Origin of the sequence: Pseudomonas sp. CBZ-4, from assembly GCF_000346755.1 — a bacterium.
In the GTDB taxonomy this organism is placed as follows: domain Bacteria; phylum Pseudomonadota; class Gammaproteobacteria; order Pseudomonadales; family Pseudomonadaceae; genus Aquipseudomonas.
The window spans coordinates 1-57671 of the sequence record NZ_ANNV01000152.1 but is presented as its reverse complement, the minus strand read 5'-3'; the positions used below and the strand labels follow the sequence as shown (position 1 = coordinate 57671).

Here is a 57671-nt window from a genome sequence, read left to right as displayed (position 1 = left end):
CATTGGCAATCAAAGTATTGAATTTTCTGGAAATGGGATTTTATGCAAATGTCTCCTAAGCGATAGTCACACTGGACGGTCGGCTGTGTAAATAGTAGATACTACATTTAACATAATATACATTATGCGTAATACCATATACGCCCATCAGGGTCGTGGCAGGCCAGATTTCAAATCTCGCAGAGCCTATTTTCCCTCTACCAATGGCAACCCCCGCAATCCTCATCTTTACTCGCTTCACGGACGCCATCACCTCATGAGGCTTTGCATGAAGCAACTCGCCGCTGTGCTTTTATCTTCGCTGCTGTTGTCGGGCTGTGATGTCAGCTTCAACAAGAACCCACCCAAGGTCATTGCGTCCGAACCGGCCACCGAACAACAACAGCGCGATGTGTTCAACGCTACGGTCGAGTTTTTACGGCTGCTCGATTCAGGCAGTGTCGATCAGACTTGGCCGGTTGCCAGTCCTCTGCTCAAGGCGACGACTTCCGAGACGGTCTGGACTAATGGGATCAAGGCCATGCGTGTTGGGCTCGGTACGTTTGTGGAGCGTAATTCCGCACAGATCGGTTTCACTACCCAGATGCCAGATGCACCGGCTGGCAGTTATGCGGTGGTTGAGTGTGTCACCACGTTCAGCGGCGGGCCCGCAACAGAAAAAGTGGTGCTTCGCGAGGATGACGGCCAATGGCGTGTGGCCGGTTATTCCGTCAACAAACGCCTGTTCAGCCTCGGTGACAGGGACAAGAAAGCGCCCTGACCTGCCTGCTCTGATATTCAATATAATTATAACTAAACTAAATAGTCATTTAGTTTAGTTATATGTTAAGCCCCAACCTACAAACGAAACCGATCCACCGACTGCGAAAGCTCCCCCGCCAACGACGACAATTCATCCGTCGTCGACGCCGTCGCTGCAATCACCCGGCTGTTACTCTCCGACATGCCCGCAATCATCTCCACCTGGTGCGCAATCTCATTGCTGGCCAGGCTCTGCTCGCCAATCGTGCGGGAGATGTCGTTCACCAATTCCGTGGTGTTCAACGTGGCTTGCAGGATCTCGCGGATCGCCCGTTCGACTTCGGCGGTCACGGCCATGCCTTTGTCCACTTGAGCCACGCCCTCCTCCATGCTGGTCACCGCTTCCCGGGTGTTTTGCTGGATGCGCCCGACCATGCTGGCGATTTCCTGGGTCGATGCGCTGGTGCGCCCGGCCAGGCTGCGGACCTCGTCGGCGACCACGGCAAAGCCGCGCCCTTGTTCACCGGCGCGGGCGGCCTCGATTGCGGCGTTCAGGGCCAGTAGATTGGTTTGGTCGGCGATGCCTTTGATCACCTGGATGATGCTGAAGATCGCCTCCGACTCCTTGTCCAGCGTGCGGATAACCTGGGCCGACTGCTGCGCCGAGCGGGCGATGCCATCCATGTCACTGACGACCTGGTGGATCACCCGGCCACCGTCCTTGGCCAGGGTTTCAGCCTGGTTGGCCATCGCCAGTGCGCGGCCGGCATGGCGGGTGATTTCTTCGATGCTGGCGGTCATTTCGCTGGCCGCTGCGGCCATGGTGCTCGCGGCCGCGCTTTGTTGCTGGCTGCTGCCGGCCACTTCATGGCAGCCATGGCTCAGTTGCTCGCTCTTGCCATTGACGCCATGGGCGTTGCTGCGCACCACTTCGATCATGCCGCGCAAGTCGCGCTGCATGGTGGCGAGGCTGCGGATCAGCGCACTGGCTTCGTCCTTGCGCGCGGGCTCGACAATCGGTTCGCTCAAATTGCCACGGGCGATGCTGGCGGCAATGCGACTGGCTGTCTGCAACGGGCCCATGATGCTCAGAATGACCCAGCGGCCTTGCGCCAGCAGCAACAACAGGCTGGCGATCAATACCGCGCCCAAGGTGAAGTTGGCGTTGGCAATGGTCTGCCGTGTGCCCGCGCTGGTCTGCTGGGTGTTGCGTTCGATCAGTTCGCTGAGGCTCGCCATTTGATCTTCAAGCTGGCTGAAGGCGCTGTTAAAGGTCGTCAATTGTTCGCGGGCGGCCTCGGGATCATTCAGGGCCAGGGCAACAATGCGCTCGCCAGTGCTGATGTAGGTCTCGAGGCTGGGTTTGATTTTTTCCAGGTTTGTCTTGAGCGTATCGTCGAGCGGCAACTTGAGGTTGTCCGCCAAAACCTCGCGAAAGTGCTCGGCGTGTTCCTGCAAGGCGCTGTTGACTTCAGCTGTTGTGCTGGTGCTTTTGCCCAGCCCGACCAACATGGCCGACAACACATCGGCACGCAGGGCGTCGTGCATCATGTCGGCTTCCATGTGGTTGCGCAGTACGGTCATGCTCACTTCGTTGTCTTGCACGGCGTGGCCCATCCGCGTGTTTCCCACGTAACTGGCCAGGCTCATGATCAGCGCCGTGACCAACCCGGTGGCAATCAATAGCATCAAGCGAAGTTTGATCGTCATGCTGGTATCCCCATGCCTGGCTGCCAGTTGGGCTGCGCCTGTACCGTTATCGGCAGCAACTGTCTGTTATTGAAGCCCAAGTTTGCGGATGTGCACGAATCCCTTAAGCTGACCGCCCCTTGCTCCACGCGGAACTGCCCATGTCTCGAAGCATCGCCCACCTCGCCCTGTTACTGGGCTTGATCACGGCTGTCGGCCCCTTCGCCATCGACATCTACCTGCCTGCCCTGCCCACCCTCGGCGCCAGCCTGCACGCCTCGCCTGCAGCGGTGCAGATGAGCCTGACGGTGTTCTTCATGATCATTGGCGTGTGCCAGCTGTTCTACGGGCCGATCAGTGATGTGTTCGGGCGCAAGCCACCCATTTATGCCGGGCTGGTGATCTTTGCGATAGGCAGCGTGGGCTGCGCGTTGGCGCCGACCATCGAAGTGCTGATCGGCTTTCGCGCCGTACAAGCGTTTGGCGCCTGTGCCGGGATGGTGATTCCCCGGGCGATTGTGCGCGACCTGTACACCGGCCACGAAGCCGCGCGTCTGATGGCGTTGCTGATGCTGGTGATGAGTGTGTCGCCGATTCTGGCGCCATTGGCCGGCAGCCTGGTGATTTCGATCTGGAGCTGGCGCGAAGTGTTTGCCGTACTCGCCGTGGTGGCCGTGGCGTGCCTGGTGATGACCGTCGTGCAACTGCCCGAAACCCATCCCGCCGAGCGGCGCCTGGGGAAAAACCTGGGCAATGCGTTTGGCAGCTACGGCGCGCTGCTGCGTGATCCGGTGTTTACCGGCCTGGCGGTGGTCAGCGGCTTCGGGCTGGCCACGTTCTTTGTGTTTATCGGTAGCGCGCCGTTTGTGTATATCGAATATTTCGGCCTGACGCCCACGCAATTCAGCCTGTGCTTTGCCCTGAACGCGGCATCGTTCTTTGCCATGAGCCAACTGACTGCACGCCTCAGTGCGCGCTTTGGGTTGGCACCGTTGATTCGCGGGTCGGTGATTGCGGTGACGGTGTTCCTGGCCGCACTGGCAATCACCACCGCGTGGATCGATAGCCTGGGCCTGATGATGACGCTGCTGTTTATAGGTTTCGGGTTCCTCGGCCTATTGCTGCCAGCAGCCGGGGTGTTGTCCCTGGAGGATCATGGCGCGGTGGCGGGTTCGGCGTCGGCGTTGCTGGGGGCGATCCAGATGATCGTGGCGGCGGTGTCGATGACGGTCGTCGGTGTGTTCGCTGACCATACGCCGGCGCCGATGTTGATTGGCATCGCGCTGTGTGCGGTAGCGGCGATGCTCACCACGCTGTGGACGTTGCGTCGTTTGCCGGCGCATCTGGCAAGTGCGCCGCCCTCCTCCTGAAGATGCACACATCCCTGTGGGAGCTGGCTTGCCTGCGATAGCATCGCCTCGGTTCACTGACATACCGAGGTGTCTGCATCGCAGGCAAGCCAGCTCCCACAAAAGCCAGCGCCCACATTTAGTTCTTCATTCGTTCATCAGAATTGCAGTACTTACAAATCAAACCGATCCACCGCCCGCCGCCGCTCATTGTCCTCGCGCACGTCATAGCTCGCCGTGGTCTGGATATTGGTGTGGTGCGCCAGTTTCTGCGCAATCGACAGGTCATGTTCTTCAATCACCCGCGTGATAAACGAGCGGCGGAAGTCATGGGGCATGATCTTCACCCCCACCTGTTCACCGCGCTGGCGGGCGATGTAGTAGATCGCATGCTTGGTAATGCGCTCGCGGGTGATGTGGCTGCCACGGCGAATGCGGTTGAACAGGAAGCTGTCGTCCTGCTCGCCTTCCTTGAGGTGTTCGCGGCGAAAATCCAGCCAGGCCTGTAACTTGGCAAAGGCCCAGGCCGGGGCGTATTTGATCAACTCTTTGTTGCCTTTGCCGATCACCCGCAAGCTGCGTTCTTCGAAGTTGATCTGCGCCAGGTCGAGGTTGACCGACTCCGATTTGCGCATGCCCGAGCCGTACAGGATGCCGATCACCGCGGCATCGCGCAGGCCCTGGGGGCGTGGGTCGGCGGCGCAGACGTCCATCATTTCGCGGATCAAGGTGCGACGCAGGTTGCGGCCCTGGCTCAGGCGTGTGCCCGGCGCGGCCTTGACCGTGCGCATGCGCAGCAGGTGTTCCTGGCTGATCAGGCTGAGGCGCCAGGCTTCATTCATCACCCCGCGCACGGCGTTGACATACAGCGATGAGGTGTTCGGCGCATAGCCGTCCTCGCGCAGGGCGGCGACCAGGGCGATCACGTGTTCGGGCTGGAGCAGGTGCCAGTCGATTTCTTCGAGGTTGATGTCCTCGAAGCCCAGGCGGTCGGCAGCATCCTGCAGTACGTAGCGCATGGTCAACTGGCTGGAGGGCGCCAGGCGAGTGAGGTAGAGGGTCAGCGGGTTGCGGATGGACTCGGTCAAAATAGATCAGCCTTTGGATTAAATATCTCGAACAAGCCTTTGTTTAATCGAGATATTTAGTGAATTGGCGAAGGCCGAGTCTAACGCAGGAATGGCGTGGGCACAAAATCAGGGTGCCGTGTCATCGTCCTCCACCGGGTCTTGCGGTTGGGTCTGGGTCTGACTCCATTCGGTGTCCTGCTTCTGCATCAGGGCGAACCAGTGCTGGCGCATAAAGGTCAGGTACGCCTCCGGCGCCTTGGCGAAGTCTTTCTCTTCGCTGTAGCAACCCGGCAACGGCAATTCGGTGCCCTGCTCCTTGTACTGGCTGACCAGCGCCTGTTGCGCAGCAACGCTGCAATCCTTGGGCAGCGGCATGCCACGCAGGGCGCCCGCGTCTTCGTCCCACCAGCTGGCGCCATAACGGTCGACGCCGCGCAGGCGGTATTTCTGTGACTTGCCCACGTGCATGATCAGCTTGAATTCATTGGGGCTCACGTCACTGGTGCAGGTGCGCGAATAGCCCACGGTGGCCTGGGTGATGCCATCGCCGGACAGGTCGGTGACCTTGGTCGCGGCCCGGTCAAAGCGCAGCGAGGCGTCAAACTCGCAATGCTGCACGTCGTCGTAGAGCATCCACACGCGCTTGGGACGGTTGCCATCGATCAGGTATTGGGCCGCATAGACAAACGCTGACTGGGTGCCATCGTCATCGCGCTCGCTGACCTGTTCGGCGAGCACCAGCAGGTTTTTGCCCTGGTGGTCGTCCCAGGTATAAGCGGCGATCTGCTTGCCGCGCACTTCCACGCCGTCCGGCACCTGGTCGATGCTGGTGAGCGTCACCCCCTCATCGGCCCGCACCGTGGTGACACACGCCACGGTCATCATCAACCCCATCAACACTGGCCGTAAAAGCTGCACGCTATTCATCCGATTACCCTGGCAAGAGGGGGCTTACTTTACCGGCACTTGCCGGGTCTTGCAGAGAAGATTCTTCAATTAATGGCATTGTGCAGGGTTTAAACGAATGCCCTGCTCAAGCGCCGGATCATGTAGCTGAACCCTGGCTGTCTACCTGTCAAATAAACGAGTTTTTCATCTGCCTTTCATATTCGTTCAACATTTTTACGCTTAATCTTGGCCCCATGACTTGAGAACGAACCGCGTCTTCCCCGACTAACCTGTTGATTACGCTTTACCTTTACTCGTTTTGAACTTTACTCAACACGCCTCCATGGAAGACCACATTGCCCATCTCAGGAAAGTCGAATGAATAATCGCCACTCCACGCTTAGTTTAATCAGGTAAGGCGTCAACCGCCCCTGACGACCGCTGTTTTCACGCTCCAAGTTGCGCTAACCCCGAGGTCTTGAATCTTTGAAACCCTACCCTATTCATTGCGTGTCGATCGTTATCCCGGTCTACAACGAAGAAGAAAGCCTGCCTGAATTGCTGCGTCGCACCACCGCAGCCTGCAAGCAACTGGCCTACGAATACGAAATCATCCTGGTGGATGACGGTAGCCGCGACCAGTCCGCGCAAATGCTCGAAGACGCCGCCGCCGAAGACGGCAGCCACGTGGTGGCGGTGATCCTCAATCGCAACTACGGCCAGCACGCGGCGATCATGGCCGGTTTCGAGCAGTGCCGGGGCGAAGTGGTGATTACCCTCGACGCCGACCTGCAGAACCCGCCGGAAGAAATCCCGCGCCTGGTGGAGCAAGCCGCCCTCGGTTACGACGTGGTGGCTACCGTGCGCAACAACCGCCAGGACTCAGCCTTCCGCCGCTGGCCGTCGCGCCTGATCAACCTGGCCGTGCAGCGTTCCACCGGCGTGGCCATGACCGACTACGGCTGCATGCTGCGCGCGTACCGCCGCACCATCGTCGATGCCATGCTCGCCTGCCGTGAGCGCAGCACCTTTATCCCGATCCTGGCCAACGGTTTTGCGCGCCACACCACGGAAATCCTCGTGCACCACGCCGAGCGTGAACACGGTGAATCCAAATACAGCGCCATGCGCCTGATCAGCCTGATGTTCGACCTGCTCACGTGCATGACCACCACCCCGCTGCGCCTGCTGTCCATCGTCGGCTTCAGCCTCGCCGGCCTGGGTGTGCTGTTTGCACTGGCGTTGATCGTCATGCGCCTGGCCTTTGGCGCCCAATGGGCCGGCGACGGCATGTTCGTGCTGTTTGCGGTGCTGTTCGTGTTCACCGGTGGCCAGTTCATCGGCATGGGCCTCTTGGGTGAATACCTGGGCCGCATGTACAGCGATGTGCGCGCCCGCCCACGCTTCTTTATCGAAAAAGTGCTGCGCAACACCCCGGCAGCACCGGCGCCAGTCGTCATTGTTGACGGCCTGGTGTCCTCCCATACCACTTCTACTTCTCCTTCCGATCAGGTTTCGTCATGAATTCAAAAGCCGTTGTCTTCGCCTACCACGATATTGGCTGTGCAGGTATTGAAGCCCTGCTGACTGCCGGCTACGACATTGCTGCGGTGTTTACCCACGCCGATGATCCCAAGGAAAACAACTTCTACGGCTCTGTCGCCCAACTCTGCGCCCGCAATGGCATCCCGGTGCACGCGCCGGAAGACGCCAACCACCCGCTGTGGATCGAGCGCATCGCCAAGCTGAACCCGGACTACATCTTCTCGTTCTACTACCGCAACCTGCTCAGCGAGCCGCTGCTGGCCACCGCGCGCAAAGGCGCGTTCAACCTGCACGGCTCGCTGCTGCCGAAATACCGTGGCCGCGCCCCAGCGAACTGGGTACTGGTGAACGGCGAAACCGAAACCGGCGTGACCCTGCACCGCATGGTCAAGCGTGCCGATGCCGGCGCGATCCTCGCTCAGCAAAAAGTCATCATCGACCGCGCCGACACCGGCCTGAGCCTGCACGCCAAACTGCGTGACGCGGCCACCACCCTGCTGCGCGATGCACTGCCACAACTGGCCCAAGGCAAGTTGACTGACACCGCCCAGGACGAAAGCCAGGCCACCTACTTCGGTCGCCGCACCGCCGCCGATGGCAAGCTGGAGTGGAAAAAGCCGGCGGAAGAACTGTTCAACCTGGTCCGCGCCGTGACCCAACCTTACCCGGGCGCCTTCTGCGCCGTGGGCGAGCACAAGCTGATCGTATGGCAAGCCGAAGTGGTCAAGGGCAATGAAGGCCTGGCCCCAGGCCGTGTGATCAGCGTCAACCCGCTGCGCATCGCCTGCGGCGAAGACTCCCTGGTGGTCAAGTTCGGCCAGCGCAACGACAACGGCCTGTACCTGGCCGGCCCGTCCCTGGCCAACGAGCTGGGCCTGGTGGACGGTTCGGTGTTGCGCGGTGCCGAGTCCGGTCGCAAGCCGCGCCGTACCCGTGTACTGATCCTCGGCGTGAACGGCTTTATCGGTAACCATTTGTCCGAGCGCCTGCTGCGTGACGACCGTTACGAAGTCTACGGCCTGGACATCGGCTCCGACGCCATCGAGCGCCTGCGCAGCCACCCCAACTTCCACTACGTGGAAGGCGACATCAGCATCCACACCGAGTGGATCGAGTACCACATCAAGAAGTGCGACGTGGTCCTGCCGCTGGTGGCCATCGCCACGCCCATCGAATACACCCGCAACCCGTTGCGCGTGTTCGAACTGGACTTCGAGGAAAACCTCAAGCTGGTGCGCTACTGCGTCAAGTACAACAAGCGCGTGATCTTCCCGTCGACCTCCGAAGTCTATGGCATGTGCCAGGACCAGTACTTCGACGAAGACACCTCCAACCTGGTGGTCGGCCCGGTCAACAAGCAACGCTGGATCTACTCGGTTTCCAAGCAACTGCTGGACCGCGTGATCTGGGCCTACGGCGCCAAAGGCCTGAACTTCACCCTGTTCCGTCCGTTCAACTGGATGGGCCCGCGCCTCGATCGCCTGGATTCGGCCCGTATCGGCAGCTCCCGCGCCATCACCCAGCTGATCCTCAACCTGGTGGAAGGCACGCCGATCCGCCTGTTCGACGGCGGCGAGCAGAAGCGTTGCTTCACCGACATCGCCGATGGCATCGAAGCCCTGGCACGCATCATCGATAACGACAATGACGTGTGCAACGGCCAGATCATCAACATCGGCAACCCGGAAAACGAGGCGAGCATCCGCCAGTTGGGCGAAGAGCTGCTGCGTCAGTTCGAAGCGCACCCGCTGCGTGGCAACTTCCCGCCGTTCGCCGGTTTCCGCGACGTGGAAAGCAAGGCGTTCTACGGCACGGGCTACCAGGACGTGGCACACCGCAAGCCAAGCATCGAAAACGCCAAGCGCCTGCTGAACTGGGAGCCGACCGTGGAAATGAGCGAAACCATCGGCAACACCCTGGACTTCTTCCTGCGTGAAGCCATGCTCGAAATCGCGGACAAGAAGTAATGCACGCAGGTCTTCGCATTGACGTCGATACCTACCGTGGCACCCGTGAAGGCGTGCCGCGGCTGCTCGAAACCCTGGATGAAGCCGGGGTGAAGGCAACGTTCTTCTTCAGCGTCGGGCCGGACAACATGGGGCGCCACTTGTGGCGTCTCATCCGCCCGCAGTTCCTGTGGAAGATGCTGCGTTCCAATGCCGTCGGCCTGTATGGCCTGGATATCCTGCTCGCCGGCACGGCGTGGCCGGGCAAGCCGATTGGCCGCGACCTGGGGCATCTGATGCGCCAGGCCAAGGCCGCCGGGCATGAAGTCGGCCTGCACGCCTGGGACCACCACGGCTGGCAGGCCAACACCGGGCGCTGGAGCGAGGCACAGTTGGTCGAACAGATCCGCCGTGGCGTCGACACCCTCAGCGACATCCTCGGTGAGCGCATCGACTGTTCAGCGGCCGCCGGTTGGCGGGCCGATGAGCGTGTGGTGCAAGCCAAGCAAGGCTTCAACTTCCGCTACAACAGTGATTGCCGGGGCACCAGCCTGTTTCGTCCAACCTTGGCCGATGGCAGCGCGGGCACCCCACAAATTCCGGTAGACCTGCCGACCTTCGACGAAGTCGTCGGGCCGGTGGTGGCTGCCAAAGACTTCAATACGTTCATCCTCGACCGCTTTGCCGCGTCGAAGCTCAACGTCTATACGATCCACGCTGAAGTAGAAGGGATTCTGATGGCCAACGATTTTCGCCAGTTGCTCGCCCAGGCCGGGCAGCGCGGCATCGACTTCAAACCCCTGGGCGACTTGTTGCCCGCGGACCTGACCACCCTGCCCCAGCAACGGCTGGTACGTGGCGCCTTGCCCGGGCGTGAGGGTTGGCTTGGAGTGCAGCAGGCATGATCCGGCGTCTGGCGTTGCCTCTGCTGCTGTTGGCCTTCGGCGTGTTCTACCTGTTGCCGCTGACCACCCATGGCCTGTGGATCCCCGATGAAACCCGCTACGCGCAGATCAGCCAGGAAATGCTGCTGACCGGCAAGTGGGCCTCGCCGCACTTCATGGGCATCCGCTACTTTGAAAAACCGGCAGCGGGCTACTGGATGATTGCGCTGGGCCAGGCGATCTTCGGGCAGAACCTGTTCGGTGTGCGCTTTGCCTCGGCCTTGAGCACCGGCTTGAGCATCCTGCTGGTGTACCTGGTGTCGCGCCGGTTGTGGAATGACCCGCAGAAAAGCCTGATCAGCACCGTGCTCTACATGAGTTTTGTCAGCGTCGCAGCCCTGGGCGGCTACGCCAACCTCGATCCGCAGTTCACCTTCTGGGTCAACCTGACCGGCGTGGCCTTGTGGTTTTGCTTCGACAGCACCACGCGCAACGGCCGCCTGGCCTCCTGGGCGTTGTTGGGTTTTGCCTGTGGCATGGGCTTCATGACCAAGGGCTTCCTCGCCTGGCTGCTGCCGGTGCTGATCGCCCTGCCCTACGCCCTCTGGCAAAAGCGTTTCCGTGAGCTGCTGGGTTATGGCTTGGTGGCCGTCGCCGTCGCGATTGTGGTCAGCCTACCGTGGGCCTTGGCGGTGCACCTGCAAGAGCCGGATTACTGGAACTTCTTTTTCTGGCACGAGCATATCCAGCGCTTTGCCGGTGACGATGCCCAGCATGCCGAACCGTTCTGGTACTACCTGCCGCTGCTGGTCGCGTTCTCGTTGCCGTGGGTGGCGCTGTTGCCGTCCACCGTCAAGCACGCGTGGTTGCACAAGCGCTTGCCGAAAACCGCATTCCTGCTGCTGTGGCTGCTGATGCCCCTGGCCTTTTTCAGCCTGGCCAAGGGCAAGCTGCCCTCCTACATCATGCCGTGCCTGCTGCCGCTGGCCTTGCTGATGGGCTCGACCCTGGCCGACAAACTCGCCGAAGGTCGCAGCCGTGCGCTGCGTATCAACGGCTGGTTGAACCTGGTGGTGGGCATCGTCGCGCTGCTGGCACTCACCTGGTTCCAGTTGAAGAAGCCGGTGTACGAGCCGGGCCAGGAAACCCTCAGCCTGGTGCTGGTATTCGTCTTCCTGTTCGGCTGGATCATCGCCAACCTGCTGCAGGCCGCGCGCCCGTTGAAACTGTGGGCGGCACCGGTGATCGGCAGCTGGTTGCTGGTGGCGCTGGTGCCTGCCGCGTTGCCCCATTCGGTGGTCTACAACAAGACCCCGGACCAATTCATCATCGACCACCTGCAAGCCCTGCGCCCGGCCACGGCGTTGCTCAGCAATGACCTCGGCGCCGCGTCGGCGCTGTCCTGGCGTCTGGCGCGCCCGGACGTGACGCTTTACAACACCGTCGGCGAAGTCAAATACGGCCTGGCCTTCGCGGACAGCGCCGCGCGCAAGATCGACACCACCCAAGTGCAACAGTGGATGAGCGATGCGCGCAAAAAAGGTCCGGTCGGTGTGGTGATGCGGGTTAAAGGTGACGATGAAATGGCCGAAGTTGCCTTGCTGCCCAATGACGGCCAGCGCTTTGAACAAGGCAATATCGTGATTCTGATCTTCCCGCAGGCGGCTCCATGATCACCCTGCTCCTGCTATTGGCCGCCTGCCTGCTGACGTGCATGGGCCAGGTCGCGCAGAAATTCGCCGTGGAAAGCTGGCGCGACCTGCCCGACGGCTGGGCGCTGAAACTGCGCGCGCCGTGGCTGTGGGCCGCGTTGGTGTGCCTGGGCCTGGGCCTGCTGGTGTGGTTGCTGGTGTTGCAGCGCCTGGAAGTCGGCATCGCCTACCCCATGCTCAGCCTCAACTTTGTGCTGGTCACGCTGGTGGCACGGTTTGTCTTTCATGAGCCCATCGATGGCCGCCACTGGCTGGGCGTGGCGCTGGTGATTGCCGGTGTCGTGTTGCTGGGGCGTCAGGTATGAGCCGCATGCGTGGCTTTGCCCTGGCCTTGGCCAGCGTCGGTTTGGTCAGTGCGGCCCAGTTGGGCATGCGCTGGAGCATGACGCGCCTGCCGCTGCCCCACGAATGGCTGAGTGCGCTCAGCAACAACACCATCGACCTCGGCGCCCTTGGCGCGGTGCTGCTGGCGATCTTCGCCTATGCGCTGTCGATGCTCTGCTGGCTGGGCGCGCTCAAGCACCTGCCGCTGGGCCGTGCCTACTCGCTGCTGAGCATCAGCTACGCGCTGGTGTATCTGCTGGCCGCCAGCCTGCCGGTGTTCAACGAACATTTTTCGCTTTCAAAAACCCTGGGGGTGGCGTTGGTCATCCTCGGAGTTCTGGTTATCAACTCTCGCCGTGCTAGCACCACAAGTCCCAGGAATGCCCCATGAAAATCAGTGTATTTGGTAGTGGTTACGTTGGTCTGGTGCAGGCCACCGTATTGGCCGAAGTCGGTCACGATGTCATCTGCATGGACGTTGACAAGAACAAGGTCGAGTCGCTGCAAAAAGGCCATGTGACGATCTTTGAGCCGGGGCTGGCGGCGATGGTCAAGGAGAACCTGGAAAGCGGGCGACTGCACTTTACCCATGATGAAAAGCTCGCGGTCGAACACGGCGAAGTGCTGTTTATCGCCGTGGGCACGCCGTCGGACGAAGACGGTTCGGCCGATCTGAAATACGTGTTGTCGGTGGGCGACGCCGTGGCCCGTCACCGTGTGGCCCCGGTGATCCTCGTGGAAAAATCCACCGTGCCCGTGGGCACCGGCGACACCTTGCGTGCCCATATCGAAAAAGCCTTGCGTGTGGCCGGCCGGCACCTGGAATTCGATATCGTCTCCAACCCGGAATTCCTCAAGGAAGGCTCGGCGGTTGCCGACTGCCGCCGCCCGGACCGCATCGTCATCGGCTGCGAGCGTGAAGAAGTGCGTGACGTGATGCGTGACCTCTACGCGCCCTTCAACCGCAACCACGACCGCATCATCTTCATGGACCTGCGCAGCGCCGAGCTGACCAAGTACGCCGCCAACTGCATGCTGGCGACCAAGATCAGCTTTATCAACCAGATCGCCGAACTGGCCGAACACCTGGGTGCCGACATCGAAGCCGTACGCCTGGGGATTGGCGCCGACTCGCGCATCGGCTACCACTTCATCTACCCCGGTTGCGGTTACGGCGGCTCGTGCTTCCCCAAAGACATGCGCGCCCTGATCCACAGCGCCAAGCAGGCCAACTGCTCCAGCGACCTGCTGGAAGCCGTGGAAGCGATCAACCAGCGTCAGAAGAGCAAGCTGTTCGAGCGCGTCAACGCGTTCTTCAAAGGCGACCTCAAGGGCAAGACCTTTGCCGTGTGGGGCCTGGCGTTCAAGCCCAACACCGACGACATGCGCGATGCGCCGAGCCGCGTGCTGATGGAAGCCCTGTGGGCCGCCGGTGCCAACGTGCGCGCCTTCGACCCCGAAGCCATGCAGGAAACCCAGCGCATCTACGGCGATGACCCACGGCTGATGCTGATGGGCACCCCGGAATCGACCTTGAGCGGCGCCGATGGCCTGATCGTCTGCACCGAATGGCAGCAATTCAAGGCGCCGGACTTCGACCTGATCCACGCGCGCCTGAAAACCCCGGTGATCTTTGACGGCCGTAACCTGTACGACGGCGAACGCCTGGCGCGCAAAGGCTTCCAGTACTTCCCGATTGGCCGTGGCGATTCCTGCCAATTGCCGATGCCGCAGCAACAATGGCTGGCGCAATCGGCAGATCAAGATCAGGTCGTGGAAGCCTGAGACGTGAACAAAGCGCCCTTCATAGACGCCACGGTGCGCCGCCAGTCCCTGCTGCTCGGGCTGTTGGCGCTGCTGCTGTTTATCGCCGGCAACTGGCACCAGGCGATCATCGGGTTTGACTCGCGCTTCGTGGTGTTCGCCCAGGAGATGCTGCGTCATGGCCCGAGTTTCTTCCCCACCACCTACGGCCAGCCGTACGCCGATTACCTGGCGACCTCGACGCTGCTGACCTGGTTGTTCTCGTTGCCGCTGGGCCAGGTCACCAGCTTGACGGCGTGGTTGCCCACGGCGATTGCCTCGGCGCTGATCGTGATCCTGGTGTACCGCCTCACGGCGCCCTACTCCCCGCGCTGGGGCCTGCTCAGTGTGGCGATGCTGTTGCTCAGCAGCACCTTCGTCAGCGAAACCCGTGCCGTGTCCCTGGACCAGATGCTCGCCGCCGTGACCCTGGCGGTGTTTTACCTCGGCTATGCCCATGATCACTTCGGCGCCGGCAAACGCCTGCACTGGGTGTACCTGCTGCTGATTGCAGGCTTTGCGATTCGCGGGCCGATCGGCCTGGTGATTCCCACGGGCGTGCTGTGCAGCTACTACCTGATCAACCGCCAGTGGCGACAACTGTTCAGCTTCGGCTTGCTGGCGCTGGCGCTGCTGATGGCCTGTGTCGGGGTGTTGTTGCTGCTGGCCAAGCTCAGTGGTGGCGAGGTGTTCATGCAGGACGTGATCCGCATGCAATTCCTCGGGCGCATGGACGGCAGCGAAGGCTCCAGCGGCGTGCTGTATTACTTCACCAGTTCCCTGGGCAACTACGCGCTGGCGTATCCGATGGCGCTGCTGGTGCTGCTGGCGGTGGCCTTTGGCGGCAAAGGCGCGCCAGGGCCGGCCTTGCAACTGGTGCTGTACTGCGCCGCTGCGGGCTTGCTGGTGATGCTTGGCTTGTCGATCCCCCAGGCGAAGAAAGCGCGTTATGTGCTGCCGATGCTGCCGATGGCGGCAATCATTGCGGCGTACCCGTTCCAGGTCACCCAAGGGCGTGTGTTTGCCTGGCTGCGCGGTGTGCTGCTGGGTCTCTGGACCCTGTTGCCGGCGCTGCTGATCATCGGCTTGCTGGTGGTGCGCCGCCGCTACGCCGAGCAGGTGGGCGACTTGCGCCTGATCTTCGGCGTGCTGGGCGTGTTGCAGGTGCTGGCGGTGCTGGCGTGGTTCAAGCCACGCTTGCGTCCGGCAGGCCCGGCATTGGCGGCGGTATTGGCATTGTGGGCAACCTACATCGTGGTGGTCGAACCGCTGGAGCGCAGGCTCTACGACACGCGCACCTTCAGCCTGGCGGTCAAGGCGCAGATCAACCAGCAACCGGCGCCCGTGGTGCTGCACGGCCTGGGCAAAGACGCCAAGGCGATCAAGCTGATGGTCAATCTCGAGTGCGACCGTGTGCCGTTGTTCACCCAGTCAACCACCGACCTGGCGCCGTTGCAGGCCCCAGCCTGGCTGGTGATGAGCCTGGACGACTACGCCGCGTTGAAGGAGCCCCGCCTGCGCGAGCTCACCCCGACACTGGTGGGTGAGTTCGACAAAAATCCCTATGTGCTGCTGCACCTCACGGCGACGGCACAGCCCTGATCCAGCCGGCTTCGGCCGGCTTCCTCACGAAAGCTCCTACATAGCTATGCGTAATGGCTGGTGCCTTTTGCCATTCCCGCTCATGGATCCAAAATGTAAACTCGGTCGCCAATTGCGGTAACTATTTACTACCAATGGAACATGCCAAGGACGCTGCCCGCCGTGAACTCAAACGCGGCGGGCTTCATTGAAAGGACCACGCCGTGCCCAATGACTTATTGCCTGACCCTCCCTCACTGCTGATGCCCGAACAGCTGCACGTCGGCCTGCACCGCCTGATGGGCTTGCGTGACGCAGTTGTCGCGTTGAATGGCCCCTTGTGCGATGCCCCCGGGCTGCGCGACAACCTGCACAAGCAGCTGCTGAGCGAAGAGAATCATGACCGGATCCTGGGGGTCGTCAGCCACTCGTCTGCGCCTATCACCTATTAAACTTCACTTTTATTGCATTCAACCTGCATTAATATGCAGTGGCGTCGCCCCATCGAGGTGGGCACACTGCGCGGGTTCCTCCCCCAAATGTGGAACTTTCAAGGGCTTTTCCGGGAAACCAGGCAAGCCTTTTTTTTCGCCTGCTGTTTACGGATCTATCGCAATGCTTGCTCGCTGGTTACCTGCTGCCATCAACACCCGTCCCGCCGAATGGAGCCGTGCCGCCATCGGCATGGCCCTGGGCACCCTGCTCAGTGTGTGGGCGTGTGCCCAGGTCTTTGGCATGGAGGTGGCGCTGCACCTGCTCGGACCCTTGGGCGCTTCGGCGGTGCTGTTGTTTGCGGTGTCATCCGGCGCGTTGGCCCAGCCCTGGTCGATCATCGGCAGCTACCTGTGTGCCGGTGTCGTTGCGCTGCTGGTCGCGCGCGTACTGGGACGCACGCTGGGCAGTGCGTGCCTGGCTGCCGGCATGACCGTGATCCTGATCTGCTGGCTGCGTTGCCTGCATCCACCCGCGGGCGGGCTGGCCATGACCCTGGTACTCGCGGACCCCGCCTCCATCGCCCTCGGCTGGCAGGAACTGGGCGCGGTGATGCTCGGCGCCGGCGCATTGCTGGGCTGCGCGCTGGCCTACAACAACGCCACGCGCACGCGTTATCCCAAAGGCTTGCCGGTGCCTGCCCCTGCGGTGGTGGGCAGTAGCGCGCCGGTCATCGACCCCGAGGTCACGGCGGCCGACCTGAAGCTGGCCCTGGCCGAGATGGAGCAGTTCTACGACGTGCAACCGTCTGAGCTTGAGCAGCTGATCCACGCGGCGCAGGGCCATGCACGGCGGCGCAGCATTGGCGAGGTGCTCAGTCGCCGTGCATAAATGCAATAACGACCTGCAGGATTCCCCGGTGTACTGGGCAAATGTGCACTGGTAGGATCGCAAGAAGGTTCGTCCCCGAACATCTTGATAAAGAACAATAAAAGCAGGGAGTTAGCGATGACTGCTCAGGTTTCATCCGAGGCAAGCCACACCGACCATCTTCAAGCCGACATACTCGCCGAAGTCCGCAACCATATCGGCCACCTCACCCTCAACCGCCCCGCCGGCCTGAACGCCATTACCCTGGACATGGTCCGCAGCCTGAGCCACCACCTGCAGGCCTGGGCCGACGATCCCACGGTGTATGCCGTGGTCCTGCGCGGCGCCGGGGAAAAAGCCTTCTGCGCGGGCGGCGATATCCGTTCCTTGCATGACAGTTTCAAGAGCGGCGACACCCTGCACGAAGACTTCTTCGTCGAGGAATACGCCCTCGACCTCGCCATCCACCACTACCGCAAACCCGTCCTCGCCCTGATGGACGGCTTTGTCCTCGGCGGCGGCATGGGCCTGGTGCAAGGCGCCGACCTGCGCGTGGTCACCGAGCGCAGCCGCCTGGCCATGCCGGAAGTGGCCATCGGTTACTTCCCGGACGTTGGCGGCAGCTACTTCCTGCCGCGTATTCCCGGCGAGCTGGGGGTTTACCTTGGGGTCACCGGCGTGCAGGTCCGCGCCGCCGATGCACTGTATTGCGGCTTGGCCGACTGGTACCTGGACAGCGCCAAGCTGGCCGACCTCGACCAGAAGCTGGACCGCCTGCCCTGGCACGAATCGCCGCTCAAGGACCTGCAGGGCCTGCTGGCCAAGCTCGGCGTACAGCACTTGCCGGATGCGCCGCTGGCCGCGTTGCGTCCTGCGATCGACCACTTCTTCGCGTTGGCGGACGTACCGAGCATTGTCGAACAGCTGCAACAAGTCACCGTCGCCGACAGCCATGAATGGGCGTTGGCCACCGCAGCCCTGATGCAAACCCGCTCGCCGCTGGCCATGGCCGTGACCCTGGAGATGCTGCGCCGTGGCCGCCACCTGCCGCTGGAGCAGTGTTTTGCCCTGGAGCTGCACCTGGACCGCCAATGGTTCGAGCGCGGCGACCTCATCGAAGGCGTCCGTGCGTTGATCATCGACAAGGACAAGGCCCCACGCTGGAACCCTGCCACAGTAGCTGAGCTGGACGCGCAACACGTCGACAGCTTCTTTCGTGACTTCAAGCTGGTTGGGAGATAAGCCATGCAAGATATTGAATACACAGAAGAACAAGTGATGATCCGCGACATGGCGCGCGACTTTGCCCGGGGTGAAATTGCGCCCCACGCCCAAGCCTGGGAGAAAGCCGGCTGGATCGACGACGCACTGGTCGCGAAGATGGGCGAGCTGGGCTTGCTGGGCATGGTGGTGCCGGAAGAATGGGGCGGCACCTACGTGGATTACGTCGCCTACGCCCTCGCCGTCGAGGAGATTTCAGCCGGTGACGGCGCCACGGGGGCGCTGATGAGTATCCATAATTCAGTGGGTTGCGGGCCCATCCTCAACTACGGCTCCGATGAACAGAAACAGACCTGGCTGGCCGATCTGGCCAGCGGCCAGGCGATTGGCTGCTTCTGCCTGACCGAACCCCAGGCCGGCTCCGAGGCGCACAACCTGCGCACCCGCGCCGAGCTGCGCGACGGCCAGTGGGTGATCAATGGCGCCAAGCAGTTTGTCAGCAACGGCAAGCGCGCCAAGCTGGCCATCGTGTTTGCCGTGACCGATCCCGACTTGGGCAAAAAGGGTATCTCCGCGTTCCTGGTGCCCACCGACACGCCCGGCTTTGTGGTGGATCGCACGGAACACAAGATGGGCATCCGCGCCTCGGACACCTGCGCCGTCACCCTCAACCAATGCAGCGTGCCTGAGGCCAACCTGCTGGGCGAGCGTGGCAAGGGCCTGGCCATCGCCCTGTCCAACCTCGAAGGCGGCCGCATCGGCATCGCTGCCCAGGCCTTGGGCATCGCCCGGGCGGCGTTTGAAGCGGCATTGGCCTACGCCCGTGATCGGGTGCAGTTCGACAAGGCGATCATCGAGCACCAGAGCGTGGCCAACCTGCTCGCCGACATGCAAACCCGCCTGAATGCCGCGCGCTTGCTGATCCTCCACGCCGCACGCCTGCGCAGCGCCGGCAAGCCGTGCCTGTCGGAAGCGTCCCAGGCCAAGCTGTTTGCCTCGGAAATGGCGGAGAAGGTCTGCTCGTCAGCGATGCAGATTCATGGCGGCTACGGGTACCTGGAGGATTACCCGGTGGAGCGTTACTACCGGGATGCGCGGATCACGCAGATTTATGAGGGAACTAGCGAGATTCAGCGGATGGTGATTGCCAGGGAACTCAAGAACTACCAGCTGTAACTGACACACTGCAAAACCCAATGTGGGTGCTGATCCTGTGGGAGCTGGCTTGCCTGCGATAGCATCACCTCGGTCTAACAGATAAACCGAGGTGTCTGCATCGCAGGCAAGCCAGCTCCCACAGGGTCCAGTTCCCACAGTGTGATCTTCTGTGTTTGGGAATTACTTGTCCTTGAACTCGGGCGCGCGCTTGGCCACAAACGCCGCCATGCCTTCCTTCTGATCCTGCGTCGCGAACGCCGCATGGAACACCCGACGCTCAAAGCGCACGCCTTCCGACAGGCTGACTTCAAACGCACGGTTCACGCTTTCCTTGACCATCATGCTGATGGGCACCGACTTGCCGGCGATCAGCGTGGCGACTTTCAGCGCTTCTTCCAGCAGTTCATCGGCCGGCACGATACGGGCGACGATGCCGCAACGCTCGGCTTCCACCGCGTCGATAAAGCGCCCGGTCAGGCACATTTCCATGGCCTTGGCCTTGCCCACGGCGCGGGTCAGGCGTTGGGTGCCGCCCATGCCCGGCAGTACGCCGAGGTTGATTTCCGGCTGGCCGAACTTGGCGCCATCGCCGGCCAGGATGAAGTCGCACATCAGTGCCAGTTCACAGCCACCACCGAGGGCGAAGCCGTTGACGGCAGCGATGATCGGCTTGCGGCGGTTGGCCACGCGGTCGCTGTCGCTGAACAGGTCGTCGAGGTAGATCTGCGGGTAGGTCAGCTCGGCCATTTCCTTGATGTCGGCGCCGGCAGCGAAGGCTTTTTTCGAGCCGGTCAGCACGATGCAGCCGATTTCAGGGTTGGCTTCCAGGCCGTCCAGCGCCTGGTTCAGTTCGCTGACCAGTTGCGCATTCAGCGCGTTCAGGGCTTGCGGGCGGTTGAGGGTAATCAGTCCGACGCGGCCCTGGACTTCGAGCAGGATGGTTTCGTAACTCATGTATCGGCTCCTTAGAGATTGCGTGAGATGACCATGCGTTGGATATCGCTGGTGCCTTCGTAGATCTGGCAGACCCGCACATCGCGGTAGATGCGCTCCAGGGGGAAGTCGCTCAGGTAACCGTAACCGCCGAGGGTTTGCAAGGCGGCCGAGCAGACTTTCTCGGCCATTTCCGAGGCGAACAGCTTGGCCATCGAGGCTTCCACCAGCGCCGGCTTGCCGCTGTCACGCAGGGCGGCGGCGTAATGCACCATCTGCCGGGCGACGGCGATTTGCGTGGCCATGTCCGCCAGGCGGAACGCCACGGCCTGGTGTTCGATCAGCGCCTTGCCGAAGCTTTCACGCTCACGGGCGTAGTCCCGCGCCGCTTCAAAGGCGGCGCGGGCCATGCCCACCGATTGCGAGGCGATGCCCACGCGCCCGCCTTCCAGGTTCGCCAGGGCGATCTTGTAGCCTTCGCCCTCCTCGCCCAACCGGTTGGCCACCGGCACTTTGACGTCTTCAAAGAGGATCTGGCAGGTGTCGGACGCATGCTGGCCGAGCTTGTCCTCGACCCGCGCCACGCTGTAGCCGGGGGCATCGGTGGGCACGATAAACGCGCTGATCCCGCGCTTGCCCGCCGCCGGGTCGGTGACCGCAAACACAATCACGATCCCGGCGTTTTGCCCGGAGGTGATGAACTGTTTGCAACCGTTCAGCACGTAGTGGTCGCCCTCCAGGCGCGCACGGGTTTTCAGGCTGCTGGCGTCGGAGCCGGCCTGGGGCTCGGTCAACGCAAACGCGCCCAGCATGGCGCCGCTGGCCAGGGGCGTGAGGAACTGCTCTTTCTGCTGATCGTTGCCGAACTTGAGGATCGGCACGCAACCCACCGAGTTGTGCACGCTCATGATGGTCGAGCACGCACCGTCGCCGGCAGCGATCTCTTCGAGGGCCATGGCGTAGGCCAGGTAGCCGGTGTCGCAACCTCCCCACTGCTCCGGCACGAGCATGCCGAAAAAGCCCAATTCGGCCATTTCGCCGATGGCTTCCTTGGGGAAGCGGTGCTCGCGGTCCCACTCGGCGGCGAAGGGTTTCAGGCGCTCCTGGGCAAATTGCCGGGCCGCGTCGCTGATTTGCAGTTGTTCGTCATTGGGCAACATGGGGTTCAGTCCTTAATACAGGCATTCGACAGCCATGGCCGTGGCTTCACCACCGCCGATGCAGATGGCGGCGACGCCACGCTTGAGGCCCTTTTGGCGCAAGGCCGCGAGCAAGGTCACCAGGATGCGCGCACCGGACGCGCCAATCGGGTGGCCCAGGGCGCAGGCGCCGCCGTGGATATTCACCTTGCTGTGGGGAATTTCCAGTTTGCTCATGGTCACCAGGCTGACCACGGCGAAGGCTTCGTTGATTTCGAACAGGTCCACCTCGTCGAGGTTCCAGCCGGTCTTGCTCATCAGCTTGCGAATCGCCCCTACCGGCGCCACTGGAAACAGCCCCGGCTCATCGGCAAACGCCGCGTGCCCGTGGATCACCGCCAAGGGGGTGAGGCCGCGTTTGTGCGCCTCGGATTGGCGCATCAGCAGCAACGCCGCCGCACCATCGGAAATCGAACTGGAGTTCGCCGCCGTGACCGTGCCGCCGTCGCGGAACGCCGGTTTCAGGCTGGCAATCTTGTCCAGCTTGGCTTTCGGCGGTTGTTCGTCGTGCTGGATGGTTTTCTGTTCCTTGCCCACGGTGACCTGCACCGGGACGATTTCCGCGTCAAAGCTGCCGTCGCTGATCGCTTGCTGCGCGCGGGTCAGGGAGGCGATGGCGAACGCGTCCTGGGCTTCACGGGTAAAACCGTTGTGCTCGGCGCAGTCTTCGGCAAAGGTGCCCATCAGGCGGCCTTTGTCATACGCATCTTCAAGGCCGTCGAGGAACATGTGATCGAGCACGCGGCCGTGGCCCATGCGATAACCGCTGCGGGCACGGTCCAGCAGGTACGGCGCGTTGGACATGCTTTCCATGCCCCCGGCGATTGCTATCTCAATGCTGCCCGCCAGCAGCGAGTCGTGGGCCAGGATGGCCGCTTCCATGCCCGAGCCGCACATCTTGTTGAGGGTGGTGCAACGGGTGGATTTGTCCAGCCCGGCACCCAGCGCCGCCTGGCGCGCAGGCGCCTGGCCCAAGCCTGCCGGCAGGACGCAGCCGAACAGCACTTCATCCACGGCATCGTGGGCGATACCGGCGCGCTCGACGGCGGCACGAATGGCGGCAGCACCCAGTTGCGGCGCGGTCAGGCCCTTGAGGTCGCCCTGGAAGCCGCCCATGGGCGTGCGCACGGCGCTGACGATTACGATGGGATCAGTCATGGTTCGAACTCCTTACTTGGCCGCCATGCGCAAGGCACCGTCGAGACGGATCACCTCGCCGTTGAGCATGCTGTTTTCAATGATGTGACGCACCAGCGCGGCGTATTCGGCCGGTTTGCCCAGGCGCGGCGGGAATGGCACGCCGGCGGCCAGGGAGTCGCGTACTTCCGGGGTCATGCCGGCCATCATCGGCGTCTCGAAAATGCCCGGGGCGATGGTCATCACGCGGATACCAAAGCGTGCCAGTTCACGGGCAGCGGGCAAGGTGAGGCTGGCAATCGCGCCTTTGGAGGCGGAATACGCCGCCTGGCCGATCTGCCCGTCAAACGCGGCCACCGAGGCCGTGTTGATGATCACGCCGCGCTCGCCATCGGCATTCGCTTCGGTTTCAGCGATGGCCGCAGCGGCCAGGCGCAGCAGGTTGAAGCTGCCGATCAGGTTGACGTTGATCACCTGGGCAAAGCTGGCCAGGGCGTGGGGGCCGTTCTTGCCGAGGATCTTTTCGCCACGCACCACACCGGCGCAGTTGACCAGGCCGTGCAAACCGCCAAACGCGGTAACCGCGGCTTGTACCGCCGCCTCGGCGGCCGCTTCCTGGCTGATGTCCGCCACCGCACTGCGCGCGTTATCACCCAACTGCTTGGCCTTGGCCGCGACCGCGTCGGCGTTCAGGTCCACCAGCATGACCTTGGCGCCAGCGGCGACCAGCATCTCGGCGGTGGCCGCGCCGAGGCCCGAAGCGCCGCCGCTGACCAGGAATACCTTGTTTTCGATCTGCATCATTGTGTCCTTAAAAGTGGATCAGGCCACCGCCGCCTTGGCGATTTCCTGGTTACGCAAGATAAAACGTTGCAGCTTGCCGCTCGGGGTCTTGGGCAAGTCGCTGACGAATTCGATTTCCCGTGGGTAGGCATGGGCGGCGAGGCGTTTGCGCACGTGCAGGCGCAGTTCCTCGGCCAGTTCCGGGGTGGCGCGGTATTGGCTGTTGATCACCACGAAGGCTTTCACCAGTTCGGTGCGCTCGGGGTCCGGCTTGCCGACCACCGCGGCTTCGATCACCGCCGGGCGTTCCACCAGCGCGCTTTCCACATCGAACGGGCCGACGCGGTAGCCGGACGTGGTGATCACATCGTCGCTGCGCCCGACAAAACTGATGCTGCCGTCGGGGTTCAGCTCCACGGTGTCGCCGCTCAGGTAGTACTTGTCGACAAACGCCTTGGTCTTTACGCCGTCATAGCCGGCGAACCAGCACATCGGCGACTGTTCGCGGTCGATGGCGAGGATGCCCGGCTGGCCGGCTGGCAACTCTTGATAGTCATCATCGAGCACCACGATGCGGTGCCCCGGCGAGGCAAAGCCGGCCGAACCGACATGCACCGGATGCTCCAGGCCATGGTGATTGCACAGCACCATGCCCAGTTCGGTCTGGCCGTAGTGGTCGTGGATGGTCACGCCGAGGTTGTCGGCGAACCAGCGGATCACTTCCGGGTTCAGCGGCTCGCCGGCGCTGCTGACAATGCGCAGCTTGCCCTTGATCGAATGGGCGAACTGCTCGCCGCCGGCAATCAACAGGCGGTACGCGGTGGGTGAACCGGTGAGGTTGGTGATCCCGTATTTGTTGATGACCCGGCAGGTGCTTTCCAGGGTGAAGGGGCCATCGTAGAAGGTGATCGGGTGGCCCATGGACAACGGGCCGGTCACGCCGAAGTAGATGCCGTAGGCCCAGCCCGGGTCGGCGACGTTCCAGAACGCGTCTTCGGGGCGCAGGTCCACGGCGTCGCGGGTGTAGCTCTGGAACGCGACAATAGCCTTGAGCGGCACCGACAGCGCCTTCGACGGGCCGGTGGTGCCCGAGGTGAACATCAGCAGGAACGGCTCGTCAGCGCCCAGCAGCACCGGCTCACAGCTATTGGAATAGTTGGGCAGCTCGGCCCAGAAACTGAAATCGCCGCGCACCAGGCCTTCGCCCTTGGCGCCGGTGACCGTAACGATGGTCGGGCAGCCTTCGACTTCCGCCAGTTTCGGCCGGTTGACCGCGTCGGTGACCACCAGCGCCGCGCCGGAGCTGTTGAGGCGATGCTCGATGGCCTTGGGACCAAAGGCGGTGAACAACGGTTGATAGACCGCGCCGATGCGCCAGGTGGCAAACACCACCACCAGCAATTCCGCCGTGCGTGGCAGCAACCCCGCGACTTTATCACCGCGCTTGACGCCCTGGGCCAGGAGGAAATTGGCGAAGCGTGCGGCCTGGTCCTGCAAGTCGGTAAAGGTCGAGGTGGCGCTGCGGCCGTCCTTGCCCTCCCAGAACAACGCGATGCGCCCGGGCAGCGCGTGGCGGTCACAGCACTCCACGCAGGCATTGAGGCCTTGCAGGGTGCCGGCCAGTGCGGCGTCAACAGTGTGGGCGTAGTCAAATCCGGTGGTGGCAGCCAAGTAGTCACGCATCGCTTCAAATCCTTCTGTGTTTTTTATTTTCAGGACGTAAACCACGGAAATAGTCGCTCTAGCGCGCCCCAGCAGCAATGGTCAAAGCCCTCAACATGGCTGACTGGTTTGGCCAGTCATCGACCGCACCGATCAACCGGTCAGCCCAAGCGATTGGACGCGTTGGCGACGAGCTTCTAACCTGAGGGTCTGCGCCACCAAAGAAGTCCCCCCGCCGATGATTGTCCGTCCCAAGCCCAACCTCGTGGGCATCCTGTTTTCCCTCAAGGGTTCGATTGCCAAGCGCATTGCCTTGCGCAGCCTGCTGGTCACGTTGCTGGCGTCGGTGATCGTGCTGGTGGAAACCTGGCACCCGGCCTACTTTTCCAAGGTCAACGCCACGCCCTTCACGTTGCTGGGCCTGTCGCTGTCGATCTTCATGAGCTTTCGCAACAACGCCTGCTACGACCGCTGGTGGGAAGGCCGCAAGCAATTGGGGCAGATGATCATTGATGTGCGCTCGTTGATCCGCGAAACCCAGGTGCTGGGGGATTCGCCCGAGCGTGCCGGGCTGTTGCGTGGTTTGTGTGGCTTTGCCCATGGGCTGATCGCACGTTTGCGCCATGAAGACGAAGCCTTGGCGATCAAGCCCTGGGCGGCGGTGGCGGCGACGCACCCGAACTTGCCGGACAACCTGCTGCAACAGTTGGGCGCGCGCTTTTCCGAACTGGCCGAGCGCGGCGTGATCAGCGAATGGCGGTATACCCAGCTGGAAACCCGCCTGGTCAGCCTGAGCCAGGTGCAGGCGTCGTGCGAGCGGATCAAGAGCACGCCGCTACCCTTCCCCTACACCCTGCTGCTGCACCGCACCATCTACCTGTTCTGCATCCTGCTGCCGTTTGCCATGGCCGAGCCGCTGGGGTGGTTGACGCCGGTGTTCACCGCCATCGTCAGCTACACCTTCTTTGGTCTCGACGAGATCGGCGATGACCTCGAAGACCCGTTCGGCTTCGACGAAAACGACCTGCCGTGCAATGCGATCCTGCGCAACCTGGAGCGCGAGGTGCGCGCCGCCCTTGGCGAAACCGACTTGCCGCCCGCCCTGGAACCGGTGGACTACGTGCTGACCTGACGCGGGTTTGACACCTGCCCTGCTCTGGCCGAAGCTGACGGCTTTGTAATACTTGCGGACGCCTGCATGTCTAAGTCACGCCGTTACTCCTTCGTCGGCCTGTGCGCCCTGCTGTTGATTGTGCTGATCACGTGGTATTTCTCCCGCTCCAGCCAGGTGGCCGTGCCGCCGGCGATTGCCCATGGTTACTCCAAAGCCCTGAAACAGGCACGCAACGGCGAACCGGGGGCGGCGCGCGTGTTGTATCAGCAATTGGGCCGCCCGGACCTGTCCCCGGAACGCCGCGCCGCGCTGCACGCCGAGTTGCCCAATTACCCCAGCCCGCAAGCCTTGAAGCTGGCCGACAAGGACCTGCTGAGCGATTCGCCGCAGGTGCGCGAAGCGGCAATCCACAGCATTGCCGGCCTGGTGCCCAGCGGCCAGCGCACGCTGTTGCTCGGCCCGGCACTCGACGACCCGGAACAAAGCGTGCGCTTTGCCGCCGCCAACGCCCTGCTCGGCCTGTCGCCCGACACCCTCGGCCTGTACTTCGGCCCTTTGCAGCAGGTGCTCGACGAATTCGTCAAATACCTCAAGGCCCAGCCCGAAACCGCCGAGGGCTGGATTCAGCTGGCGCAGTTGTACATCCACAGCGCCCTGTTGCCGGACGCGCAAAACGCCCTGGAACAGGCGATGCGCTTGCAGCCGGACAACCTGCAAGCGGTGGTCGCGCAGATCGAGCTACTGGATAAGCAAGGCAAGAGCGAGGAATCCCGGCAACTGCTGGCGCGGCAACTGGCGGCGCATCCCGAGTCGGCTTATCTGCAACATGCCCTGGGCCTGTGGTTGCTGCATCACGGCGAACGCCCTTATGCGTTGCTGGGCCTGTCCAAGGCGGTGGAGCTGGAGCCGGACAACCAGGATTATCGCTACGACCTGGCCACCACCTTGCACGCCCAGAACGAACTGGAAGCCGCACAGCGCCAGCTGGAAGAGATCCTGCAACGCCATCCCGCCAATCGCAAAGCGCGGGTGCTGCTGGTCAATTACTGGAAGGAAAGCGGCCAACTGCAGAACGTGCAGGTATTGCTTGCCCAGCTGGAACAGCAGAACCCCGACGACCCCGCCTTGCAGCAAGGCCTGTAGCGCCCTCGAAAAAAATCGTTGAACGGCTACGGGCCATCACGGTCAAGTAAATATGGCGCGCCCAAGGCGGCGCGTTCCTCTATTGATCCGTGACCCGAGGGCACTTCTTGTCTACATCCAACGAGCTGTTCAGTGAAAAGGCGGCCACCGGTATCGAAGGTCTGGACGACATTCTTTCCGGCGGGCTATCGCGCAGCCACTTGTTCCTGCTGGAAGGAGAACCCGGCACCGGCAAAACCACCGTCGCCCTGCATTTTTTGCAGGCCGGCGCGAAAAACGGCGAGAAGTCGCTGTACATCACCCTGTCCGAGACCGAGCGCGAATTGCGCCAGGGCGCCAAATCCCATGGCTGGGACCTGGACGACAACATCCACATCTTCGAACTGACCCCACCCGAAAGCTTGCTCAACGCCGAGCACCAGCAAAGCCTGCTGTACTCGTCCGACCTGGAGTTGGGCGAAGCGACGCGGCAGATCTTCGAGGTGGTGGAACGGGTCAAGCCGACCCGCGTGGTGGTCGACAGCCTGTCGGAGATTCGCCTGCTGGCGCAGAGCTCCCTGCGTTATCGCCGGCAGATCCTCGCCATCAAGCACTACTTCGTGCGCTATGACGCCACCGTCCTGTTGTTGGACGACTTGACCACCGAATCCCTCGACAAGACCGTGCACAGCGTCGCCCACGGCGTGATCCGCCTGGAAGAACTGACCCCCAACTATGGCGCGGAACGTCGCCGGGTGCGGGTGGTGAAGTACCGAGGACAGAAATACCGTGGTGGCTTCCATGACTTCACCATCTTGCAGGACGGCGTGCATGTGTTCCCGCGGCTGGTGGCGGCCGAGCACCGTGGCGGCTACAACCGCCAGACCCTGACCAGCGGCATCCGGGAGCTGGATTCATTGCTTGGCGGCGGCATCGAGACCGGTTCCAGCAGCCTGATTCTTGGCCCGGCCGGTACGGGCAAGTCGCTGATTTCGATGATCTTCGCCGCCGCCGCAGTGGCCCGTGGCGAGAAAGCCGCGCTGTTTATCTTCGATGAAGAACTGGGCCTGTTGTTCGAGCGCATGAAAAACATGGGCATCGACCTGGCCGCCCTGCAAGCCACGGGCAACCTGCTGATCGAGCAAGTGGACGCTGCCGAGCTGTCCCCCGGCGAGTTTTCCCACCGTGTGCGACGTTGCGTCGATGAGGGCGGAATCAAAACCGTGGTGATCGACAGCATCAATGGCTACCAGGCCGCAATGCCCGAAGAAAACGCATTGATCCTGCATATGCATGAATTACTGCTGTACCTCAACCGCCGGGGTGCGGCCACCTTCATGACCGTCGCCCAACACGGGCTGGTGGGCGACATGCAGGCGCCCGTGGACATCACTTACCTGGCCGACACGGTGATTCTGTTGCGTTACTTCGAAGCCCTCGGCGAGGTTCGCCGGGCCATCTCGATCATCAAGAAAAGGACCGGCTCCCATGAGTCCACCATCCGTGAATACCGCATCGGCAGCCGCGGCATGACCGTCGGTGAGCCGCTGAACAACTTCCAGGGCGTGCTGCGCGGCATTCCAACCTATATGGGCGCCGGCTCTCCCCTGCTCAAGGACATGGGCTGATGCCGCAGCTTGCGCCCATCTCCGAGCGCGCAATCATTCTTGCACCCATGGGCCGTGACGGCTCGCTGGCGCTGATGATGCTCAATGAAGCCGGCTACAGCGGCATTGTGGCCAATGACCTCGGCGCACTGTGCGCGGCGCTGGAGCAAGGTGCCGGCCTGTTGATCATCGCGGCCGAAGCGTTGCGCGGCATCGGGTTGGAGCCGTTGCTGGACAACCTGCACCAGCAACCGGCCTGGTCCGACTTGCCCATCGTACTGATGACGCACCATGGCGGCAGCGAGCAGAACGGGTCATCCCACCTCAGCGGCTTGCTGGGTAACGTGACGTTTCTCGAAAGGCCGTTCCATCCCATCACCTTGATCAGCCTCGTGAGTACCGCCCTGCGCGGCCGGCGTCGGCAATATGAGGCGCGGGACCGCCTGGTGGACCTGAGCGAAAGCGAGCTACGCCTGCAACGTACCCTGGAAACCCTGGAACAGCAGGTAGAGGAACGCACCGCCCAGTTGCGGCATAACGAAGACGCATTGCGCCAGTCGCAGAAGATGGAAGCGGTCGGTCAGTTGACGGGGGGCATCGCCCACGATTTCAACAATATGCTCACCGGGATCATCGGCAGCCTCGAACTGCTGCGCCGTCGCGTGTCCCGGGGCAAGTTGGACGATCTCGACAGCCTGATCGATCTGGGCGTCACCTCGGCCAATCGCGCCGCCGGCCTTACCCACCGCTTGCTGGCCTTCTCCAGGCGCCAGTCCCTCGATTCCAAGCCGGTGGAAATCAACCAGCTGGTCACGGCCATGGGGGAGTTGCTGCAACGCAGCATCAATGAAAGCATCGCCCTGGACATGCGCCTTACCGATGAACTGTGGACCGCCGAAGCCGACCCCAATCAACTGGAGAGCGCCCTGCTCAACCTGGTGATCAACGCGCGCGACGCCATGCCCAATGGCGGCAGCCTCACCGTGGAGACCGGCAACCGCCACCTCGACAGCGTGTTCACCGCCGCCTACGGCACCTTGAAGCCCGGCGACTATGTGGAACTGAGCGTCAGCGACACCGGCTGCGGGATTGCCGAAAGCGTCATGGGCCGGGTCTTCGATCCCTTCTTCACCACCAAGCCCATCGGTCAGGGAACCGGCCTCGGGCTGTCGATGATCTACGGGTTTGCCCGCCAATCCCATGGGCATGTGACGATTCACAGCGTGGTTGGCAAAGGCACGACCGTCAGCCTGTTTCTGCCAAGGTTCATCGGCCAGATCGCCACCGCTGAAGTCGTCAACCCGGCCCTGCTGCCGTTTGCCAACACGGGCGAGACCGTGCTGATCGTCGAGGATGATCCGGCGGTCCGGGTGCTGGTCAGCGCAGTGCTCAAGGAGCTGGGCTATGGCTTTGTCGAGGCCGGTGATGCCGACACCGCCGTGCCGATCATCGAATCCGACCAGCGTATCGACCTGCTGATCAGCGACGTTGGCTTGCCCGGCATGAACGGGCGGCAACTGGCAGAAATCGGCCGGCAGATCCGCCCGGAGCTCAAGGTGTTGTTTATCACCGGCTACGCAGAACATGCGGCGGTGCGGGGTGGTTTCCTTGATCCCGGGATGCAGTTGATCACCAAGCCGTTCACGTTTGACCTGTTGACGGCGAAGGTACGGGAGATGATTCATAAAACCCCAGGCCAATGAGCTCTTGCACCCGAGTCTTCGCCGGGACACCGTGGTTTATAACGGCGCGGAGTACATGTCCTTCAGCGCACTTGGGCTGATGCCGACCTGGTCGAACGCGCTAGGGCTGTAGTCGCTGACGTTCAGTCCCAGCTTGCCAGGCTCCTTGCCCACGGATATGTACGCGCGCGGAAGCTTCTTGCTGGTGAATATATTGTGCAATCCCTTTTGAAAGCTCTCGACGCTATCGAAGGTCGCGATGCCGTAGTTGGGCTCAAAGAAAAAGAACTTCTTTACCCCGCCCTCTATCTGCACACCTGCCGTCATTGCATGCTCGAAATCACTAACCAGCAGTGCTTTTGATTCGGTGGCACTGGCCAGTTGGTCGCCGATAGCGGAATACGGCACTACGCTTGAAGGCCCGCCGTGGAAGACCAACGGGACTTTCAGGTTGGCCTGCATCTGGTCCAGGGTACTGATGAACTTTTTCGAGGCGGCTGCCTTCGGGTTGGCGGCCGCAGCGTAAAAGTTGTCAATCAGCGTCTGTCCTTTACCGTGCTGCAGGGCTTCCAGCATGAGGTGCGAGAGTGCCGCGCATTGCCCCTCCGTCAACCGGTGTGTCTGGCTCAAGTAGAACAGTTGAGGCATCGGGGTAATGCGCCCACCGGCGTTGCGTATCTCTTGGTTGAATATGTTTACACCCGCGAGGCTGTGATTGACCGCCAGCCTTTCCTGCTGCCTGACCAGAATGCCGATATCCCTGGGTGACAGTTTTCCGGTGACGGTCAGTTTCTTGATCTGCGCGGACATCATGCCGGGCATATACCCTGGAACCGCTTCAGGTTTCCCCTCAAGGTAACCTGTGCGAAACGCCGTGGCATGGGGGCCGTTTTCAGCTTTTCTGACGGTATTCATCCATCGGGTATCGAGGTGCGTGGTGACGATCGGATCGAATTTATGCAGAACGATCGTGGCGCTTTCTGTCAGCGGGTCATATTCCCGCCATTTTTTTGCGGGCACGTCGTATTTGGCAACTGTGCGTTTGGTAACGCCGTCTGCCGATGTCGCCAAGCCGTCAAAGAGGTCCCTGCGTGCTTCCACCACCTGCACTTGTTGCGGCGTCATGCGTAGCGTTGGCGAGGCCTGTGCGGCTGTGGACTTGGGCGCCGATCCGGGTTTCAGGTGATGAAAAAACCTCCCCACCTTGCTGTGAGCCGCTTTGCCTGCGACAGGGCCGAGGCCTTTGAGCAGTGGTTGTATACCGTTCAAGCGTGTGCCTTTGCTCGCAACCCCTTTGAGCCCCTTGGCCCCGCTGACCCCCTTGAAGATCGCACTGGTCACGATGTCGAAGATCACATCGCCAGTGGCACTGAGGTAGTCGCCGTTGATAATGTGCCGGATGGCCGAGGCGCCCGGTATGACACCCAGGAATATTTCGTGGATTGTTTTTTTCAGGCGGGCCTCGCCGTCAAAGGTCGTGACTTCGCGAGACGCGTCTTTTTGCGCGCCCAACTGGTACAGCGGCAGGATATTTTTCGACAGCAGGTCGCCCAGGTATTCGCTGCGGGGGCTGGTGAATGAGGCGGGCACCGCGTCGCTCTCAGTCGCTGCATGTTCGTCACGCGATTCCATTTTCTGGATGGTCGGCGCGGCGAAATTCCTGGCCAGGATGGAGTCGCTCTTGCGTTCTTCCCACGGTCCCTGCAAGCCTTCCTTGAACGTGTCATTCAAATCAGGGCGTTTACGGATCACGTATTTTTGCGGATCAAATTGATAATAGGTGGTCTGGCCGTCCCGTTCTGTCTTGATGATCAGTGATCGGTTGGTAGCGGTTTGGGTAAAACGGTCAGGTGTCGAGGTAGACCCTGAGTTTGTGTTGATCTCCGAGCGCACGGTTTCGCCGGTCTGATAGACCGTCAGCTTGCCGTGTTCAATAGTTTTGCGATCGTCCAGTGGAAGGTTGGCGATCAGGTTTTTCGTGAGGGTGGCCCAGGCCTGGGATAACTCGTTTTCATACGCGCCAAAAGCCTCCTCGTGCTTCTGGATAGGATCAGTCAGATGACTCACGCGCTCGATTATTTGCTTGGTGATCCGCGGGTTGCTGGAGAACCAGCCCACATCATCACCGGCTTTTTTCGCCAGGTAGAGGTCCAGCAGCGAGTAGCTACCGACCGGGTCGGTGGTCAGCGAGGGCGTGTATTTATGGCTGTCTGTTCGGACAACATTGGCACGAATGGATTTTTCTTCAAAATCGATGCCTTCGCCAAACGCGGCCTTGAGCTCAGCCAGAGCGACGGATCGCTGGGAAGGCACCTGGGCGTTCAGCGCCTTGTAGCTGCGGCTCAGGGCTTTTTGCTGATGTTCAATCGTTTTGCGTGTGTACAAGATGTTCTGCGGGGAATACGGACCGCTCGAACCCAGCGTGCCATGGTTCTTGCCCCACTCAATGATGGCCGGCAATTGTGCTTCGTCCTGAAGCGCGCGCGCTTCTTCGGTCGCCGGAGCAACCTCGTCAAAAGCAACGATTTGCGCATAGCTCATGCGCAAGCTGGCGCCAGGGCTCAGCGCTTCGATACGCGCCACGGCCGCCTTGAGCGCTAACCATTCGAAAGAGCCCTTGGTGATGTATTGCGGAATGTCTTTGACCAGCAACTCTGGCGCGGCACGCGCCAGCAACAAGACCGCAGCAATGGGGGCAGTCTGGGGCGTGGTGATGTTCTGGCTCTGGAGATGCTCAATCAAGGCCTGCTTGATCTCGAAGGGGTGTTTACCCTCGTGCCCGTCCAGATTGAACCCGGCAACGTGACCTTCTTGCGGCTGCGACAGGCTTTTTGCATCCAGCGTGACGCCCAAGGCCGTCAGTAGCCAGGTCCTGGCGTTCGCGCCGGCGGCCGCTTCCCCCGCGCGGTCACGCAGTGCGGCGCCCAATTGTTGGCCTTCGTCAGAGTCGAGGATCCAGTCGATCACGGCCATCGGGTCGTTTTGATTGCGGATGGAGGCCGGCACGCGATTGACCAACGCACCCAGCATGTCGACGGTACCCAGTGGGGTATCAGGGTCCAGCACGGGCAACGGCGGATTATTGTCGGCGAGCGTCTGGAAAATCTGCGCGCGGGCCTCGGTCGACAGCGGCGTGGGCCAAGCCAGCGCCCCCGCGAAGTTGCCGTCCCGTGGCCGGGGCAACGCAGGTTCCTGCAAGGCGCGGATGAGGTCTGTCAGATCTGCCGGCGTCTGTGGAATGCGCCAGCCATAGGTTGCCAGCACATCTTCAAGGCTGGCTTCACTGCGCCCATTGTCCTTCGCATAGCTGGAGTTCGGGTCGAGTGTGATGGTCTGGTCCCGCAGGAAGTCCGCCAGGGAGGGGTGGGCTCTGCTGTCGTACTGCATCAGCTTGTCGGTCAGGTTGAACTGGACGTTGCTGTTGCCCAGTTCGACAACCTGCTGGTCGAGCAGCTCCGGTGCCTGAGCCGCGAGATTCGCAAACGGTCTGTCGCGCGACATTTGGTCAAACACTTGGCTGTGTTCGAGTTGCGTGGCGCGGGCCAGGGTCTCCTCCTTGCGGTCGGCCAGGAGCACCTCGCCATAAAACCGCGCGACCTCGTACAACGGCGCCGCGGTCGGATCGGACGGCACCTCGATCTTTTCATACGCCAACGCGCGTGCGGCGGCCATGAGCGGCGCCGTGGCCTCCGCCCATTCACCGCCCAGCCGTGAGGCGCTGAGGGTCATCGGTTGGCCATCGACCATGGCCGTTATCGTATCGGCGAGGTGATTGACGGTGATCGGGCTGGACGTATCGATATTGAGCAATTTGGCAAGCGCTTCAAATCGCGGGTTTCTCGCCGCGTTATAGAATTGTTGCCACCATTGGCCGAATGTCGAATCGGCAGGGATATTGTTGAGCAATACCGCGTCGGCTGAACCGCCCGCCACGCTGCGCAAGGCCTTGACGTACTGCTCTAGAACACCGCGGTCGCCTGGGGTTACGTTCGCGTGTCCAGTGTCGGGCGACGGGTTATCACGTGGCACATCCCCTTTGCCCCGAGACGGATTGGCGTAAGACGATTGCAGTCGTTGATTGAGCGAAGCACTGGACGAGATCATGTAAAACCCTTCAACAGAAATTGGAGCTGTCGACGAAGGAATGAATTCGTCGAGCCCGCGTTTTAGTCGTTGAGGGGTGTAAGGACATTCCGAGGTTTGCTGGCCGCATCGGTGACAGAACGTAACGGCACGCCGTCGGTTGCCGGGCTGCCATGCAGCAGCCCAAGGTGCCTGCTTGCGTTGCGTGTCAGGCCAGCAGCCGCTGGATATGCTCGTGCAGCGTGTCCAGGTCAAACGGTTTGGCCAGGATCGGCGCATTGCGCGTGATCGGGCTGTTGCAGTCGAGGATTTCCTGCGGGTAACCGCTGATAAAGATCACTTTCAATTCCGGACGCAGCTTGATCGCCGGCTCGGCGATCTGCACGCCGGAAATGCCGCCGGGCAGGCGGTAATCGGTGACCATGAGGTCCAGGTGTGGCTTGGTCGCGAGAATTTCGAAGGCCTGCTCGCCATCGATTGCCTTGAGTACCCGATAACCCAGGCCGGCCAGGTACTCACCCAGCACAAACATAATCGATTCGTCGTCTTCGACGATCAGTACAACATCTTGCGCATCTTCACTCATGGGAAGCCTTTGTCCGGTCAATTGCTGCAATTACGACCATGGGGTCACGCAGAAGGTTGCGTCGAGCCGACGATTGATTTCATCGCGCGGCCTCAAGGGGCAGGCACACCCGGAACAGGGCGCCCTCGCCTATCTGGCTCTCGACCTCGATGGTGCCGCCGTGGGCCGCAACGATCTGCTCGGAAATAAACAATCCGAGGCCCAGGCCCGCTGCCACCTGGCTGGCGGACACACGCTCGAATTGCTGGAAAATACGTTTCTGGTTGTCTTCGCTGATGCCGATGCCTCGGTCGCGCACTTCCACCCGGGCTTCGCCGTGCGCGCTGTAGACCCGCACATCCACCGGGCTTTTTGCGCCGTAGCGCAAGGCGTTGGTCAGCAGGTTGGTGATCACCTGCTCGATGCGGAACTCGTCCCAATGACCTTCCACCGGCCCTTGAGAGACCAGGCGCATGGAAGAACCGGCGGCGGCCACTTGCTGCGCGAAGTTTTCCACCAGGTTATGCACCAGTTGCGCCAGGTCAAAGTGTGCCGGACGGATCGACAGCTTGCCGGTACGAATGCGCGACACGTCGAGCATGTCTTCGATCAGGCGGATCAGGCTTTGAATCTGGCGCTCATCGCGGTCAACCATGGCGTGCATCTTGTCCAGGGTAAACGCGGCCGCGTTATCCCGGGCCAGGTGCATCTTGCGCAGCTGGGTTTCGAGGATCAGCCCATTCAAGGGCGTACGCACTTCGTGGGCGACGATCGACATGAAGTCGTCACGCATGCGCACGGCCTGCTCCAACTCGGCCTGGGTGGCCTGCAAGCGTGTGAGCAACAGCTCCTGTTCGCGCCGGCTGCGCTCCAGGGCTTCGACCTGTTGCTTCATGGCCTTGCTTTGGCGGTACAGGTCAACGAACACATTGACCTTGCTCTTGACCGCGTGGATGTCCAGCGGCTTGTGCAGGAAGTCGACTGCGCCGCTTTCATAGCCCTTGAAGGCATAGTTGAGTTCGCGGCCAGCGGCGCTGACGAACACAATCGGGATGTTCTTGGTCTTTTCGGTGCCGCGCATCAACTCGGCCAGCTCGAAGCCGTTCATGCCGGGCATCTGCACGTCAAGGATCGCCATGGCGAACTCGTGCTCCAACAGCAGCGACAAGGCTTCGTCGGCACTCAATGCCTTGAATACCTGGCGATCCTCGCGCTTGATCAGCGCTTCGAGGGCCAGCAGGTTTTCCGGCAGATCATCGACGATCAGCAGTTTGGCCTGGACAGTACTTAACATGGGGAATATTCCAGGGAAGCCAACAATGAGCCGATCTGGCTCAGCGAAAGAATGTGGTCAGGTGTGTGCAGCGCCAGGGCTGCCCGGGGCATTACCGCCACGCGAGCCTCTGTGGGGTCTTGCACCACAGTGGTTCCATCCTGTTGCTTGACATGGGCCAGGCCCCGGGCGCCGTCTTGATTGGCGCCGGTCAACAGGATCGCCAACAGGCCGCTGCCATAGGTGTCGGCGGCGGACTCAAACAGAAAGTCGATGGCCGGGCGCGAGTGGTGCACGCGGTCTTCCTGGCTCAGGGACAGACTGTGGTCGCGCTCTACCGACAGGTGATAGCCAGGCCCGGCAAAGTACAGGGTGCCGGCCTTGATCATTTCCTTGTCGCGCGCCTCGACCACCGGCATCGCCACGCGCCGGTCGAACACTTCAGCCAGATGGCTGCGGCGCTCGTCCGGCAGATGCAGCACGGCGATGATGGGCAGGCCGAATCCCTCGGGCAGCTCACCGAACACCGTCAGCAACGCCTCGACGCCGCCCGCGGACGCGCCGATGACAATCGCTTCTATGCCCGGAACCCGAGTCCGGTTGGCAGCCGCTTCATTCATAGTTTGCGGTAGATCCGTTCTTGCTTGACCAAGGGTTCGAATTGCTTGCTGTAGGCGGAAAAGTCCAGGGTCTCTTTGCTGCCCAGCACCAGAAAACCACGGTGACACAACGACTCGTGAAACAATCCGAAGGCCCGATCCTGCAACTTTTTATTGAAATAAATCAATACGTTACGGCACGAAATTAATTGAGTTTCTGAGAATACACTATCGGTCGCCAGGCTGTGATCGGCAAACGTCACGTTCTCGCGCAGGCTTTTGTCGAAGATCGCGTAATCGTAAGCCGCCGTGTAGTAGTCGGCAAATGAACGTTGCCCGCCGGCCTGCTGGTAGTTGGCGGTGTAGGCCCGCACGTTTTCCAGGGAAAAGATCCCTTGCTTGGCTTTGTCCAGCGACGCCGGGTTGATGTCGGTGGCATAAATGATCGTGCGCTCCAGCAAGCCCTCTTCCCTGAGGAGGATGGCCATGGAGTACACCTCCTCACCGGTGCTGCAGCCGGCGATCCAGATCTTGATCGACGGGTAGGTCTTGAGCAGCGGTACCACTTCCTGGCGAATCGCCAGGAAGTGCGAGGGGTCACGGAACATTTCGCTCACCGGAATGGTGAGGAATTGCAGCAACTGCATGAACGCTGCCGGGTCATGCAGCACCCGCTCCTGCAGCGCCGAAATCGTCGCGCAGTCGAACTGGCGCAGGGCATGGGCCACACGCCGCTTGACCGACGCCCCGGAGTAGTCGCGAAAGTCGTAGCTGTACTTGAGGTAGATCGCCTCGATCAACAGGCGCAGCTCGATATCGCTGCTTTTATCCAAAAAACTTCGCTCCACTTAAATGCGTTCCATCTTGGGTAGCCATACGCGAATCAGTGAGAACAGACGGTCCAGATCAATCGGCTTGGCCAGGTAATCGTTGGAACCCGCCGCGAGGCAGCGTTCCTGATCGTCCTTCATGGCCTTGGCCGTCACCGCGATGATCGGCAGTTTTTTCCAGCGCGGGTCCTGGCGGATCAAGGCGGTGGCCTCGTAACCGTCCATTTCCGGCATCATCACGTCCATCAACACCAAATCGATATCGTCCACTTCATTGAGCTTGTCGATGGCTTCACGGCCGTTTCGCCCGATGACCACCACGGCGCCTTTGTGCTCCAGGGCGCTGGTCAGGGCGAAGATGTTGCGCACATCGTCGTCCACCAACAGGATCTTGCGCCCTTCAAAGACCTTGTCGCGGCTGCGGGCGGTCTTGAGCATCGTCTGGCGGTCATGGGACAGCTGGGATTCGACTTTGTGCAAAAAGAGTGTGACTTCGTCCAACAGGCGCTCCGGCGAACGGGCGCCCTTGATGATGATCGAGCGTGAATACTTGCGCAGCTCGGCCTCTTCGTCGCGGGTCAGGTTGCGCCCGGTGTAGACGATCACCGGCGGGAAGGAGCAGATGTCCTCGGTGGCCATGCGCTTGAGCAGTTCGTTGCCCAGCATGTCCGGGAGCTTGAGGTCGATGATCATGCAGTCGTAGACGTTGGTGCGCAGCAGGTCCAGCGCGGCCTGGGCGTAGCCGACGTCGGTGATCTCGATGTCATCGTCGCCGATCAGGCGGGCAATGCTGTCACGCTGCAAGTCATCGTCTTCCACCAGCAGCACACGCTTGACCTTCTGGGTCAGCTTGGCCTCCAGGCGCGCAAACACGTCCTTGAGCTCTTCGCGGGTGGTGGGTTTGACGGCATAGCCGATGGCGCCCATGTGCATGGCGGCCTCGACGCGGTCCTCCACGGAGATCACGTGCACGGGGATATGGCGGGTATTGGCGTGTTCCTTGAGGCGTTGCAACACGGTCAGCCCGGAATGGTCGGGCAGGCGCATGTCCAGCAGGATCGCGTCGGGAATGTATTCTTCGGCCAGGCTGTAGCCTTCGTCCGCGCCGTGGGCCACCAGGCAGTTGTAGCCCAGTTCGTGGGCCAGGTCGAAGAGGATGCGGGCGAAGTTTGGCTCGTCCTCCACCACCAGGATGCACCGGGTGGTGAACGGTGCCTTGTCGCGGTCATCGGCGAAGCGCGGGATCAGGTTGGCATCGGCCACCGGCAACGGGGATACCTTGACCGGCGTGGGGGCCGGCGCTACGACCACCTGACGCGGTTGTTCGATGGGCGCCGCATCTTCTGCACGTTCGACATACTGTTCCGGCAACACCAGGGTGAACATGCTGCCCTTGCCCGGTTGGCTGGTAACGCTGATATAGCCGCCGAGCAAGGTGGCCAAGTCGCGGGAAATCGACAGGCCAAGGCCGGTGCCGCCATACCGGCGGTTGGTGGTGCCGTCGGCCTGGCGGAAGGCTTCAAAGATGCTTTCCTGCTGATCGAGCGCAATGCCAATGCCGGAATCGCGCACGGTGAAGGCGATGCCCTCTCCCGGTGCCTCGGACACCGACAGGCTTACCTCGCCGTGCTCGGTAAACTTGACCGCGTTGGACAGCAGGTTCTTGAGGATCTGCTCCAGGCGCTGGCGGTCGGTAAACAGCATGGCGGGCGCACCTGCCTGCACCTCCACCTGGAACCCCAGCTTGCGATCGGCCGCCAGCGGTTCGAACATACCGCGCAAACCGTCCACCAGGCGTGCCACGCTGGAATTCTCAGGGCGCACTTCCAGCTTGCCGGCTTCAACCTTGGAAATGTCGAGGATGTCGTTGATCAGGTTGAGCAAATCATTGCCGGCCGAATAGATCGACTCGGCAAACTTGACCTGTTCGGCACTGAGGTTGTCCTGGGGGTTTTCCGCCAGCAGCTTGGCCAGGATCAACGAACTGTTCAGCGGCGTGCGCAGTTCGTGGGACATGTTGGCGAGGAATTCGGATTTGTATTTGCTTGAGCGCTGCAATTCGTCGGCCCGGTCTTCGAGGTCGAGCTGGGCCTGGCTGAGCTCCCCGTTCTTGCGGTCCATGGCGTCGCGCTGGTCGGCCAGGGTCTGCGTCTGTTCGGCCAATTGTTCGTTGGTCTGCTCCAGCTCCGCCTGCTGGGTTTCCAGGTGAGCCTGGGATTCCTTGAGGATGCGCGACTGCTCCTCCAGTTCTTCGTTGGCAGTCTTGAGCTCTTCCTGCTGCACTTGCAGCTCTTCATTGAGCTGCTGGGTCTCGGCCAGCACTTCCTGCAAGCGTTGGCGATAGCGGGCGGCTTCAATGGAGGTGCCGATATTGCCAGCGATCAATTCCAGCAATTCGACATCACGTTCATCCAGGGGGCGCAAGAAGCCCAGCTCGATGACGCCGTTGACGCGCCCATCATCGCTGGTCGGCACTACCAGCACGCTGCGGGTCGAGCCCTCCCCCAGCCCGGAGCTGACCTTGAAATAGCCCACTGGCACATCGTCCAGGCGAATCAGGCGATCCAGCTGGGCGGCCTGGCCAACGATGCCTTCGTCGTTGTAGATCGCTTGCTCCAGCTGTTCCTGTTCGCGGGAGAAACCGTACGTCGCGACACGCTTGAGGCCGCCGTGTTCTTCTCGCACGTACAGCGCGGCCACGGCCGAGCCCATGTACTGGGCAAAGAATTGCAGGATGTTGCGCCCCAACATGTTCAGGGTCAGTTGGCCAAGCACCTGCTCTGCGAGCTCGGTCTGGCCGTTGCGCAGCCAGGCCTGCTGTTCCAGGCGCAGCGCAATCTTCTGCTGTGACGCCAGGTTATCGCCGTAACTCTTTGATAACGAAATTAAATTCTTCCTGCCGATATAGGCCAGAAAACCACTGAGCCCCAATACAAACGCCAGGTAAAGGATGACGCTGACCACGGTTGTGCGGGTGACTTCTTCGTTACGGGTGATACGGAACTGCTGCTCCATCGCGACCGCGTCGTCATATTCCTTGCGAATTTCATCGGTGAGGCGCTTGCCCCGGCCGGCTTTGACCGCGCTGCGGTAGTCACCGCTGGTGCGCTGCATCTCAATCATCGACTCGGCGTACTTGTTCCATTCGGTCTGCAAGGCTTCCAGGCGCTTGAGGCGATCCACCTGTTGGGGGTTGTCCGCGACCAGGTCCTGCAAATTGCGCAAATCGGCAATGATCCGTGGCTTGGCCACTTCATACGGGTCGAGAAAATGCTCATCGCCCGTGATCAGAAAACCGCGCATGCCGGTTTCCAGGTCCACCGTCAGTTTCGACGACTCGTTGAGGTTGTTGATGACCCGGTCGGTGTGCTCCACCCACTGGATCACCGTCAGCAGATACGTAATCAGGCAGCCGAAAAACACTGCGCTGAGCACGCCCACACCCAAGGGCAGCGCCACATTTCGGCTTAAAAGGTTACGGAAGCTTTTTTCATCGACGGACGACGCAGGTGTCATGGGCATGCCTTGGCCAGGTGCGGAAAAACCGGGAGTTTGCCGCAAAGATCGCCCACAGACTACGTTTGCAGCGGATATTTGCTGCAATTGTTTTTCTTCCTTACACAGTGCCGACACCCCAGCCGGAACGCGGGCGCCCTGGCGCGCTACCCAAAAGGAGCGTCTGGGGAACAGGGAACCTCCTTTTAAGAAGACGCAATCGTCCTATAAAAAAAGGTACCCGCTCATGCTTAATCCTATTGCACAAACGCCAACGCCTACCGCCTTTCCTGCGCCGATTCCGGTAGCAAACCGACAAACCCGATCCGCTGACGACGACACCGGCAGTCATGCCCAAGGCTCCCCCCTGAAGACCGCATTGGCGGACAAGGAAAACCTGCACGTCCTGGGCCTCAAGCTGGCTGAAATCACCGCCAGACTGGGCGAAAGCGCCACCTCCGAGGCGGTTGTGACCGCGCTGACGAAAACGCACATGGTGCTGCACGCTGATTCGTCCTCCCCCCATGTGGCCGGTACCCAGGTTGACCTGGCCAGCTTTATTCGAAGCCTCGGACTGCCGCTGCCCACCAGCCACCTTATGCTGTCCGGGCTTGCCAGCGCGCTGGAAAACCGCGCACAGGAGCATCCGCTCGGCAACCTGGGGGGCGCGTTGTCTTGGCCTGTGCCCTTGAGCACGGAGGAACAGCGGCGGTTGCACGGGTTTATCCAGAACGAGGCGCGCACCGGGGTTGGCAAGGGCCTCCTCGAGCGTCTGCATGCCCTGTTGCCACGCTCCGCCGAAACCTCAGGCGACCCTGCCAAGCTGCTCGATGCGCTGCTGGATAGCCCGCAAGCGCAGGTGATCGGGAAACACCTGCAGGCGCACATGCGGGGCATCGGCAACGCAAGCAGTCAAACTGACTACTTGCTCGCGGCGATCAACCTGCAGCTCGACCCTGAATCCATGACCAGCCCCGACCGCAACAAGGTCGCCGGTTTTGACCTGGCTGGCCATGCATTGATCGGCAGGCCACCGACCACCCTGATGTGGCAACTCGGTGAGCATCTGGTCAGCCAGGGCAAAACCAGCCCGCAGATGGCGCAAGCGGCGGTCAAGCTGTTGCTGGCCAGCCGTGCACCGGCGTTCCTGGTCAAAAACATCCCCCAGAAAGTGACCTATGGCAGCCTGGCCTGGGTCAATCTGGCCATTGCGGCGGCAACCATCGAAGCCCAGACCCCGGGAAGAGTTGCCAACATGACCTATACCCAAGTCATGCTGGCCGCCCGATCGGCCGGGGTCGCTGATCCTGCGATCACCCAGCGGGCGCAGCTGGAAGCGTTGGTGGACTGGGGGGTGGCCAATGGCGTGCTGGACAGGAAAGGCGACCACCACTACACCGCCAATGAACTGAGCGCCCTGACCCAACAATTCAATACACGCAAACAGCAAATGGAGGTTGCGTCCGCGGCGTTGGACAGCGAGCTACCGTCACGGAAAGCGCTGGCACTGGCCAAGCTCAAAGAGCGCTTCGGCGACTTGGGCTCACTGTTCGAAGAAAAGCTGATTGATATAAAGCGCAGAGTGCGCGGGCTGGACGACGGCAAGGGCTACAACTCCGACGCCTCCAACCCCCACTCGATGCTGGATGTGGCGATGATGGAACTGGCGGACCCGGACGTGGAGTATTTTTCCACGGATAGCCGTATTCCGATCGACGCCCTGAATGCCAATCGGACATTTGACGTCGTCGCCCCCTTCAATCGTCAATTCGACCAGGCGCTCGCTGAGAAAAAGTCGGCAATCGCCACCTACATCAAACAGCTGGTCGCTCAATTGCCCGTGGAGGACCGGCAACACCTGGAGCAGGGCAAATTGCAGCTGTTCCAGTCGTCCTCCTATACCGAAGGTACCGGTGTCTCCAAAAGGCAGGACCACCCCAAGAACGAAAAGCTGCTGATCAAAGCCGTACACAACGGCGCGACCCGCGCTTACGAAATCGACTTCAACCGGGGCCGTATCAAACAGACTCACGCGTGGAGTGTTGGCGAGAAAAAAACCAAGGTCGCCCATGATGTGACGGTGACTAAAGCGTTCAACCCCGCTGGCAGCGAATCACTGCGCCAGGCGAACCCGTCGTCGAGCCCGACGCCGCCGGACAGCTTTTCGTCCACCCGCACGCAAGCGCTGGCTGACGCTTTCGTCAAGCATCTGGAATTGGACAACCCCGCCATCAAGGCACAGGCGCGCGGTCTCACGACGCTGGATAAGCATGAGAAAAAGGTCGAGGCGATCACCGAGTTTGCGCTGAACCTGGTGCCTTTTCGATCGGCGATCGTCAACTTCCAAAAGGGAAACTACGCCGCGGGCGCACTGGATCTGGCGATCGACGTCTTCGGTTTCCTGACGGCTGGCGCGGGCGCCGCCGGCAAGGTGCTCAAGATTGCGGGTAGCGGGCTGTCTACGGCGAACAAGGCGCTACAGGCCGCCAAAGTCATCGGTTCGGCCACGGTCAGCGCACTCAACCCGCTAGGCGGTGTGGGCGATGTGCTGGTGGGTGGGTCCCGGTTCGCGGCCAAGGGTTTAACGTTTCTGGCGTCAAAGGGTGTCGAGTATGTCAACACGATGCGCGGTGCGACGGGCAGCTATGACCTGCTGAAAGCCATCAGCAAGGAGCATGGGCCCACGCTGATCGGGACCTACAAAGTCGCCGACGTGGAGGCGCAGGGGCTTGCGGTGCTGCGCAACGACCAATGGTTCAAATACGACCACGTGCTGAACAAACCCTATGGCGCGCCCATCGCCGACTTTTCGCCCAGGGGGGCGCCGCAGATTCAGAACCTGCTCGCCGGTTCGGCGGAACTTGAGAGTGTGAAACTCTTCAACAACCTTACGCAGGCCCGCACCGGGGCGAACCGCTCGGCCTTCAACAGCGGGTACTTGAATGGGCAACTGGGGTCTTTGCCAGGCTACCGCCCGGGTATGGGCAGCAAACAACTGAGGGCGCTGGCAGTCGCGGATAATCGACGCCCGGAAGAGATGGGCATTCTGGCCAGGGAACTCAAGAACGCCTACATCGAAGACGCCCAATACGTCTCGGCACTGCTCACCCAGGACGTGGCGGGACCGGGGGTGAACATCACGCCCATGTCGCAAATACACTACAACGCCAAGGTTGACCTGCCCTCGATAGGTGAGTGCGCCGGCATGTCATATGCCATGGCGCTGGCTATCCATGCCGGCAAAGAAGATCAGTTCATAAAGAATATGCTCAAGGTCGCGGATGTGCCGAAAACCCCTGGCGCAGACAAATTCATCAGTGACCTGCGCAACCTTCAAGCCAAGGTGCAAAACCCGGCAATGTTCCACTACGGAGTGCAACCCCGCACGGTCGGCTATCAGGAGATCATTTCGAAACTGGCCAGGTTCCAGACTTCCACCACCGTGAGAATCGGCACTCACGACCACGCCATGCTGGCGGGGGTAAGAGTGGAAAGCGGCAAGAAGGAATGGTTTTTCTATGACCCCAACGCAGGACTGGTCAAATTCAACAACTCGCTGGCGATGCAAGAAGGGATGGAAAAACTCCTCAACAGCGGCAAGCTCGCCGCAACCAACAACACCCTCCGGTCGCCTGGCGCGGGGCGGCAATACAGCGTAAGCCTGTTTGATCCCGCGGATGTGAACCGCCCAGGTATCGACGCCAACGCCGTGGCGGATCTTTCAGATATCGAGTTGTAACTACGCAGGAAGGTAGGGTTGTAAACCGGGAAGAATCAGGACAATCCCTAGCGTTACAGTCACAATGCCAGCAATCGTTTCGGAACTTGCTGGCATTCTCACCACTCCTTACAGAGTTGCCGCTCCAAACCCCTAGACCAGCACCTTCATTTTTCAGGAATTCTCACTATGCCCGGCGCCTCCATCATCCTAGTAGTCGAAGACGACGCCATCGTGCGCATGCTGATCGTCGATGTACTCGAAGAACTGGCGTTCAGTGTGCTTGAAGCAGCAGATGCCGAAGAAGCCTTGGCGGTGGTCAACGACCTTGACCAGGTGATCGACTTGATGATGACCGACGTCGGCCTGCCGGACATGGACGGCAAGCAACTGGCTACTCGCGTACGCGGGCTGCGCCCGGCACTGCCTATCCTGTTTGCCAGCGGCTACGCGGAAAACATCGACGTGCCAGCGGGCATGCAGGTGATTGGCAAGCCGTTTTCCATCGACCAACTGCGCGACAAAGTCAAATCGATGCTGCCCGCCTGAAAACCGTGATATCCCCCACACCAAGCAACTAATTCGTTCGGATAGCTAGCGTGTCTGGATTTAACTGCTAGCTTCAAACGACATGCCCTACACGACTTAGTGAACAGGGCCGCCCGACCGCATCGATTCCTGCACGTTCGGGCCCGTTTCCAGGGAATTGGGGAACTCGCATGTTCAGGTCATCGTCTGCACTGGCAGTGTTGCTGGCGGCATTGGTATTGCCCGGGTTTTCTGCCCGGGCCGACAATGCCGAGACCGCCAACAAGAGCAACAACCCGCTCAACCTCGCGCCGGGCGCCAACCTGCAGGACTACTACACCCCCCGTTTGTACGACAGCAACGCCCACACCAATGACCTGTTGCTGCGTGGGACCCTGCCCATCGCCCCTTCGGATTTCATCGGCGTACCGCAGTTGCTCCGCGCCACCCTGCCCCTCAGCACCCGCACCGATCCCCACAGCGGCTACAGCACCGGCATCGGCGACCTGAACCTGTTCGACATCTTTTTGCTCAAGACCGAAGGCGTGCAACTGGGCATCGGCCCGCAACTCACCGCGCCCACCGCCGAGCATGATGAACTGGGCACCGGCAAATGGCAGGCCGGCCTGGCCGCCATCGCCATCGACGCCTCGCCGCGCGGCCTGCTGGGCGCGCTGGTGCAGTACCAAAGCTCCTTTGCCGGGGATCGCGACCGCGCCCATGTCGAGAGTGCAACTTTCCAGCCGTTTATCATTCATAACCTGCCCAAGGGCTGGTACCTGCGCTCCACCGGCACCTGGACCTTCGATTTGAAGAACGACAGCCACTACATCCCGATTGGCTTGGGGGCGGGCAAAGCCTGGAAAGCCGGGAGCAACATCGTCAACGCCTACGTCGAGCCGCAATGGACGGTGGCCCGCAAAGGCGATGGCTTGCCGCAGTTCACGTTGTTCGCAGGGATTAACGTGACGTTCGGCAAATAAACCGGTTAACTCGGCGCCTTCATCCCACGCCCTTAAAAAGATCTCTGGAAGGACGCAACAACATGATTGGAAAACCGACGCGCCTGCTGTTGGCGAGCCTCTCGATACTCATGAGCACCGGCGCCCTGGCCGACTTCACCGCCTCCCCGGCCGAGGCGCGGGCGATTGCCAAGGAAGCCTACCTGTACGGCTACCCGGTGGTGGCGATGTACAAGACCCTGTACACCCAGGCCGTGGACAAAGGCGGCGCCAACTTCAAGGCACCGTTCAACCGGATTGGCAACACCGCCCAGGTGTTCACCCCCAAGGACACCGCGTTCGTCTCGCCGAACTCGGACACGCCCTACTCGTTCGTGTGGATGGACCTGCGCCGCGAACCCCAGGTGCTGACCCTGCCGAAAATCGACGACAACCGTTACTACTCGGTGCAGTTGATCGACCTGTACACGCAGAACTTCGCCTACCTGGGCACCCGCAGCACCGGCAACAACGGCGGCCACTACATGGTTGCCGGCCCGGACTGGAAAGGCCAGCAGCCGGTCGACATCGACCGCGTGGTGTACAGCGAAAGCAACATCGCCTACGCCCTCTATCGCACCCAGCTGTTCGATGAAAAAGACCTGGTCAAGGTCAAGCAGATCCAGGCCGGCTACAAGGTGCAGCCCCTGAGCAGCTACGTGAAGCAACCGGCGCCGGCCGCCGTGCCGAAGATCGAGTGGCCCAAGCCCACGGCCACCATGACCGAAGGCCCGCAGCTGTTTCGCTACCTGAACTTCATGCTCGCCTTTGCCCAGCCCCAGGACAGCGAAAAAGACCTGCTGGCGCGTTTTGCCAAGATCGGCATCGCCCCCGGCGCGCCGTTCAAGACCCAGCAGTTGACGGCTGACCAACGCAAGGCCCTGGAAGACGGTATCGCCGATGGTCGCGCCGAATTTGCCGCGTTCAAGAAAGACAAGATCGACACCCATCAGGTGAGCAGCGGCGACCTGTTCGGCAGCCGTGACCGCCTGAAAAACAACTACCTGTACCGCTACGCCGGCGCCGACCTGGGGATTTTTGGCAATTCCACCGACGAAGCGATCTACCTGAGCTACTTCGTCGACAGCGAAGGCAAGCCGGCCAACGGCGCGCGCCACAGCTACACCGTGCACTTCGCCAAGGACCAACTGCCGCCCGCCGAAGCGTTCTGGTCGCTGACGATGTACGACGCCAAGACCAAGCTGCTGGTGCCCAACCACAAGAAACGCTACCTGATCAATTCGCGGATGCTGCCCGACCTCAAGCTGGACGCCGATGGCGGCCTGACCCTGGCCTTGCAACACCACGAGCCGCCGAAAGCCGAACAGAGCAACTGGTTGCCGGCCCCGCCGGGCCCGTTTTATGCCGTGCTGCGTATTTACCTGCCCAAGCCTGAGGTGGGTAACGGTCAATGGAAGCTGCCGCCGTTGACACCGCTCAAGTAACACCACGCACCCGGCCCGACCAGGCCGGGCGCGTACCCCCGATTTCAGGCCGTTTACAAGGATATGTAACGCCATGATTTCACATGCCCGCTTGTGTGCTTCGCCATTGCTCATCGGCATGCTCGCCAGTTGCGGTGTATCCGCGGCCGACCTGCCCGACCTTGGCAGTACACCCGCCACCGCCGGCAGGTCCGACCCCGAAACCTGCCATCGCCTGCAGCAAGACTTCGATATCGACCTCAAGCAAGTGGTCAAGGCCGGTTGCGACCCTTCCACCGAACAGATCGCCAAGCTGATGGACAACCCGGTGGGCAACCTGGTGCTGCTGTTCAACCAGTTCGACTACAGCGCGCTCAAGGGTCCCCACAGCAACGGCACGCGCTACCTGGGCAAATACAGCTTCATGCCGACCTTCCCGATTTCCGTCGGCGCGGACTGGAACCTGATCAACCGCATTCCCCTGAGCTACGTCAGCGCACCGGTCAATGCCAAGGCGGGCAACCTGATCGGCATGAGCCCCTATGGCGTGCTGACTGACCGCGATTTCCCCGCGGTGGTCAACGATCCATTCGACCGCACCTCGGGTTTCGGCGACATGGCCTATGTGGGCGTGTTTTCGCCCAAGCAACCGATCCGCTTTGCCAACGGCGGCAAGCTGGTCTGGGGCGTTGGCCCGACGGCGATGTTTCCCACCGCCGAGAAGGACGTGCTCGGCACGGGCAAGTACGCCCTCGGCCCGGCGTTCGTTGCCGCTTACCTGGGTGAAGACTGGACCCTGGGGTTCTTCCCGCAGCACTGGTGGTCGGTCGGCGGTGACTCGCGGCGCAAGGACGTGAGCCTGACCAATATCCAGTACTTCATCCAGCGCGCCATCCCCGGCCCCAGCCAATGGCGCGTCGGCATGACGCCCAATATCACGGTGGACTGGAAAGCCGACGGCGGTAACCGGGTCAACTTCCCCATTGGTCTCGGCGCGGGGCGCATCGTCAATTTCGGCAAGTTGCCGGTGCGTATCTCCGGTGAAGTGCAGTATTCGGTGATCCACGCCGATGATCAGATCAGCCCGCGCTGGAATTTGCGCCTGTCATTCATCCCGGTGATTCCAACCTTCATGCTGTGAACGCGGGCCGTTCAGTGCAGTACATCGTGGTCGCCGCCCCTGGTGACCCAGCGTTTCAAGGAGCCATGGCATGACCGCGCTCGATGATGTGAAAGCCCTGCAAGCCAGCATGGCCGAAAGTGTCCTGGGCCAGGACCAGGTGATCCGCCAGATCCTGCTCGGGCTGCTGGCCAACGGTCACCTGCTGCTGGAAAGCCTGCCGGGGCTGGCCAAGACCCGCACGGTCAAGGCCCTGGCCCGGCACCTGGACGCGCAGATGAGCCGCATCCAGTTCACCCCCGATCTGCTGCCGTCCGACATCACCGGCGCCGAAGTACTGCACCAGGTCGATGGCCAGAACCAGATCCGTTTCCAGCCCGGGCCGTTGTTCGGCAACCTGATCCTCGCCGATGAGATCAACCGCGCCCCGGCCAAGGTCCAGGCCGCGCTGCTGGAGGCCATGGAAGAACGCCAGATCACCGTGGCCGGCGCCAGCCACCCGTTGCCGCCGTTGTTTATCGTGATCGCTACGCAAAACCCCATCGAGCAGGAAGGCACCTACCCGTTGCCGGAAGCGCAGATGGATCGCTTCGTGATGAAGCTGCTGCTGGATTACCCCAGCGCCGCCAATGAAAGCCAGGTGTTGCGCCTGCTGCGCGAAGAGGAACAGGCCGCCGCGACCCAGGCCATCCAGGGCTTCACCCTGGCGCAGGCGGTGATCTTCGCCGCGCGCCAGGAAGTCAGCACGATCCAGGTGTCACCGGCCATCGACCGCTACCTGATCGATCTGATCAACGCCACCCGCCACCCTGCCGACTATGACCCCGACCTCGCGCGCTGGATCAGCCTCGGCGCCAGCCCCCGTGGCGGCATCGGCCTGGACCGCTGCGCCCGTGCTGATGCGTGGTTGCAGGGCCAGGCATTTGTTACCCCGGACAATGTGCAGGCCGTGCTCCACCCGGTGCTGCGCCATCGCCTGCAACTGAGCTATGACGCGGTGGCCGATGGCGTCAGCGCCGATCAGGTGTTGGACCGCCTGCTGAGCACAGTGGCGTTGCCCGCATGAACGCCGACGGCCTGGTCTACGTCAGCCTGGCGCAGTTGATGGCCTTGCAGTTTCAGGCGCGGGGCTTGAGCTTTGTCGCACGCCAGCCCCAAGGCAGCCTGCTGGCCGGCAACCACGCCTCACGCCTGCGCGGGCGTGGCTTGAATTTCGATGAACTGCGGCGCTACCAGCCGGGCGATGACCTGCGCCACCTGGATTGGCGCGCATCGTTGCGCACCGGCAAACCGGTGGTGCGTACCTTTACCGAGGAGCGTGACCGCCCGGCGTTGATCGTGGTGGACCAGCGCATGTCGATGTTTTTCGGCTCGGTGCGCAGCTTCAAATCCGCCATCGCCGCCGAACTGGGCGCGCTGGCCGCGTGGATGGTGTTCAACGCCGGCGACCGGGTTGGCGGGCTGGTGTTCAACGATGCGCGCATCGACAGCGTGGCGCCGCTGCGCAGCCGCAAACGCGTGGAAGCGCTGTGCAGCCGCATTGCGCAACAAAACGCCGAACTCAAGGCCAGCAACGCCGACCATGAAGGCGACAACCAACTGGACCGGGTCCTGCAGCAATGCCTGGCCGTGGCCGGCCACGACCATTTGATCTGCCTGGTCAGCGACTTTGCCGGCGCAGGCCCGCGCACCCTGCAACTGCTGCAACAGCTGTCGGCGCACAACGACGTGGTGGCGTTGCAGGTGTACGACCCGTTAGCGCTCAACCTGCCCAGCAGCGGGCAATTGCTGATCACCCAGGGTCAACTGCAAGTCGAACTCGCGGTGAACCAACGCAAGGTGCGCCAGCCCCTGGGGGATTTTCTCGGCGGGCGCCTCAAAGACGTCGCCAGCCTGTTGCGCCGCAGCCAGGTGCCGCTGTTGATGATCAGCACGGCCTCGCCTGCCGCCGTGCAGTTGCGCAATGAACTGGGGAAGCGCCGGTGAACGCCCACGTGCCGAGCATCGAGCAGCTCCAGGAGTTGGGGTTGCCCGCGCCCGTCAGTTATTGGCCGCAGACCTGGGGCTGGGGCGTGTTGCTGGGGCTGCTGGTTCTGGGGTTACTGGTGCTGGGTGTGCGCAAGTGGCTGCACTGGCGGCGCGATGCCTATCGACGCGAAGCCTTGGCGCAGCTGGAGCGCATCAGCGACCTGCGCGAGCTGCCGGCCTTGCTCAAGCGTGTCGCCCTGTCGATGCCGCTGGCACCGCAAGAGCACCAGCGCGTGCCGACCTTGCGCGGGGCCGAGTGGCAAGCCTTCCTGCAACGCCATGCCGGTGCGCCGGTGCCTGAGGACTTTAGCGAACAACTGGCGCAACTCGCCTACGGCGCGCCGTTGCAGCACCCGCATTTACTGGCCCAGTGCAAAGCCTGGGTGGAGCAACACCGTGTGGCAGCTTGACTACCCATGGCTGCTGCTCCTGCTGCCGTTGCCGTGGTTGGCCTACCGCTATTTGCCGGCGTACCAGGAAGCGCGCAGCGCGGTGCGCGTGCCGTTTTTTCGCGGCATGAGCCAAGCGGTTGGTGAGGTCCCCGCCACCCATGGCGCGCGCACTAATCGCCCGCAGTTGTGCCTCAACCTGCTGGTCTGGGGCCTGGTGGTCCTGGCCATCGCCCGCCCGGTGTGGGTGGAAAAGCCCATCGAGCGCCAGCAACCGGTGCGCGACTTGCTGCTGGCCATCGATATTTCCCAGTCCATGCAAACCCAGGACTTTACCGACGCCGACGGCCACAAGATCGACCGCCTCGCCGCCGTCAAACAGGTGGTGCAGGGTTTTATCCAGCAGCGCAAGGACGACCGTATCGGCCTGATCCTGTTTGGCAGCGGCGCGTTTCCCCAAGCGCCGTTGACCCTCGACCACACCAGCCTGTCACTGCTGCTGGACGATAGCGGCATTGGCATGGCCGGGCCCAATACGGCGATCGGCGATGCCATCGGCCTGGGCCTCAAGCTGCTGGACCAGGCCCACGAGCCGCAAAAAGTGCTGATCCTGCTCACCGATGGCAACGACACCAGCAGCGCGATCACCCCGGACCACGCCGCCGACATGGCCGCCGCCAAGGGCGTGGTCATCCACACCATCGGCATCGGCGATCCCCAGGCCAGTGGGGAAGCCAAGGTCAACCTGAGCGCCTTGCAAGGGATCGCCAACGCGACCGGCGGCCGCTACTTCCGTGCCGAGGACCGCGACAGCCTCAAGCAGGTCTACGCCACCCTCGACCAAATCACCCCGCATCAAGTCAACACCCTCAGCCACCAGCCCAAGCGCGACCTGTTCTGGTGGCCGTTGGGGGCTGCGCTGGTGTTGCTGGCGGTGTATCACCTGGGCGCAGCGCTGTGGTCGCAACGGTTCAAACGGGAGGTAGCGCATGGACTTGAGTGAGTTCCACTTCCTGCGCCCCGCCTGGTTGTTGCTGGCGTTGCTGGGTGCCGCGTTGCCGCTGCTCTGGCGCCGCAGCCGTGACCTGCAACGGCGCCTGCGCGGCAACATTGCCCCGCACCTGTTGCCGTATCTGCTGCTCACGCCCAGCGACCCGCATCGGCTACGTCCGGTGCATCTGCTCAGCGCCGTGCTGGTGCTCGGCGCCGTCGCCGCTGCCGGGCCGACCTGGCAGCAGGATCGCCCGGGCTTTCTCGAAAACCGCGCGCCGCTGATTATCGCCGTGGACCTGTCGCCGTCGATGGACACCCCTGATGTGCCGCCCACCCGACTGACCGCCGCCAAACACAAACTGCATGACCTGGTCCAGCGCCGCAAAGGCGCACGCACGGCCCTGCTGGTGTATGCCGGCAGCGCGCATCTGGTGTTGCCGCCCACCGATGATCCCGCCCTGCTCGACACCTTTATCCAGGCGCTGAGTACCGACCTGATCGACAAGCCGGGCAAGGACGTCGACGCAGTCATCGCTCAGGCCCAACGCTTGCTCGGACAAACGCCCGGCACGTTGCTGCTGGTGACCGACGGCGCCGCACCATTGCCCACGCTCAAGGCAGCTTCGCTGCAAGTGCTGGTCCTCGGCCTGGGCAGCAGCCCCACGCTCAAGCAACTGGCCTCTGCCACTCACGCGCCGCTGGCCAGCCTGACCATGAATGACGACGACCTGGACTGGATCGAATGCCACGCCCAGCAACATTTCCAGGCCGTCGACGAGCAACAGCGCCTGTTGCACTGGAAAGACGCCGGCTATTGGCTGTGCTGGCCGGTGTTGTTGCTGGCGCTGTTCAGCGTGCGCCGTGGCTGGAGCCTGAACTGGACCGCCGTACTGCTGCTGTGCTTTCTGCTGCCGCCGACGCAAGCACAGGCCAACCCCTTCCTCACGCCCGACCAGCAAGGCCGCTGGGCCTTCGAACACCACCACTACCCCGAGGCTGCCGCGCGGTTTGTCGACCCGTACTGGAAAGGCATCGCCGCCTACAACGCCGCCGACTATGACCTGGCGCAAACCACCTTCGCCGCAATGAACACCCCGCAAGCGGCGTTCTACCTGGGCAATATCCACGTACGCCGCTTCAAGTTCGATGACGCCATCAGCGCCTATCAACACGCGTTGCAACTGCAAGCAGACTTCCCCGAAGCGAGCGCCAATCTGGCCCTGGCGCTCGCCTTGAAAAAGGACACCGAAAGCGCGGCGAACAACACCCCCGAGGTCAAGCCCGATGAGGTCAAGTTCGACAAGGCCCCCGGCAAGGGCCAGAGCAAGACGGTCCTGACCGAGCAAGCGAACAACGACGCGCTGTGGTTGCAGAACCTGACCACCTCGCCGGCCAACTTCCTGCGGCGTAAATTCGCCCTTCAGGACCAGGCGGTGCAGCCATGAACCGCTGCTGTGGCGTGTTGTTGCTCCTCGCTGGGCCGTTGTGGGCAGCCGAACCGCAACTGCGGGTGCAGGCGCAGTTGTTGCCGGGCAGTTCAGTGGTGGTCGGCGAACAACTGCAGCTGCAAGTGGATGTATTGACCGACACCTGGTTTACCGCCGCCGCGACCCTGCCAGAGCTCAAGCTGCCCGGCGCGCGGGTACAGCCGCCCAATGGCGAAGCAGAGCACACCACCCAGGTGATCGACGGGCAGACGTTCTATGGCATGCGCTACAGCTACGGCATTACAGCCAACGTGGCGCAGCACTTCAGCGTGCCGGCGCTGACGGTCAGCGCCCAACCCGGTCAGGCCAGCGCGCCGTTGAACGCGCAGAGCCAGCCACTGGCCTTCGATGCGACCCAGCCCCCAGGATTCGCGCCCGGCGAGCCGGTGCTGGTGGCCAGTGCCGTGCGTTTGAGCCAGACCCTTGAGGCCCGTGACCTCAAGGTCGGTGACAGCCTGACCCGCACCCTCACCCTGCAAGCCGACAACACCCCCGGACTGTCTTTGCCCCCGCCGAACACCGCGTCGATCAATGGCCTGCGCCTGTACCCGCAAGCGCCGCGCATCAGCAACCTCGACGATGGACGCGGTGGCGTCACCGGCGGCCAGCGCATCGACCCGCTGGTGTACCGCGTCGAACAAGGCGGCCATTTCACCCTGCCGGCCATCAGCGTGAAGTGGTGGGACAGCCGCAACCATCGCCTGCAAGTGGCGCAATGGCCAGCGCTCACCGTCGAGGCCGAGGCGATCAGCGCCTATACGCCGACGTTTGCCATCGAACAGCGGCACTGGCAATTCCCCCGGCAGTGGCTGCTGTGGATAGCGTCCATCGCGGTGCTGATTCTCACCGGTTATCTGTTGCATACGTTGTGGCCGCGAATGGCGCGGAGCTCACGAAAAACGTGGGCTGCATTGCGTTGGCGGTGTCGTCAACTACGCTTGCTTCCACTGAACCCCCGTCACGAAAAGGACTTCCCATGACGTCGCTGCGTTCTGCCCTGCCCCTGTTGTGCCTGCTGAGCCTGCCCGCCTTCGCCGCCGACCCGCTGCCCTCGTGGCACGAAGGCGCGAACAAAAAACAGATCATCGAGTTTGTCCAGGCGGTCACCACCGAAGGTTCCAAGGATTACGTCAAACCCGCCGAACGCATCGCGGTGTTCGACAACGACGGCACCCTGTGGACCGAACAACCGGCGTATTTCGAAGTGCTGTTCGCCTTTGACGAAGTCAAGCGCCTGGCGCCCCAGCACCCCGAATGGCAAAACACCCAACCCTTCAAGGCGGTGCTTGAGGGCGACCATCACGCGCTTGCCGCCAGCGGCATGGACGGCCTGCTGAAAATCATCGGCGCCACCCACACCGGGGTCAGCACCGAGGCGTTTATCGACAACGCGAAGAACTGGCTGAAACAGGCCCGTCACCCCAAGACCGGCAAGCCCTTCGACCAGATGATCTACCAGCCTATGCTGGAAATGCTCGACTACCTGCGCAGCCAGCAATTCAAGACCTACATCGTCTCCGGCGGCGACACCGCATTCATGCGCGCGTTTGCCGAAGAGGTGTACGGCGTGCCACCGGAGCAGGTGATCGGCTCGAATTTCGTCACTCAATACCAACTCAAGGACGGCCAACCACAGGTGCTGCGCACCGCCAAGCTGGCCCATAACGACGACGGCCCGGGCAAGCCGGAAAGCATCGATTCGATCATCGGGCGCCGGCCGATCCTGGCCTTCGGCAACTCCGACGGCGACCTGCAGATGCTGCAGTGGACCGCCGCCGGCAAAGGCAAGCGCCTGATGGGCCTGGTGCACCACACCGACGCCCAGCGCGAATGGGCCTATGACCGCAGTTCTCAGGTGGGGCGCCTGGACAAGGCGTTGGACCTGGCCAGGACACAGCACTGGACCGTGGTGGACATGGCGAGCGACTGGCGCCGTATCTACCCGTTCGATCCAGCTGTGCAAGCAGAGGTGCAATAAGCAAATCCGCAGGTCGCATGCACTGCGACTCAAGCCCTACCAAGGAGCAAGTCTTATGACTCGCATACGTAAGTGGCTGCCGAAACTCGCGCTGGTGGCGGTTTCGGTGATAGGGGCCTCGGCATCCGCCTGGGCCGCTGAAAAGCCGAATATCCTGGTGATATTTGGCGATGACATCGGGCAAACCAACATCAGTGCCTACTCCATGGGCGTGGTGGGCTACAAGACCCCGAATATCGACCGCATCGCCAAGGAAGGCATGATGTTCACCGACTACTACGCGGAGAACAGCTGCACGGCCGGGCGCTCGTCGTTTATCACCGGGCAGACGCCGTTGCGCACCGGCCTGTCCAAGGTCGGCGCGCCGGGGGCGTCGGTGGGCCTGCAAAAGCGCGACATCACCATTGCCCAGGCCCTCAAGTCCCTCGGCTACGCCACCGGGCAGTTCGGCAAGAACCACTTGGGCGACAAGGACGAATACCTGCCCACCAACCACGGCTTCGATGAGTTCTTCGGCAACCTCTATCACCTCAACGCCGAAGAGGAGCCCGAGCGCCCCTATTGGCCCAAGGACGACGCAGCCTTCGTCAAGGCCAACTCGCCCCGTGGGGTGATCCACAGCTTTGCCGACGGCAAGATCGAAGACACCGGCGCCTTGACCACCAAGCGCATGGAAACCATCGACGATGAAACCACGGCCGCTGCCCAGGCGTTCATCAAGAAACAGGCCGAAGCCGACAAGCCCTTCTTCGTGTGGATGAACACCACGCGCATGCACTTGTTCACCCACGTGCGCGACTCGATGAAGGGCCAGAGCGGCATGCCCGGCAACGAATACGCCGACGGCATGGTGGAGCACGACGGCGATGTGGGCAAACTCCTGCAAACCCTCGACGACCTGAAAATCGCCGACAACACCATCGTGGTCTACACCACCGACAATGGGCCGAACCAGTTCTCCTGGCCGGACGCGGCGACCACGCCGTTTCGCAATGAGAAAAACTCCAACTGGGAAGGCGCCTATCGCGTGCCGGCGATGATCCGCTGGCCGGGCAAGATCAAGCCGGCCGAGGTCTCCAACGAAATGTTCTCGGGCATGGACTGGTTCCCCACGCTGCTGGCGGCTGCGGGTGATACCGAGGTCAAAGACAAGTTGCTCAAGGGTTGGGCACCGACCTCCGGGGGGGCGAGCTTCAAGGTGCATCTGGACGGGTTCAACCAGCTGCCGTACCTGACCGGCCAGCAACCCAAAGGCGCCCGCGACGAGTTCTACTACTTCAACGATGACGGGGTACTGGTCTCGGCGCGCTTTGGCAACTGGAAGGCGGTGTACTGCGAACAGCGCGCGCCCGGTGGGTTCAAGGTGTGGAGCGAGCCCTTCGTGTGCCTGCGGGTGCCGAAGATCTTCAACCTGCGCATGGACCCGTATGAACGGGCGGACGTGGTCTCTGATCAGTACTACGACTGGAGCACCAAAAACGTCTACCTGGTAGCGGTGGCGGTGACCAAGTCGGCGCAGTTCCTGCAAACCTTTGTTGAGTACCCGCCGAGCCAGAAGCCGGCGAGTTTCAGCATTGACCAGATTCGCGCGCAGGTTGATCAGCAAATCGAAGCGAAGAGGAAGGCCGCACCGGCTCAATAACTGACACGACAACCCATCTGGAGACTGGCTTGTGTGGGAGCTGGCTTGCCTGCGATAGCATCACCT

At 61.9% G+C, this 57671-nt stretch carries 45 protein-coding genes and 1 pseudogene; 31 read left to right on the top strand and 15 right to left on the bottom strand.

The genetic code is table 11. From position 1 onward, the window contains the following. Positions 1 to 268 precede the first annotated feature (268 nt). On the top strand, positions 269 to 760 hold the full coding sequence (locus tag B348_RS0121710; RefSeq protein ID WP_017738151.1) for a DUF4019 domain-containing protein: 492 nt from the start codon (positions 269 to 271) through the stop codon (positions 758 to 760). A 77-nt stretch (positions 761 to 837) separates the two neighbouring features. Here the strand turns inward: B348_RS0121710 and B348_RS1000000132285 are convergent, their stop codons facing one another. Beyond that, positions 838 to 1563 carry a methyl-accepting chemotaxis protein gene (locus B348_RS1000000132285; RefSeq protein WP_371105909.1) on the bottom strand — a complete coding sequence of 242 codons (726 nt, stop codon included), beginning with the start codon at positions 1561 to 1563 and terminating at the stop codon, positions 838 to 840. A gap of 132 nt (positions 1564 to 1695) precedes the next feature. Continuing rightward, positions 1696 to 2451: pseudogene (locus B348_RS1000000132280) on the bottom strand (MCP four helix bundle domain-containing protein); the annotation flags it as partial. Between the two features lie 140 nt (positions 2452 to 2591). Here B348_RS1000000132280 and B348_RS0121700 point away from each other — a divergent pair. Next, on the top strand, positions 2592 to 3800 hold the full coding sequence (locus B348_RS0121700) for a multidrug effflux MFS transporter (protein ID WP_017738149.1): 1209 nt from the start codon (positions 2592 to 2594) through the stop codon (positions 3798 to 3800). A gap of 152 nt (positions 3801 to 3952) precedes the next feature. Here the strand turns inward: B348_RS0121700 and xerC are convergent, their stop codons facing one another. Beyond that, positions 3953 to 4867, bottom strand: a complete 915-nt coding sequence (xerC, locus tag B348_RS0121695) for a tyrosine recombinase XerC (protein ID WP_017738148.1) — start codon at positions 4865 to 4867, stop codon at positions 3953 to 3955. Positions 4868 to 4975: 108 nt separating this feature from the next. After that, positions 4976 to 5776, bottom strand: a complete 801-nt coding sequence (locus B348_RS0121690) for a M949_RS01915 family surface polysaccharide biosynthesis protein (protein WP_026136970.1) — start codon at positions 5774 to 5776, stop codon at positions 4976 to 4978. A 447-nt stretch (positions 5777 to 6223) separates the two neighbouring features. Between B348_RS0121690 and arnC the strand changes: the two genes are divergently transcribed. From arnC to B348_RS0121630, 12 genes are all read left to right on the top strand, one after another. Beyond that, positions 6224 to 7261 (top strand): undecaprenyl-phosphate 4-deoxy-4-formamido-L-arabinose transferase, encoded by a 1038-nt coding sequence (arnC, locus tag B348_RS0121685; protein ID WP_032865044.1) that lies wholly within the window; start codon positions 6224 to 6226, stop codon positions 7259 to 7261. Continuing rightward, positions 7258 to 9249 carry a bifunctional UDP-4-amino-4-deoxy-L-arabinose formyltransferase/UDP-glucuronic acid oxidase ArnA gene (arnA, locus tag B348_RS0121680; protein WP_017738145.1) on the top strand — a complete coding sequence of 664 codons (1992 nt, stop codon included), beginning with the start codon at positions 7258 to 7260 and terminating at the stop codon, positions 9247 to 9249. Before arnC ends, arnA begins: the two co-directional genes overlap by 4 nt. After that, a complete protein-coding gene (gene arnD, locus B348_RS0121675) occupies positions 9249 to 10133 on the top strand; it encodes a 4-deoxy-4-formamido-L-arabinose-phosphoundecaprenol deformylase (protein ID WP_017738144.1) in 885 nt (294 codons plus the stop codon). Before arnA ends, arnD begins: the two co-directional genes overlap by 1 nt. Continuing rightward, the gene (arnT, locus tag B348_RS0121670; protein WP_017738143.1) at positions 10130 to 11785 is read left to right on the top strand and encodes a lipid IV(A) 4-amino-4-deoxy-L-arabinosyltransferase; all 1656 of its coding nucleotides are present in this window, start codon (positions 10130 to 10132) and stop codon (positions 11783 to 11785) included. The genes arnD and arnT overlap by 4 nt, the downstream gene beginning before the upstream one ends. Beyond that, positions 11782 to 12129 (top strand): 4-amino-4-deoxy-L-arabinose-phosphoundecaprenol flippase subunit ArnE, encoded by a 348-nt coding sequence (gene arnE / locus B348_RS0121665; RefSeq protein WP_017738142.1) that lies wholly within the window; start codon positions 11782 to 11784, stop codon positions 12127 to 12129. The genes arnT and arnE overlap by 4 nt, the downstream gene beginning before the upstream one ends. Beyond that, positions 12126 to 12539 carry a 4-amino-4-deoxy-L-arabinose-phosphoundecaprenol flippase subunit ArnF gene (arnF, locus tag B348_RS0121660; protein ID WP_026136969.1) on the top strand — a complete coding sequence of 138 codons (414 nt, stop codon included), beginning with the start codon at positions 12126 to 12128 and terminating at the stop codon, positions 12537 to 12539. The genes arnE and arnF overlap by 4 nt, the downstream gene beginning before the upstream one ends. Continuing rightward, a complete protein-coding gene (locus B348_RS0121655) occupies positions 12536 to 13933 on the top strand; it encodes a UDP-glucose/GDP-mannose dehydrogenase family protein (RefSeq protein ID WP_017738140.1) in 1398 nt (465 codons plus the stop codon). Before arnF ends, B348_RS0121655 begins: the two co-directional genes overlap by 4 nt. Positions 13934 to 13936: 3 nt before the next feature. Beyond that, positions 13937 to 15553 carry a glycosyltransferase family 39 protein gene (locus tag B348_RS0121650; protein ID WP_017738139.1) on the top strand — a complete coding sequence of 539 codons (1617 nt, stop codon included), beginning with the start codon at positions 13937 to 13939 and terminating at the stop codon, positions 15551 to 15553. A 203-nt stretch (positions 15554 to 15756) separates the two neighbouring features. Beyond that, the gene (locus B348_RS01000000130210) at positions 15757 to 15984 is read left to right on the top strand and encodes a hypothetical protein (RefSeq protein ID WP_157356543.1); all 228 of its coding nucleotides are present in this window, start codon (positions 15757 to 15759) and stop codon (positions 15982 to 15984) included. 163 nt (positions 15985 to 16147) lie between these two features. After that, the gene (locus B348_RS0121640; RefSeq protein ID WP_017738137.1) at positions 16148 to 16855 is read left to right on the top strand and encodes an HPP family protein; all 708 of its coding nucleotides are present in this window, start codon (positions 16148 to 16150) and stop codon (positions 16853 to 16855) included. A gap of 117 nt (positions 16856 to 16972) precedes the next feature. Continuing rightward, positions 16973 to 18076 carry an enoyl-CoA hydratase/isomerase family protein gene (locus tag B348_RS0121635; protein ID WP_017738136.1) on the top strand — a complete coding sequence of 368 codons (1104 nt, stop codon included), beginning with the start codon at positions 16973 to 16975 and terminating at the stop codon, positions 18074 to 18076. Between the two features lie 3 nt (positions 18077 to 18079). Then, positions 18080 to 19231: an acyl-CoA dehydrogenase family protein gene (locus B348_RS0121630; RefSeq protein WP_017738135.1), complete on the top strand. Its 1152-nt coding sequence runs from the start codon at positions 18080 to 18082 to the stop codon at positions 19229 to 19231. A gap of 162 nt (positions 19232 to 19393) precedes the next feature. Here the strand turns inward: B348_RS0121630 and B348_RS0121625 are convergent, their stop codons facing one another. Genes B348_RS0121625 through B348_RS0121605 form a run of 5 tightly spaced genes read right to left on the bottom strand, consistent with a single transcriptional unit; the run spans position 19394 to position 24948 of the window. Then, positions 19394 to 20167, bottom strand: a complete 774-nt coding sequence (locus B348_RS0121625; RefSeq protein WP_017738134.1) for an enoyl-CoA hydratase — start codon at positions 20165 to 20167, stop codon at positions 19394 to 19396. Positions 20168 to 20178: 11 nt separating this feature from the next. Then, positions 20179 to 21306 (bottom strand): acyl-CoA dehydrogenase, encoded by a 1128-nt coding sequence (locus tag B348_RS0121620; protein ID WP_017738133.1) that lies wholly within the window; start codon positions 21304 to 21306, stop codon positions 20179 to 20181. 12 nt (positions 21307 to 21318) lie between these two features. Next, on the bottom strand, positions 21319 to 22503 hold the full coding sequence (locus B348_RS0121615) for an acetyl-CoA C-acyltransferase (RefSeq protein WP_017738132.1): 1185 nt from the start codon (positions 22501 to 22503) through the stop codon (positions 21319 to 21321). A gap of 12 nt (positions 22504 to 22515) precedes the next feature. Next, positions 22516 to 23283, bottom strand: coding sequence for an SDR family NAD(P)-dependent oxidoreductase (locus tag B348_RS0121610; protein WP_017738131.1), 768 nt, complete (start codon positions 23281 to 23283; stop codon positions 22516 to 22518). Positions 23284 to 23304: 21 nt separating this feature from the next. Then, positions 23305 to 24948: an AMP-binding protein gene (locus B348_RS0121605; protein WP_017738130.1), complete on the bottom strand. Its 1644-nt coding sequence runs from the start codon at positions 24946 to 24948 to the stop codon at positions 23305 to 23307. 217 nt (positions 24949 to 25165) lie between these two features. Between B348_RS0121605 and B348_RS0121600 the strand changes: the two genes are divergently transcribed. The 4 genes from B348_RS0121600 (at position 25166) to B348_RS0121585 (ending at position 30473) form a co-directional block, all read left to right on the top strand. Continuing rightward, positions 25166 to 26059, top strand: coding sequence for a bestrophin family protein (locus B348_RS0121600; RefSeq protein ID WP_017738129.1), 894 nt, complete (start codon positions 25166 to 25168; stop codon positions 26057 to 26059). A 66-nt stretch (positions 26060 to 26125) separates the two neighbouring features. After that, positions 26126 to 27184, top strand: a complete 1059-nt coding sequence (locus B348_RS0121595; RefSeq protein WP_017738128.1) for a tetratricopeptide repeat protein — start codon at positions 26126 to 26128, stop codon at positions 27182 to 27184. Positions 27185 to 27291: 107 nt separating this feature from the next. Then, positions 27292 to 28791 carry an ATPase domain-containing protein gene (locus tag B348_RS0121590; protein WP_017738127.1) on the top strand — a complete coding sequence of 500 codons (1500 nt, stop codon included), beginning with the start codon at positions 27292 to 27294 and terminating at the stop codon, positions 28789 to 28791. Continuing rightward, a complete protein-coding gene (locus B348_RS0121585; RefSeq protein ID WP_017738126.1) occupies positions 28791 to 30473 on the top strand; it encodes an ATP-binding protein in 1683 nt (560 codons plus the stop codon). Before B348_RS0121590 ends, B348_RS0121585 begins: the two co-directional genes overlap by 1 nt. A 36-nt stretch (positions 30474 to 30509) precedes the next feature. Here B348_RS0121585 and B348_RS0121580 read toward each other — a convergent pair whose 3' ends face one another. The 6 genes from B348_RS0121580 to B348_RS0121555 form a co-directional block, all read right to left on the bottom strand. Continuing rightward, positions 30510 to 34556, bottom strand: coding sequence for a hypothetical protein (locus B348_RS0121580; protein WP_157356542.1), 4047 nt, complete (start codon positions 34554 to 34556; stop codon positions 30510 to 30512). 187 nt (positions 34557 to 34743) lie between these two features. After that, positions 34744 to 35121, bottom strand: coding sequence for a response regulator (locus B348_RS0121575; RefSeq protein WP_017738124.1), 378 nt, complete (start codon positions 35119 to 35121; stop codon positions 34744 to 34746). 79 nt (positions 35122 to 35200) lie between these two features. Continuing rightward, positions 35201 to 36394, bottom strand: coding sequence for a hybrid sensor histidine kinase/response regulator (locus B348_RS0121570; protein ID WP_017738123.1), 1194 nt, complete (start codon positions 36392 to 36394; stop codon positions 35201 to 35203). Next, positions 36388 to 36993 (bottom strand): chemotaxis protein CheB, encoded by a 606-nt coding sequence (locus B348_RS0121565; RefSeq protein WP_017738122.1) that lies wholly within the window; start codon positions 36991 to 36993, stop codon positions 36388 to 36390. Before B348_RS0121565 ends, B348_RS0121570 begins: the two co-directional genes overlap by 7 nt. After that, on the bottom strand, positions 36990 to 37820 hold the full coding sequence (locus tag B348_RS0121560) for a protein-glutamate O-methyltransferase CheR (protein ID WP_017738121.1): 831 nt from the start codon (positions 37818 to 37820) through the stop codon (positions 36990 to 36992). Before B348_RS0121560 ends, B348_RS0121565 begins: the two co-directional genes overlap by 4 nt. Further along, on the bottom strand, positions 37821 to 41318 hold the full coding sequence (locus tag B348_RS0121555) for a response regulator (protein ID WP_026136968.1): 3498 nt from the start codon (positions 41316 to 41318) through the stop codon (positions 37821 to 37823). It abuts the gene before it with no gap. A gap of 226 nt (positions 41319 to 41544) precedes the next feature. Between B348_RS0121555 and B348_RS01000000130205 the strand changes: the two genes are divergently transcribed. The 13 genes from B348_RS01000000130205 to B348_RS0121490 all read left to right on the top strand — a co-directional run bounded on the left by B348_RS01000000130205 (position 41545) and on the right by B348_RS0121490 (position 57605). After that, positions 41545 to 45036: a hypothetical protein gene (locus B348_RS01000000130205; protein WP_157356541.1), complete on the top strand. Its 3492-nt coding sequence runs from the start codon at positions 41545 to 41547 to the stop codon at positions 45034 to 45036. A gap of 168 nt (positions 45037 to 45204) precedes the next feature. Beyond that, entirely contained in the window at positions 45205 to 45564 is a 360-nt protein-coding gene (locus tag B348_RS0121545; RefSeq protein ID WP_017738118.1) for a response regulator, read from the top strand. A gap of 170 nt (positions 45565 to 45734) precedes the next feature. Then, a complete protein-coding gene (locus B348_RS0121540) occupies positions 45735 to 46526 on the top strand; it encodes a hypothetical protein (protein ID WP_026136967.1) in 792 nt (263 codons plus the stop codon). A gap of 62 nt (positions 46527 to 46588) precedes the next feature. Beyond that, positions 46589 to 47989, top strand: coding sequence for a DUF1254 domain-containing protein (locus B348_RS0121535; RefSeq protein ID WP_017738116.1), 1401 nt, complete (start codon positions 46589 to 46591; stop codon positions 47987 to 47989). Between the two features lie 118 nt (positions 47990 to 48107). Then, positions 48108 to 49109, top strand: a complete 1002-nt coding sequence (locus B348_RS0121530) for a hypothetical protein (protein ID WP_050558330.1) — start codon at positions 48108 to 48110, stop codon at positions 49107 to 49109. 70 nt (positions 49110 to 49179) lie between these two features. Next, the gene (locus B348_RS0121525) at positions 49180 to 50154 is read left to right on the top strand and encodes a MoxR family ATPase (RefSeq protein WP_017738114.1); all 975 of its coding nucleotides are present in this window, start codon (positions 49180 to 49182) and stop codon (positions 50152 to 50154) included. Beyond that, on the top strand, positions 50151 to 51074 hold the full coding sequence (locus B348_RS0121520) for a DUF58 domain-containing protein (RefSeq protein ID WP_017738113.1): 924 nt from the start codon (positions 50151 to 50153) through the stop codon (positions 51072 to 51074). The genes B348_RS0121525 and B348_RS0121520 overlap by 4 nt, the downstream gene beginning before the upstream one ends. Next, the gene (locus B348_RS0121515) at positions 51071 to 51526 is read left to right on the top strand and encodes a DUF4381 domain-containing protein (RefSeq protein WP_017738112.1); all 456 of its coding nucleotides are present in this window, start codon (positions 51071 to 51073) and stop codon (positions 51524 to 51526) included. The genes B348_RS0121520 and B348_RS0121515 overlap by 4 nt, the downstream gene beginning before the upstream one ends. Continuing rightward, positions 51513 to 52508 carry a VWA domain-containing protein gene (locus B348_RS0121510; protein ID WP_017738111.1) on the top strand — a complete coding sequence of 332 codons (996 nt, stop codon included), beginning with the start codon at positions 51513 to 51515 and terminating at the stop codon, positions 52506 to 52508. Before B348_RS0121515 ends, B348_RS0121510 begins: the two co-directional genes overlap by 14 nt. Further along, positions 52495 to 53943, top strand: coding sequence for a VWA domain-containing protein (locus B348_RS0121505; RefSeq protein ID WP_017738110.1), 1449 nt, complete (start codon positions 52495 to 52497; stop codon positions 53941 to 53943). Before B348_RS0121510 ends, B348_RS0121505 begins: the two co-directional genes overlap by 14 nt. After that, on the top strand, positions 53940 to 54965 hold the full coding sequence (locus B348_RS0121500) for a BatD family protein (RefSeq protein ID WP_017738109.1): 1026 nt from the start codon (positions 53940 to 53942) through the stop codon (positions 54963 to 54965). The genes B348_RS0121505 and B348_RS0121500 overlap by 4 nt, the downstream gene beginning before the upstream one ends. Continuing rightward, a complete protein-coding gene (locus B348_RS0121495) occupies positions 54962 to 55963 on the top strand; it encodes an HAD family phosphatase (protein WP_017738108.1) in 1002 nt (333 codons plus the stop codon). The genes B348_RS0121500 and B348_RS0121495 overlap by 4 nt, the downstream gene beginning before the upstream one ends. 55 nt (positions 55964 to 56018) lie before the next feature. Further along, positions 56019 to 57605: an arylsulfatase gene (locus B348_RS0121490; protein WP_017738107.1), complete on the top strand. Its 1587-nt coding sequence runs from the start codon at positions 56019 to 56021 to the stop codon at positions 57603 to 57605. The last annotated feature ends 66 nt before the right edge of the window (positions 57606 to 57671 follow it).

What these genes read in the sequence shown, in the direction of transcription:
- B348_RS0121540 (WP_026136967.1), top strand. Translation starts at nt 45,735, where the DNA reads ATGTTCAGGTCATCGTCTGCACTGGCAGTGTTGCTGGCGGCATTGGTA.
- B348_RS0121640 (WP_017738137.1), top strand. Translation starts at nt 16,148, where the DNA reads ATGCTTGCTCGCTGGTTACCTGCTGCCATCAACACCCGTCCCGCCGAA.
- B348_RS0121555 (WP_026136968.1), bottom strand. Translation starts at nt 41,318, where the DNA reads ATGACACCTGCGTCGTCCGTCGATGAAAAAAGCTTCCGTAACCTTTTA.
- B348_RS1000000132285 (WP_371105909.1), bottom strand. Translation starts at nt 1,563, where the DNA reads ATGGCCGCAGCGGCCAGCGAAATGACCGCCAGCATCGAAGAAATCACC.
- B348_RS0121635 (WP_017738136.1), top strand. Translation starts at nt 16,973, where the DNA reads ATGACTGCTCAGGTTTCATCCGAGGCAAGCCACACCGACCATCTTCAA.
- B348_RS0121655 (WP_017738140.1), top strand. Translation starts at nt 12,536, where the DNA reads ATGAAAATCAGTGTATTTGGTAGTGGTTACGTTGGTCTGGTGCAGGCC.
- B348_RS0121500 (WP_017738109.1), top strand. Translation starts at nt 53,940, where the DNA reads ATGAACCGCTGCTGTGGCGTGTTGTTGCTCCTCGCTGGGCCGTTGTGG.
- arnE (WP_017738142.1), top strand. Translation starts at nt 11,782, where the DNA reads ATGATCACCCTGCTCCTGCTATTGGCCGCCTGCCTGCTGACGTGCATG.
- arnF (WP_026136969.1), top strand. Translation starts at nt 12,126, where the DNA reads ATGAGCCGCATGCGTGGCTTTGCCCTGGCCTTGGCCAGCGTCGGTTTG.
- B348_RS0121700 (WP_017738149.1), top strand. Translation starts at nt 2,592, where the DNA reads ATGTCTCGAAGCATCGCCCACCTCGCCCTGTTACTGGGCTTGATCACG.
- B348_RS0121605 (WP_017738130.1), bottom strand. Translation starts at nt 24,948, where the DNA reads ATGCGTGACTACTTGGCTGCCACCACCGGATTTGACTACGCCCACACT.
- B348_RS0121580 (WP_157356542.1), bottom strand. Translation starts at nt 34,556, where the DNA reads ATGATCTCGTCCAGTGCTTCGCTCAATCAACGACTGCAATCGTCTTAC.
- B348_RS0121495 (WP_017738108.1), top strand. Translation starts at nt 54,962, where the DNA reads ATGACGTCGCTGCGTTCTGCCCTGCCCCTGTTGTGCCTGCTGAGCCTG.
- B348_RS0121565 (WP_017738122.1), bottom strand. Translation starts at nt 36,993, where the DNA reads ATGAATGAAGCGGCTGCCAACCGGACTCGGGTTCCGGGCATAGAAGCG.
- B348_RS0121630 (WP_017738135.1), top strand. Translation starts at nt 18,080, where the DNA reads ATGCAAGATATTGAATACACAGAAGAACAAGTGATGATCCGCGACATG.
- B348_RS0121625 (WP_017738134.1), bottom strand. Translation starts at nt 20,167, where the DNA reads ATGAGTTACGAAACCATCCTGCTCGAAGTCCAGGGCCGCGTCGGACTG.
- arnT (WP_017738143.1), top strand. Translation starts at nt 10,130, where the DNA reads ATGATCCGGCGTCTGGCGTTGCCTCTGCTGCTGTTGGCCTTCGGCGTG.
- B348_RS01000000130205 (WP_157356541.1), top strand. Translation starts at nt 41,545, where the DNA reads ATGCTTAATCCTATTGCACAAACGCCAACGCCTACCGCCTTTCCTGCG.
- B348_RS0121690 (WP_026136970.1), bottom strand. Translation starts at nt 5,776, where the DNA reads ATGAATAGCGTGCAGCTTTTACGGCCAGTGTTGATGGGGTTGATGATG.
- B348_RS0121710 (WP_017738151.1), top strand. Translation starts at nt 269, where the DNA reads ATGAAGCAACTCGCCGCTGTGCTTTTATCTTCGCTGCTGTTGTCGGGC.
- B348_RS0121615 (WP_017738132.1), bottom strand. Translation starts at nt 22,503, where the DNA reads ATGACTGATCCCATCGTAATCGTCAGCGCCGTGCGCACGCCCATGGGC.
- B348_RS0121535 (WP_017738116.1), top strand. Translation starts at nt 46,589, where the DNA reads ATGATTGGAAAACCGACGCGCCTGCTGTTGGCGAGCCTCTCGATACTC.
- B348_RS0121490 (WP_017738107.1), top strand. Translation starts at nt 56,019, where the DNA reads ATGACTCGCATACGTAAGTGGCTGCCGAAACTCGCGCTGGTGGCGGTT.
- B348_RS0121505 (WP_017738110.1), top strand. Translation starts at nt 52,495, where the DNA reads ATGGACTTGAGTGAGTTCCACTTCCTGCGCCCCGCCTGGTTGTTGCTG.
- B348_RS0121530 (WP_050558330.1), top strand. Translation starts at nt 48,108, where the DNA reads ATGCTCGCCAGTTGCGGTGTATCCGCGGCCGACCTGCCCGACCTTGGC.
- B348_RS0121575 (WP_017738124.1), bottom strand. Translation starts at nt 35,121, where the DNA reads ATGAGTGAAGATGCGCAAGATGTTGTACTGATCGTCGAAGACGACGAA.
- arnA (WP_017738145.1), top strand. Translation starts at nt 7,258, where the DNA reads ATGAATTCAAAAGCCGTTGTCTTCGCCTACCACGATATTGGCTGTGCA.
- B348_RS0121610 (WP_017738131.1), bottom strand. Translation starts at nt 23,283, where the DNA reads ATGCAGATCGAAAACAAGGTATTCCTGGTCAGCGGCGGCGCTTCGGGC.
- arnD (WP_017738144.1), top strand. Translation starts at nt 9,249, where the DNA reads ATGCACGCAGGTCTTCGCATTGACGTCGATACCTACCGTGGCACCCGT.
- B348_RS0121620 (WP_017738133.1), bottom strand. Translation starts at nt 21,306, where the DNA reads ATGTTGCCCAATGACGAACAACTGCAAATCAGCGACGCGGCCCGGCAA.
- B348_RS0121595 (WP_017738128.1), top strand. Translation starts at nt 26,126, where the DNA reads ATGTCTAAGTCACGCCGTTACTCCTTCGTCGGCCTGTGCGCCCTGCTG.
- B348_RS0121545 (WP_017738118.1), top strand. Translation starts at nt 45,205, where the DNA reads ATGCCCGGCGCCTCCATCATCCTAGTAGTCGAAGACGACGCCATCGTG.
- B348_RS0121585 (WP_017738126.1), top strand. Translation starts at nt 28,791, where the DNA reads ATGCCGCAGCTTGCGCCCATCTCCGAGCGCGCAATCATTCTTGCACCC.
- B348_RS0121570 (WP_017738123.1), bottom strand. Translation starts at nt 36,394, where the DNA reads ATGTTAAGTACTGTCCAGGCCAAACTGCTGATCGTCGATGATCTGCCG.
- B348_RS0121520 (WP_017738113.1), top strand. Translation starts at nt 50,151, where the DNA reads ATGAACGCCGACGGCCTGGTCTACGTCAGCCTGGCGCAGTTGATGGCC.
- B348_RS0121525 (WP_017738114.1), top strand. Translation starts at nt 49,180, where the DNA reads ATGACCGCGCTCGATGATGTGAAAGCCCTGCAAGCCAGCATGGCCGAA.
- B348_RS0121600 (WP_017738129.1), top strand. Translation starts at nt 25,166, where the DNA reads ATGATTGTCCGTCCCAAGCCCAACCTCGTGGGCATCCTGTTTTCCCTC.